The sequence below is a fragment of the Helicobacter salomonis genome (assembly GCF_017979425.1).
Lineage (GTDB): Bacteria > Campylobacterota > Campylobacteria > Campylobacterales > Helicobacteraceae > Helicobacter > Helicobacter salomonis.
Genome location: NZ_JAERIS010000009.1, coordinates 1 through 48,700 on the forward strand (window position 1 = coordinate 1; position 48,700 = coordinate 48,700).

The 48,700-nt window shown below is 46.6% G+C and carries 40 protein-coding genes; 5 read left to right on the top strand and 35 right to left on the bottom strand.

Annotation, left to right across the window (positions count from 1 at the left end; translation table 11 throughout):
- From KCO92_RS03170 to gatA, 11 genes are all read right to left on the bottom strand, one after another.
- Window positions 1–261: hypothetical protein (locus tag KCO92_RS03170; protein ID WP_210647449.1), on the bottom strand; the 261-nt coding region annotated here is incomplete at its 3' end.
- 12 nt (window positions 262–273) lie between these two features.
- The gene (locus tag KCO92_RS03175) at window positions 274–507 is read right to left on the bottom strand and encodes a hypothetical protein (RefSeq protein ID WP_104695260.1); all 234 of its coding nucleotides are present in this window, start codon (window positions 505–507) and stop codon (window positions 274–276) included.
- 245 nt (window positions 508–752) lie between these two features.
- The gene (locus tag KCO92_RS03180; protein ID WP_104695264.1) at window positions 753–2,687 is read right to left on the bottom strand and encodes a transglycosylase domain-containing protein; all 1,935 of its coding nucleotides are present in this window, start codon (window positions 2,685–2,687) and stop codon (window positions 753–755) included.
- Between the two features lie 6 nt (window positions 2,688–2,693).
- Window positions 2,694–4,718, bottom strand: coding sequence for a methyl-accepting chemotaxis protein (locus KCO92_RS07580; RefSeq protein WP_104695259.1), 2,025 nt, complete (start codon window positions 4,716–4,718; stop codon window positions 2,694–2,696).
- Window positions 4,719–4,759: 41 nt separating this feature from the next.
- Entirely contained in the window at window positions 4,760–5,260 is a 501-nt protein-coding gene (locus KCO92_RS03190; RefSeq protein WP_233709725.1) for a chemotaxis protein CheW, read from the bottom strand.
- 9 nt (window positions 5,261–5,269) lie between these two features.
- The gene (locus KCO92_RS03195; protein ID WP_104695258.1) at window positions 5,270–7,669 is read right to left on the bottom strand and encodes a hybrid sensor histidine kinase/response regulator; all 2,400 of its coding nucleotides are present in this window, start codon (window positions 7,667–7,669) and stop codon (window positions 5,270–5,272) included.
- Window positions 7,670–7,714: 45 nt separating this feature from the next.
- Window positions 7,715–8,653, bottom strand: coding sequence for a chemotaxis protein (locus KCO92_RS03200; RefSeq protein WP_104695257.1), 939 nt, complete (start codon window positions 8,651–8,653; stop codon window positions 7,715–7,717).
- Window positions 8,654–8,698: 45 nt separating this feature from the next.
- Window positions 8,699–9,436: a metallophosphoesterase gene (locus KCO92_RS03205; RefSeq protein ID WP_104695256.1), complete on the bottom strand. Its 738-nt coding sequence runs from the start codon at window positions 9,434–9,436 to the stop codon at window positions 8,699–8,701.
- On the bottom strand, window positions 9,433–9,633 hold the full coding sequence (gene thiS, locus KCO92_RS03210) for a sulfur carrier protein ThiS (protein WP_104695255.1): 201 nt from the start codon (window positions 9,631–9,633) through the stop codon (window positions 9,433–9,435). Before thiS ends, KCO92_RS03205 begins: the two co-directional genes overlap by 4 nt.
- 9 nt (window positions 9,634–9,642) lie before the next feature.
- On the bottom strand, window positions 9,643–11,088 hold the full coding sequence (gene guaB / locus KCO92_RS03215) for an IMP dehydrogenase (protein WP_104695254.1): 1,446 nt from the start codon (window positions 11,086–11,088) through the stop codon (window positions 9,643–9,645).
- Between the two features lie 2 nt (window positions 11,089–11,090).
- Complete coding sequence (gene gatA / locus KCO92_RS03220; protein WP_104695253.1) at window positions 11,091–12,437, bottom strand: Asp-tRNA(Asn)/Glu-tRNA(Gln) amidotransferase subunit GatA; 1,347 nt, start codon at window positions 12,435–12,437, stop codon at window positions 11,091–11,093.
- An 807-nt stretch (window positions 12,438–13,244) separates the two neighbouring features.
- On the opposite strand from gatA, the gene KCO92_RS03225 reads away from it, so the two are divergent.
- The 3 genes from KCO92_RS03225 to KCO92_RS03235 are packed head-to-tail and all read left to right on the top strand — an operon-like array spanning window position 13,245 to window position 18,067.
- Complete coding sequence (locus tag KCO92_RS03225) at window positions 13,245–14,690, top strand: amino acid permease (RefSeq protein ID WP_104695252.1); 1,446 nt, start codon at window positions 13,245–13,247, stop codon at window positions 14,688–14,690.
- 56 nt (window positions 14,691–14,746) lie between these two features.
- On the top strand, window positions 14,747–16,183 hold the full coding sequence (locus KCO92_RS03230) for a Do family serine endopeptidase (RefSeq protein WP_104695251.1): 1,437 nt from the start codon (window positions 14,747–14,749) through the stop codon (window positions 16,181–16,183).
- Between the two features lie 30 nt (window positions 16,184–16,213).
- Window positions 16,214–18,067: a 6-hydroxymethylpterin diphosphokinase MptE-like protein gene (locus tag KCO92_RS03235; RefSeq protein WP_233710435.1), complete on the top strand. Its 1,854-nt coding sequence runs from the start codon at window positions 16,214–16,216 to the stop codon at window positions 18,065–18,067.
- Here the strand turns inward: KCO92_RS03235 and KCO92_RS03240 are convergent.
- The 22 genes from KCO92_RS03240 to hemH all read right to left on the bottom strand — a co-directional run bounded on the left by KCO92_RS03240 (window position 18,029) and on the right by hemH (window position 45,120).
- Window positions 18,029–19,429: a phosphomannomutase/phosphoglucomutase gene (locus KCO92_RS03240; protein ID WP_104695250.1), complete on the bottom strand. Its 1,401-nt coding sequence runs from the start codon at window positions 19,427–19,429 to the stop codon at window positions 18,029–18,031. The two genes, KCO92_RS03235 and KCO92_RS03240, sit on opposite strands and share 39 nt — an antisense overlap.
- 8 nt (window positions 19,430–19,437) lie before the next feature.
- A complete protein-coding gene (locus KCO92_RS03245) occupies window positions 19,438–21,828 on the bottom strand; it encodes a DUF7494 domain-containing protein (protein ID WP_233710922.1) in 2,391 nt (796 codons plus the stop codon).
- Window positions 21,803–23,221: an NADH-quinone oxidoreductase subunit N gene (locus tag KCO92_RS03250; RefSeq protein WP_104695248.1), complete on the bottom strand. Its 1,419-nt coding sequence runs from the start codon at window positions 23,219–23,221 to the stop codon at window positions 21,803–21,805. Before KCO92_RS03250 ends, KCO92_RS03245 begins: the two co-directional genes overlap by 26 nt.
- A gap of 8 nt (window positions 23,222–23,229) precedes the next feature.
- On the bottom strand, window positions 23,230–24,726 hold the full coding sequence (locus KCO92_RS03255; protein ID WP_104695247.1) for an NADH-quinone oxidoreductase subunit M: 1,497 nt from the start codon (window positions 24,724–24,726) through the stop codon (window positions 23,230–23,232).
- 1 nt (window position 24,727) lies between these two features.
- On the bottom strand, window positions 24,728–26,590 hold the full coding sequence (gene nuoL, locus KCO92_RS03260; RefSeq protein ID WP_104695246.1) for an NADH-quinone oxidoreductase subunit L: 1,863 nt from the start codon (window positions 26,588–26,590) through the stop codon (window positions 24,728–24,730).
- Window position 26,591: 1 nt separating this feature from the next.
- On the bottom strand, window positions 26,592–26,894 hold the full coding sequence (gene nuoK / locus KCO92_RS03265; RefSeq protein ID WP_104695245.1) for an NADH-quinone oxidoreductase subunit NuoK: 303 nt from the start codon (window positions 26,892–26,894) through the stop codon (window positions 26,592–26,594).
- The gene (locus tag KCO92_RS03270) at window positions 26,891–27,433 is read right to left on the bottom strand and encodes an NADH-quinone oxidoreductase subunit J (RefSeq protein ID WP_104695244.1); all 543 of its coding nucleotides are present in this window, start codon (window positions 27,431–27,433) and stop codon (window positions 26,891–26,893) included. The genes nuoK and KCO92_RS03270 overlap by 4 nt, the downstream gene beginning before the upstream one ends.
- Window positions 27,426–28,058 (bottom strand): NADH-quinone oxidoreductase subunit NuoI, encoded by a 633-nt coding sequence (nuoI, locus tag KCO92_RS03275; protein WP_104695243.1) that lies wholly within the window; start codon window positions 28,056–28,058, stop codon window positions 27,426–27,428. Before nuoI ends, KCO92_RS03270 begins: the two co-directional genes overlap by 8 nt.
- 9 nt (window positions 28,059–28,067) lie before the next feature.
- The gene (nuoH, locus tag KCO92_RS03280) at window positions 28,068–29,057 is read right to left on the bottom strand and encodes an NADH-quinone oxidoreductase subunit NuoH (protein WP_104695242.1); all 990 of its coding nucleotides are present in this window, start codon (window positions 29,055–29,057) and stop codon (window positions 28,068–28,070) included.
- On the bottom strand, window positions 29,054–31,348 hold the full coding sequence (locus KCO92_RS03285; RefSeq protein ID WP_411710207.1) for an NADH-quinone oxidoreductase subunit G: 2,295 nt from the start codon (window positions 31,346–31,348) through the stop codon (window positions 29,054–29,056). The genes nuoH and KCO92_RS03285 overlap by 4 nt, the downstream gene beginning before the upstream one ends.
- A complete protein-coding gene (locus KCO92_RS03290; protein WP_104695240.1) occupies window positions 31,345–31,587 on the bottom strand; it encodes an NADH-ubiquinone oxidoreductase subunit E family protein in 243 nt (80 codons plus the stop codon). The genes KCO92_RS03285 and KCO92_RS03290 overlap by 4 nt, the downstream gene beginning before the upstream one ends.
- Window positions 31,584–32,813 carry an NADH dehydrogenase (quinone) subunit D gene (gene nuoD / locus KCO92_RS03295; protein ID WP_104695239.1) on the bottom strand — a complete coding sequence of 410 codons (1,230 nt, stop codon included), beginning with the start codon at window positions 32,811–32,813 and terminating at the stop codon, window positions 31,584–31,586. The genes KCO92_RS03290 and nuoD overlap by 4 nt, the downstream gene beginning before the upstream one ends.
- Window positions 32,813–33,610 carry an NADH-quinone oxidoreductase subunit C gene (locus tag KCO92_RS03300; RefSeq protein WP_104695238.1) on the bottom strand — a complete coding sequence of 266 codons (798 nt, stop codon included), beginning with the start codon at window positions 33,608–33,610 and terminating at the stop codon, window positions 32,813–32,815. Before KCO92_RS03300 ends, nuoD begins: the two co-directional genes overlap by 1 nt.
- Window positions 33,603–34,127: a NuoB/complex I 20 kDa subunit family protein gene (locus tag KCO92_RS03305; RefSeq protein WP_104695237.1), complete on the bottom strand. Its 525-nt coding sequence runs from the start codon at window positions 34,125–34,127 to the stop codon at window positions 33,603–33,605. The genes KCO92_RS03300 and KCO92_RS03305 overlap by 8 nt, the downstream gene beginning before the upstream one ends.
- Window positions 34,109–34,501, bottom strand: a complete 393-nt coding sequence (locus tag KCO92_RS03310) for an NAD(P)H-quinone oxidoreductase subunit 3 (RefSeq protein ID WP_345719211.1) — start codon at window positions 34,499–34,501, stop codon at window positions 34,109–34,111. The genes KCO92_RS03305 and KCO92_RS03310 overlap by 19 nt, the downstream gene beginning before the upstream one ends.
- A 137-nt stretch (window positions 34,502–34,638) precedes the next feature.
- Window positions 34,639–37,200, bottom strand: a complete 2,562-nt coding sequence (locus KCO92_RS03315; RefSeq protein ID WP_104695235.1) for a DNA polymerase — start codon at window positions 37,198–37,200, stop codon at window positions 34,639–34,641.
- Window positions 37,181–37,825, bottom strand: a complete 645-nt coding sequence (gene thyX / locus KCO92_RS03320; RefSeq protein WP_104695234.1) for an FAD-dependent thymidylate synthase — start codon at window positions 37,823–37,825, stop codon at window positions 37,181–37,183. The genes KCO92_RS03315 and thyX overlap by 20 nt, the downstream gene beginning before the upstream one ends.
- A 9-nt stretch (window positions 37,826–37,834) precedes the next feature.
- Window positions 37,835–39,148, bottom strand: coding sequence for a transposase (locus tag KCO92_RS03325; protein ID WP_233710433.1), 1,314 nt, complete (start codon window positions 39,146–39,148; stop codon window positions 37,835–37,837).
- A gap of 2 nt (window positions 39,149–39,150) precedes the next feature.
- Window positions 39,151–40,563 carry an aspartate ammonia-lyase gene (gene aspA, locus KCO92_RS03330; RefSeq protein ID WP_104695233.1) on the bottom strand — a complete coding sequence of 471 codons (1,413 nt, stop codon included), beginning with the start codon at window positions 40,561–40,563 and terminating at the stop codon, window positions 39,151–39,153.
- A gap of 67 nt (window positions 40,564–40,630) precedes the next feature.
- Entirely contained in the window at window positions 40,631–43,453 is a 2,823-nt protein-coding gene (locus tag KCO92_RS03335; protein WP_104695232.1) for a cytochrome c biogenesis protein CcsA, read from the bottom strand.
- A complete protein-coding gene (locus KCO92_RS03340) occupies window positions 43,443–44,078 on the bottom strand; it encodes a SoxW family protein (RefSeq protein ID WP_104695231.1) in 636 nt (211 codons plus the stop codon). Before KCO92_RS03340 ends, KCO92_RS03335 begins: the two co-directional genes overlap by 11 nt.
- Window positions 44,079–44,136: 58 nt before the next feature.
- Window positions 44,137–45,120, bottom strand: coding sequence for a ferrochelatase (gene hemH, locus KCO92_RS03345; protein ID WP_104695230.1), 984 nt, complete (start codon window positions 45,118–45,120; stop codon window positions 44,137–44,139).
- 206 nt (window positions 45,121–45,326) lie between these two features.
- Between hemH and KCO92_RS03350 the strand changes: the two genes are divergently transcribed.
- Entirely contained in the window at window positions 45,327–46,007 is a 681-nt protein-coding gene (locus tag KCO92_RS03350) for an RsmE family RNA methyltransferase (protein ID WP_104695229.1), read from the top strand.
- A 636-nt stretch (window positions 46,008–46,643) separates the two neighbouring features.
- Here the strand turns inward: KCO92_RS03350 and KCO92_RS07670 are convergent.
- On the bottom strand, window positions 46,644–46,895 hold the full coding sequence (locus KCO92_RS07670; protein ID WP_104695228.1) for an SEL1-like repeat protein: 252 nt from the start codon (window positions 46,893–46,895) through the stop codon (window positions 46,644–46,646).
- Entirely contained in the window at window positions 46,802–47,173 is a 372-nt protein-coding gene (locus tag KCO92_RS03355) for an SEL1-like repeat protein (protein ID WP_158653546.1), read from the bottom strand. The genes KCO92_RS07670 and KCO92_RS03355 overlap by 94 nt, the downstream gene beginning before the upstream one ends.
- Window positions 47,174–47,710: 537 nt before the next feature.
- On the opposite strand from KCO92_RS03355, the gene KCO92_RS03360 reads away from it, so the two are divergent.
- On the top strand, window positions 47,711–48,463 hold the full coding sequence (locus KCO92_RS03360; protein WP_158653545.1) for a tetratricopeptide repeat protein: 753 nt from the start codon (window positions 47,711–47,713) through the stop codon (window positions 48,461–48,463).
- Window positions 48,464–48,700: the final 237 nt, after the last annotated feature.

Genomic DNA, 48,700 nt, shown 5'->3' on the forward strand with positions numbered 1-48,700 from the left:
TGCCTGTGCTGTGGCGACTTCCTTTTGCGCATTAGCTACAGCTGTATCTGCTTGTTGCAACTGCCCTTGTGCGGTTTTTAGGGCTTGTTGAGCTTGTTGGAGTTGCTGCCCTCCCCCAGCACCACCTCCGCTACTACTCGCTGGAGCTATGGCCTGCAGTAGAGAACCACACAAGGTGGTGGCCAGCACAAAGCTTAGGGGTGTTTTGGATTGTTTGGAAAATTTGGACTTAGAAACTTTGCTTTTAGAGATATGTGTCATGGCGTGTTCCTACTATCCTTGTTTTGGGGGCAAAGGGACGGGCTGGGTATTCTGAGGATCAAAGGGATTTGGCTGAATCTTATCGAGCACATAACCCGGAGTGGTTGTCTGTGTGCCCTTGGTCATGTTGGAATACTGAAACCCCACTGCGCCATAAAAGCCATTATTTTCGGCTTGCAACATGCCTGAAACAGGGAGGGTGAGCCCCGCAACAGAGGTAAGAAGGACTGAACGGAAAACATGCATGGAAGCTCCTTTAACTTTTGGGGTCAAAAGTATTAGAGGAACCCAGTTTTGAAGAGGACCTAAGCGACAACAATAAAATTTGGGCAGCCGAGGACCACCTCCAACCCTAGGATAAACCCTAGGATAAACCCTAGGATAAACCCTAGGAACTCTAAACCTTGCCGGAACTTTATTATAGCACAGAATCCCCAAGTTGTTGCATTTTCAAGGCCTTTTGGCAAAAATCTCTTAGGGCAACGAAGTTTTTAGAATAGCAGAGGCTGGATGCTGTCCTCCTGCTCGATATCCTCTTGCAAGGGAGTGTTTTGGGTGGAGTAGTAGGTCTCTCCATTGATCTTTTGAGCGATCACGCCCTCAGGGATTTTAAAACGCCTCTCTAAAGCCGGGTTGAGCTGCAGGGCGCGTTCTAGGAAATCTGCAAAGACGGGTGCTGCTATAACCCCTCCGGCCATTCCATGCCCGATGCTGCTATTGTCGTCCCGCCCAAACCACACAATGGCTTGCAGATTTGGGCTAAAGCCACAAAACCATCCGTCCACATAGTTGTTGGATGTACCCGTTTTACCCGCCACTTCTATGCCGGGCACATGGGCGCGTCTCCCCGTGCCCCGTTCTACCACCTCCTTGAGAATGGAGAGAGTGAGCCAGGCTTGGGCTTTGGAGAGAATGGGTTTGGGGGGAATTACTTGGAGCAATTTGGGATTTCCCTGCGCATCAATGACATCAGAAATCAAAACGGGTTCTAAGAGTGTGCCATAATTGGAAAAGAGGGAGTATTGCATGCTTGCTTCTAAAGGGGAAATCTCAAAGCTTCCTAGAGAAATGGACATGTTTTTGGGCAAATTAGCAAACCCAAAATCGCTCAAGCCTTGATAAATGGCGTCAAATCCAACTGTGTCCACCAAATTGATCGTGGCTAGGTTAATGGAGTTAACCAGTGCTTTTTTCAGTGTAATGAGCCCGGAAAACTTGCGGTTGTAATTCTTGGGACGCCAACTTCTCGAACCACTGGTGTTGAAAGTGCGCGCGACATCGGGGATCAAAGACGCGCTGGAGAGGCCATGTTCAAAGGCAATCTGATAGATAAAGGGCTTGACACTGCTTCCAAACTGGCGTTTGGCCTGTGTGGTGCGGTTGAAAGAACTCTTGCTATAATCCACCCCTCCCACCATTGCCAAAATATGCCCTGTATGGGTGTCGGTTACGACAATGGCCCCATTGAGTGTGCTGTCATGATCTTCGTGTAGGCGCGCGATTGCATTCTCATAGCCGCGTATCAAGGCATCACGCGCGAGGTTTTGATAATCCAAATCGATGAAAAGCTTGATCGTGTAGCCCCCCGTTTTTAAGTCGGGCAGGAAACCTAGAGTGCGCACCACTTCGTCCACCACATAGGGGGCAACATTTTGGGTGGTGGTGGTGCGATAGACTTTGGGGACTTCTGCTAAGGCACTCTGCATTTCTTGATCGGTAATCCAGCCCAGATTGGCCATGCGCCGCACAATGCTATTAGCCCGTGTGAGAGAGAAATCTAAATGCTTCGTAGGATCGTAAAAAGAGGGAGCCCTGGGAAGTGCCATGAGCATGGTGATTTCTTTGAGAGTAAGGGCTTTGAGGGGTTTTTTAAAATAGCCCAAGCTGGCCGTTTTAACCCCATAAAATCCATGCCCAAAGAAGGTCTGGTTTAGGTAACGCTCTAAGATTGCCTCTTTGCTGAGTTTTTGCTCCAATTTGAGGGCGAGCACCACTTCTTTAATCTTGCGATCCAAGGTCTTTTCACGGGTGAGTAGCATGTTTTTGACCAGCTGTTGGGTGAGAGTGCTCCCCCCCTCGCTGTATTTTTGATGGCGCAAATTCTTGAGAAATGCGCGCATGATCGCATCCAAATTGATCCCATTGTGCTCGAAAAAGAGTGTGTCTTCGACTGCAAGCAAGGCTTCGACCATTTTAGGGGGGATTTCCTCAAAGGGAGCGTAAATGCGAAATTCGCGATCGTAGAGATTAGCAATCAAGCGCCCTTTGGCATCCAAAATCTTGCTAGCTAGGTCAGGTTTATAGTGCACAATTTTTTGCACTTCTCCCCCTGCCTCACCCCACAAAAATAGCAAATACCCCCCACCCACAACACCCCCAATGAGCACGGGCAAGATGAAAAGAACCCAAAGAATTTTTTTTACGATTTGCATTTAGAACTTTTTCTTATTGGCATCTTCTAGGATTTCTGAAGAAATACGATCGATATTATTGCTCACTTCTAGGGAGGTGTGGGCGATCTCCAGATTATATGCAGTGTCTGTTTTGAATGCATCTAGGGTGGTGTTGATGCTCTCCACATTCTGGGCTTGTATCCTGATGGATTCGCTCGTGTCCCCAATGCTTTGGGCTAACACATTGATATTGCTCTCAATTTCGCCCAAAGACCTTTGGGTGCGCTCAGCGAGTTTACGCACTTCATCAGCTACGACGGCAAAGCCTCGCCCATGTTCACCTGCGCGTGCGGCTTCAATAGCGGCATTGAGGGCAAGTAAATTAGTTTGATCGGCAATGTCCTTGATGATTTCTACAATATTTTTAATGTCCTGCCCTTGGGCAATCATCGCTTCACTCTGCGTGCTGATCTCTTGAATACTAGCCGTGATGTCATGAATGGATTGGGAAGTGGCGATCAGGCTTTGATTCTGTTGGTTGGCGCTCTTTTTGAGATTATCGACGCAACTTTTGAGATTCTTAGATTCTTCATCGAGTGCGCTGGCAAAACGCAGGGAAGTTTGCAACATCTTTTTAATCTCTAGACCCAAGGCATCTAAGGTGTATTCCATTTCCCCGGAGGGCTGGGCGATCCCTTGGGAAAAATCCAGGGCTTGGTAACGCGTAAAGACTTCGTTGATGTTTTGCATGTGTAAGCCGATGCGTTGGCGTAAAAAGGCGATCATTTCATTGAAAAATTGTTTGAGTTGGACAAGGTCTTCACTAGCAGGCGTAGCGCTGATTTCCTGGGTAAAATTACCTTGTTTGATTTCTTGGACTACCAGTGAAACATTTTGCATGCACGCTGAATCGACCCTTACGCGCTCTTGAATCTTGAGGATATTTTCATTGATGGAGTGTTGCATAATTCCAATTTCATCATAGCTTGAAACAGGCTTGGGGGTGATATTAGCACGGACCTCGTTATTGAGCAGACGGAAAAAGGCACTCAAGGTATTGGAGAGCTCCCTAATGGGCTTGCTGATGAAATAACGCATGAGTACTAAGATGATTCCTATCATGGCAATTACAATTAAAATGGAGGCGATAAAGATGAGTGTATACACTTCACGCGAAAGGCTGTAGACTTTCTTTTTGGCGATCCATCTGCCCACTACCCATTTTGAACTGAAATTATCATGCTTGATATTGGCACAAATGTCGAAGGTTTTGACGACCAGAAACGCGTCCTCTTTAGTGCTCAGGGTGTGATACTCCAAAAACCCCGATTTATTTTGGCGGATAAAATCTTGAAGCATGCGTGCGCTAGGGCTGGGGTTAGCATCAGCTAAAAGACGGCCTCGCATCTCCGGATTGAGGAGGGGATTGCTCATGGTGAGCACTGTTCCATCTTGCTGGAGCAAAAAGGTGTCTTGATTTTTTCTAAAAGCTAATAGTAAGATGTTAGAAGCATCTACAAACACGCTGACTACTCCAATTGTGCGCCCCTCTTTAACCATGGGTATGGCTATCTCAAATCCAAAATATTGCCCAGACCCCACTCTTTGAAAAACAACGGGACTTTTGCGCATGGCCACACCCTTCATCGCTTCATCCATGAGGGAATCTACTCCATCTTGTTGCATGACTTTAAAATCAGCCTCTTGTCTGTATATTACCTTGGTTATACGAGGGGTGCTGGTGTAGTGAATTTTAAGTTGTTTGACATCGGAGTTCTCAAATAGAAATTTCTTGAGCCATTGCAGTTGTTTTTCTTCCTGCGTGGGCGAAATAGTGGCTAGTCCTGTGGCGAATTTTTGAAATTCATCAAATACACGGCCAATGACCCGCTGGAATCTAGCTGCCACTTCATCTGTGCCCTCTGTCAATTGTTCAATAGCGTGCTCTCTGCTGGCCTCCTGCACCTTAGTGTCGATGATCCAACCTAGAATCCCAATTGAAATAACCAATACACTGCACAATACGATCAAAACTTTCGTGGCAATCCTAGCGCGTTTTAACACGGCAAACTCCTAGAGCGTAGTTTTTAAACTCATAAGAAGCTTTAAAAATCTTTTTTTAAAATTTCTTCTACTTTTAGAATGGAGACAAGTTTATCCTCTCGCTTACCGATCCCAAAGATGAGCTGGTTGTTCTCTAAGAGGGTTTCAGGCACAGGGTCGATGTCGGATTGTTTGATGCGGATGGCTTCTGTGAGGCGGTCAATATAAAAGCCAGCAATTTGGTCATTGTGGCGCACCACTAGATAACGCATATCCTTATTGAGCTTTTCAGCAGGCAGACCAAATTTGAGGCGTAGACTAATGAGGGGGAAGACATTGCCCCGTAAATTGAACACCCCCAACACATAATTAGGCGTTTCGGGCACACGGGTATACCCAATGGGCTTGACAATTTCTAAGATATTGAGAATGGGAATGGCGTATTCCTCACTCCCAATAATAAACCCGATGAATTGTAAAATCTCTTCCGTGTCCTCAGCCTTGATTTCATCTTTGTTTTTCTGCTTGTCAAAGATTTCCTTGAGGGCCATTGCGTCTTTCATGCTCTCTCCTTAATTTTCCAATTTGATGCTTCGTTTCACGACATTGGCCAGGTATTCTGGGCTATAGGGCTTGGTGATGTATTCTGTCATGCCACTCTCTACACCACGAATGCGATCGGTTTTAGTGACTCTTGAGGTTACAGCGATAAGGGGCAGATTTTTAAACTTATTGTATTTTCGTACCTCAGAAGCAAAGGCATAACCATCCATCTTGGGCATTTCAATATCCACCAATATGGCATCAGGCACTTTATCCGCATTTTTGACCATTTCTAAGCCCTCTAACCCATTTGTGGCCTCGATCACGGTTACTCCTAGGGATTTTAAAGACTTGCGCATCATCGCCCGATCCGTGCTGCTGTCATCAATTGCCAAAACTACATAATCGCTGGGTGTATTTTTGGCACTGGAATTTTGGGCCTGGTCGATGAGATTATTGACATTCACCTTGACATTTTTAGCCATTTCCATCATAGTGCCTACATCCACGATGAGGGTGATTTTGCCATCTCCACGCACCGTGGCCCCGGCGATTCCCTTGGTGCTTTTGAGGTAATAGCCTAAAGACTTGATCACCACCTCCTCTTGCCCAATCAAGTAATCCACAATCACCCCGATCTTCTGATCGGCTAGACCGATGATCACCACATACACCTCTTTGGAAGCCTCTAAGATCGCATCGACCTTGAATATGTCGGCCAAACGCACCAAAGAGAGCACTTCATCGCGCAGACGCAACACACTCTTTCCATCCACGCTATAGATTTCATCTTGACTAATGCGCACAGTCTCTAGCACCGAAGAGAGGGGAATGGCATAGTACTCCTCTTGCACTCCTACCAGCAAGGCCTGAATGATGGCTAAAGTGAGTGGGATTTTGAGCTTCTGGGTGGTCTTAACTCCTATCTCCGATTCTAGCTCGATAATCCCATTGAGTTTTTCGATATTGGTTTTGACCACATCCATTCCCACGCCCCGCCCTGAGACATTGCTCAAAGTCTTGGCCGTGGAGAAACCGGGCTTGAAGATAATATTTAAAGCTTCTTTATCCGTCATGCCCGCCGCTTCCCTTTCTGTAATCACGCCCTTCTCAATAGCTTTTTCCTTGAGTTTTTCTGGATCAAGCCCTGCTCCATCGTCAGTAATCTTGATCACGATGTGGTTGCCCTCATTGTAAGCGCTCAATTCCACGCGTCCCATTTCAGGCTTGCCCAACATTTTGCGATCCTCAGGCTTTTCAATGCCGTGGTCGCAAGAGTTACGGATAATGTGAATGAGTGGATCGCCAATCTCCTCCACAATGGACTTGTCTAGCTCCGTTTCTTCTCCATCAATGACTAATTCAATGCTCTTGCCCAATTCCCGACTCAAGTCACGCACCATGCGGGGGAATTTGTTAAAGACCTTACCAATGGGCTGCATGCGTGTCTTCATCACGGCGAGCTGTAGGTCTGTGGTTACTGCTGAAATGGAAGAGACCACTTGATTGAGCTCCTCTAGGAATTTCTCCCCATCGTAGCGTTCTTCCACATCCCCATAAATACGAATCAAGCGGTTTTTGCCTAACACCAATTCCCCGATGAGATTCATCAAGTGATCTAAGCGGCGCACATCCACGCGCACGGTTTGCTCCACTCCTAGGGCAACAGATTTATCCTGCTCTTTTTTAGAACCCTTACTCGCAGTGCTGGTCGGTTTAGCTGGAGTGGCTTTGGCAGGTGCTGGGGTTTCCAGGGTCTGCGGAGTAGGGGGTGGTGGAGGGGCTTTAGCTGCTTCTTCTTTCTTTTGCGCGCGGCGCGCTTTGTCAGCTTCCTGACGGATTTTCAAGAGTCGTTCGATCTCTTTTTCCACCTCTTCAGAGCTCATATTACTATAATCCGCTTCTGGTTCGCAGGCCAGAGGATTATCCAAATTTTGAGAAGGCTGGCTAGATGGGGTTTGATCGGAGGGAGGAGCGGGGGTTTCTGGGGGAGGAGTAGGAGCTGCTTCTTGAGGAGGAGGTGTGGCGCTTTCTGGATTGCCCTGCGCAATGGTTTGCAATTCCTTGACAATGCCTGAAATATCTAAACCGGCATTGGCATCTGAACCCGTATTACGAATAGTAACCAACAAGGTTTTCATCATGTCTACCGAGCGCAACACCACATCCATGACATCCGGGGTGATTTGGAGTTCATTCTTGCGTGCGCGGTTGAGCACATCTTCCATGTTGTGGGTTAAATGAGTGAGGGTGTCTAGGTTGAGGAAAGAGCTTGAGCCTTTGATGGTATGCGCTACCCTGAAAATACGATTGAGCAAATCCAAATCGTCCGGGGTGTGCTCCAACTCCACCAGGTCCTGGTCAAGCTGTTCATTCATCTCAAAGGCTTCAACTAAAAAATCCTCCATGATCTCGCGCATATCATCCATATTTAGCACCTTTGTTTAAGTTTGTTACATTATACTCGTTTTTGCTTATCCTAGAATTTTGGCCACTTCCTCGGCAAAGCGGTTGGCATCAAATTTTACCAGGTAGCCTTTCACCCCTAGGTCTAGTGCCTTTCGTGCGCTATAATCATCGCAAATTGAGGAGTTAAACAATACGGGAATATCCGCAAAACGCATGTCTTCTTGGATTTTGGAAAAGAAGTTATATCCATCCATCTTAGGCATTTCCACATCCGATACGATGAGCTTGAGCACACGATTCAAATTGTCTCCATGTTGCTCGTAGAGTTGCTCTAATTTGGCTAACCCGTCCTCTCCATTCACAGCTTCCACCACATCAAAACCCAACTGCATGAGAGTATTTCTAATGATCTTGCGTGCGGCCTTGCTATCGTCTAAAAATAACGCTGTGCCCTCAAATTTCTTGGTATGCTGTTCTGCAAGAGTATCCCTAGAGGTGCGCTCCACATGCAATTCAAAATCATTCAACACGCTCTCTAAATCTAAAATCAATAGGGTCTTATCTCCCTCGATTTTGGTTGTGCCCGTGATGCGGTCCTTGCCGGCATTATTGTGCGCACTAAAAACAGCGGGTCTAACATCGTTCCAACTAATGCGTCGGATGCGTTTGGCCTCATGCACGATGAAACCCATCTTGACATTGCTAAACTCAGTAATCACCACCACTTTTTCCTCAATGCGCGCGCTATCTTCCACAATGCCCAACCAAATGGAAAGATCGATAAGAGGCATTACAATAGAACGCAGGTCAAAGACCCCTACGACATAGTCTAAATGTGTGGGGAACTCGAAGACCTCAGGCATCATGATGATCTCTTGCACCTTAGCGACATTGATCCCATAAATCCCCTCATAGGGTTGATCGCCCTGCAGACCAAAAATACGAAAATCTACCAGTTCGATCTCCCCTAGATTTAGAGCCGTGTCCAGACTTTGCTCGGTCATACCATACCCCATAGTGTTCTTGGCCCGAATTTTACCCTAATTTCATCAGTTTTCAGACATGGTTTTGAGAGTGGAAATCAGGCGTGTATTATAAAAACTGGGCAGTCCCCAGTAGTGTTCCTGCGTGTGTGGATGTTGGTAGTATGCACCAATGTGAAAATGCCCTTCAACCACACCATCCAAATTCAAGCCTTTTTTTTGTGCATGCGCACGATATAGGTCTAAACGCTTTTGAGCAAAGTGCGCCCATTCAGTTTGGCTTAACTCCAAAGTTTTAATGCGTTTAGCATCGATGCGTTCTTGTATATGGGGGTATAAGTTAGGAAACACCTTATCTAAATAGCCTAGGATATTCCCTGAACGCCTTAATAGAGAGATATAAAACTCATACCCACACCCCACAAAGAAGTCCCCATGCGCTAAAGCAAGAAGGCGATCTTGGTAGAGAAAAAAGGCAGGCTGTTGTGCCCTAGAATAGATACGGACATGTTGGAAGTGAGAGAGGGAATGCAAGGCTAGATCGTGATTGCCCTCAAAGTAAAAAACCTGTGTCCTATGGCTAAGAGTCTGGATTTTCTCTAAAATAGCTTGGTGAGGGATTACGCTACTAGCGATTTTGCCTACTAAAACATGAAAAATATCCCCCATCAAAAACACCTGCTTAGGGGGCGCATCTAAAAGTTGGTCTAAAAGAAGGGGGAATGCAGGGTCACCCTGCTTGTGGTGAGCGTCTGCGATGAAGATCGCGTCGCTGGAGAGAGAGGGACAAGAGGCACGATTCACCCTCCCCCCATGAATTGCAAACATTCTAGGCGGTCGTTGTCCTGTAATTGTGTGTGTGCCCAGTCTTCTTTCTTGACCACTACACTGTTACGGGCTATAGCACACACCTGCTCATTAATGCCTAACTCCTCCACAAGGGTTTGAACATTCAATGCCTGTTCAAACTGCCTAGATTGTCCATTGATGATCAAATGCATGGTTCTCCTTTATGCGTGATAATTGGGGGCTTCTTTGGTAATGTCCACATCGTGCACATGGGATTCTCGCAAACCCGCAGCTGTAATCTGCACAAATTGGGCATTTTTAGTGAATGTGGGAATATCTGGCGCGCCCAAATAACCCATCGAGGCGCGCAAGCCTCCCACAAGCTGGTAGAGGATGTCTGCGATCTTGCCCCGATAGGGCACGCGCCCCTCAATACCCTCTGGGACAAGCTTCTCTGAGGCTAACCCTTCTTGAAAATAGCGATCCGAGCTCCCTCTACTCATCGCTCCAATGCTTCCCATGCCTCGATAACTCTTGTACTGCCTGCCTTGATAGATGAGGGTGTCCCCTGGGGATTCTTGCGTGCCCGCGATCAAACTCCCCACCATCACACAGGACGCACCTACTGCCAACGCCTTGGCCACATCTCCAGAATACCTAATCCCCCCATCGGCAATGACGGGGATATTATGTTGTTTAGCTTCTTGATAACACCCATCAATTGCGCTAATCTGGGGCATGCCCACTCCGGCCACAATCCGGGTTGTGCAGATGCTTCCTGGACCAATGCCCACCTTAACTCCATCAGCCCCTGCACTGATGAGGTCTTTGGTAGCTTGTGCGGTCACCACATTGCCCACCACTACATCTACGGCGAGCTCTTTTTTAACCGCTTCTAGGGTATTTAAAACATTGCGTGAATGCCCATGTGCACTGTCCAAAACCAGCACATCCACCCCGGCTTTGACTAGAGCACGCGCCCGATCAAGCTGATTAGCCCCAATGGCCGCACCTACCCGTAAGCGCCCAAACGCATCTTTATTAGCGTGGGGATATTCGATACGCTTTTGAATATCTTTAATCGTGATGAGCCCCTTGAGCACCTTACGATCATCAACTAGTGGTAGCTTTTCAATTTTGTGTTGATGCATAATGGCCTGGGCTTGATCTAAACTTATCCCTACTGGAGCGGTGATCAACGCGTCTTTGGTCATCACCGCGCCCACTTTCTTGCTCCAATCGGTTTCAAAACGCATATCGCGATTAGTTAAAATCCCAATTAAAATGCCTTGTGCATCGATCACGGGTACACCTGAAATCTTATAATTATCCGCAATGGCTTTAGCCTCTCCTAGCGAAGCCTCTGCGTGGACATAAATGGGGTCGTGTATGACTCCGCTCTCGCTTTTTTTAACTTTAAGTACCTGTTGCACTTGTGCTTCAATATCCATGTTTTTATGGATAATTCCAATACCCCCCAGCCGCGCTATCGCGATTGCGGTGTCAAACTCTGTAACCGTGTCCATCGCTGCGCTCACAAAGGGGATATTCAAGTCAATGTTTGTACTCAGCTTGGAAACTAAACTCACCTCCTTGGGTAAAACCTCCGAATAAGCAGGCACGAGCAACACATCTTCAAAAGTGAGGGCTGTTTTTAGGAGTTGCATAACTATCCTTCTAACTCTAAGATTTCCTCCAAGCCATAGGCCACATCTAAAATCCGTTGTTCTTCAAAAGCAGGTCCGATAAATTGCATGCCAATGGGCAATTTTCCATGGTAGGCTACGGGCAGAGAGATTGCAGGTAAACCAGCCAAATTTACCCCCACGGTGTAGATATCGCTCAGATACATTTCCAGAGGGGTAGCGTGTGCGTTAAACTCAGGGGCTACGCAGGGGGCTACGGGAGCAAAGATCACCTCTGCGTCCTCAAAAAGCCTTTTATACTCGTGCACGATATGTGCACGCGCCCTTTGCGCCTTGAGGTAGTAAGCCTCGTAATAGCCACTGCTCAAGACAAAATTCCCCAGCATGATGCGCCTCTTCACCTCAGCCCCAAACCCTTTAGAGCGCGTTTTTATGTAAAGCTCTTTGAGGTCCTTACCCTTTAGGCGTTTTCCATAACGCACCCCATCAAAACGCGCCAAATTCGAACAAGCCTCCGCTGTGCTCAAAATGTAATACGCAGCGATGTGGTGCTTGTGATCTCCGATGCGCTGGGACACCAAAGTATGCCCCATTTTCTCTAAGATGTGTAGACTATCTGTGTAGGCCTTTTGCACTTCTACGCTTGCATCTTTGAGGGCTTCTTCCAACACCCCTATACGCAAAGCCCGCTTAGGATCAAGATGCTTAAAAGTCTGGCTTGCCTCTAGGACTACACTGGTAGAATCCTTAGGATCATGCCCACTGATGGCATCTAGGAGAATCGCACAATCACGCACATTCTGGGTAATGGGGCCAATTTGATCCAAACTGGAACTATAGGCCACCAAACCATAGCGACTCACCCGCCCATAAGTGGGTTTGAGCCCCACGCAGCCACAATAACTTGCTGGCTGGCGGATGGAGCCCCCCGTATCACTTCCTAAAGCGGCAATGGCTACCCCCCCAGCAACTGCGCTTGCACACCCCCCCGAGCTCCCTCCGGGCACATGATCGGTGTCTCTAGGGTTTTTAACCGGTCCATAGCAACTCGATTCGCTCGTGCTGCCCATGGCAAACTCGTCCATATTAGCCAAACCAAAGGCGCACATACCATGTTGGTGTAAACGATCGATAGCAGTAGCATTATAAGGGGCGATATATCCCTGTAAAATTTGACTCCCGCATGTGATCTCCCAACCCTTGACATTGATGTTGTCTTTGATGAGAATAGGTGCGCCCGCACCGCTGGACTTAGGCGCACTAACATAGGCGTTGAGCTCGGATTTTTCTAACACACGCTGGGCTAACTCACATTTGTACTCTTCTAAGGCTTGAGGGGAAAGCTTTAAGGCTTCTTCTAGGGTTAACATGGTCTTCCTAACGATTTTCGCCCTATTCTAACAAATGCAGGGTAAAAACTCTCTAAGGATACTCCACTTCAACTATGGCAGGGCAACTTACCAGCCACGCCGTAAAGCCCCTAGCTTTAGCTATGGGGATAGTTGGCTAGCACCAACATAGCTGTGCTAATATTTGTGCAATCAAGGGGTAATACCCTTGGGGTTGGGGCATCAACCTTTGGAATAGGGAGTGTAAGACTCCAAACGGAGCTGTCCTGCTTGAAGCCGCGATCTCCACTAAAGCTAGAATCCCCTAACTTTAGTTATGGGAGAGTATGTCAAAAATGTAACTTTGCGCACTTCCTGCGCTAGATACGAATATATGGGGGATATTGTACATAATTTTAACGGTGCTCATCTCACCTGCTTAAGACGGGTGAAATTTCTGTCAAAAACAATTGAACCTGTCGCGTCAGCGTTCAAGTTTTCCAGGTGTTTTTAGGCTATAATCGGGGTTTTGATTATCCTTCTAAGGTTGAAGTGTGCAAGTGATCTGCCCTCGTGCGTTGAGCCCCTATCTTTTTTATGTCCAGATCACTGATCGCATGTCTAAAGTGGCAATTCTCATGCACTCTATTCCAACCTGTTTCAAAGTTTTGATGTGCGTGCAGTACGCTAACCAACGGTGGAATTTACCTAGCAATGTGTAAACTCTACACGGTCTTACCACCTCACTATCTAAAACTTTCCATTTGGCACGCTTTCTTAAGGCGGATTTAAAACGGCTCGGGCACGCGTTTAAATCATGGTTTTGTTTTTAAGAAAGGTTATTCACTTATGGAAGAAGGAACACAGACGCACTTAAAGCGCGACATTAAATTACGGCAAGTATTGATGATCGCCTTAGGAGGGACAATAGGGACGGGTTTATTTGTGGGCACGGGGGGCAATATTGCCAGTGCGGGACCTCTGGGCACTCTGCTAGCTTACATTGCAGGTGGAGTGATTGTGTATTCTATTATCCTCTCTTTGGGGGAGCTAGCAAGCGTTTATCCTAGCACGGGGAGTTTTGGGGACTACGCCACGCGCTTTATTGGTCCAGCAACAGGTTACATGGTGTTTTGGATGTATTGGGTGGGCTGGATTGTTACCGTGGCAGTGGAATACTTTGCTGTGGGTGTGCTGATGCAGCGCTGGTTTCCCGGTGTACCCGTGCATTACTGGGTGGTAGCTTGCATTGTGCTTATCTTTATACTCAACGCGTTTTCGGTAAAAATCTTTGCCGAGGGGGAGTTTTTCTTAGCCTCTGTAAAAGTGTTTGCGGTGTTTATTTTCATTGTGCTGGGCGTGATCGGGATTATTTATCAAATCTATTTGCATGGCATAGGAAGTATTTTTGCCAATTTTTACATAGAACACTCCACCAAAGAACTCCAAGAGGGGTTATTTCCTAAGGGGATTCACGCGGTTTTTGGGGCGATTTTGGCAGTGATCTTTGCCTACACGGGCACAGAGATCGTGGGCGTGGCCGCTGGGGAAGCTAAAAACCCTAGCGTGGCAATGCCCAAAGCCATTAAAGCCACTTTGTGGCGCATTGTGTTTTTCTTTTTAGGCTCTGTGATCATTATCTCGGTCTTTTTACCCATGACAGATTCGAGCATCACTAAAAGTCCTTTTGTGAGTGCCCTAGAGCGCATTCCTTTGCCTTTTTTTGGCACGGGGATTCCTTACGCGGCAGATATTATGAATTTTGTCATCATCACCGCCATTCTGTCTACAGCCAACTCAGGGATTTACGCCTCTAGCCGTATGGTTTATGGTTTAGCTCAAAAAAAGATGTTCCCCCCCATCTTTGCCAAACTCAACAAGCAGGGCACACCCGTTTATGCGATGTATTTGTCCATGGCTTGTACCCTTCTGATCATGTTTGGCAATGATTATGTCCAAAATGGCCAGATCAAAAAGATGATAGAGGACCTCATCAACATCATTAGCTTTAGCGTGATCATTGTGTGGATCAGCGTGAGTGTGGCGCAATACAATTTTAGAAAGCAATTCGTAGCTTCAGGCAAATCCTTAGACGAACTCCCCTACCGCGCACCCTTTTTACCTTTGATTCAACTTGTGGGAATTAGTGGATCGATCATTGGGGTCATCGGGGCGTATATGGACCCTGAGCAGCGCGTTGGGGCGTATTTGACAATCGGGTATGCGATTCTATGCTATGTGGGCTATTATCTCACTAAGGACAAGTGGGGCTACCAGCACGAACAAGCGCTTTGATTTGCAAAATTTCGATACAATGCGACACTACTACATTATTCAGGCAAAGGAATTTTATGCGGTTGATAGCGGTGAGTGTAGCATTGGCAATGAGTCTATATGCGGCGGGGGGTGGGCATATTCAAATCCAAGACATGCCAGAGGTTCAAAAACGTGTCGGGGCAGATAGCAGCCCTGATACCATCTATTCTTATAGTAATTCGGTGAAAGAGGCCACGAAGGCTGTCGTGAATATCTCCACTCAAAAAAAAATTAAAAGTAATTTCATGGGTGGGGGATTGTTCAACGATCCCTTTTTCCAGCAGTTCTTTGGCGATCTTTACAATTCTATCCCTAAGGATCGTGTGGAAAGGGCCTTGGGAAGTGGGGTGATCATCTCTGCAGATGGCTATATTGTTACCAACAACCATGTGATAGATGGAGCGGATAAGATCACCGTAACCTTACCAGGGAGCAATAAAGAATATGTGGCCACTTTAGTGGGAACGGATGCAGATGGGGATTTAGCCGTGATCAAGATCAACAAAACAGGTCTTCCCTCTATTAAATTTTCCAATAGTAGCGATATTCTAGTGGGCGATTTGGTCTTTGCGATTGGCAATCCCTTTGGGGTAGGTGAAACCGTAACCCAGGGGATCGTTTCTGCGCTCAATAAAAGCGGGATTGGGATTAACAATTACGAGAATTTTATCCAAACGGACGCGTCTATTAACCCGGGCAACTCAGGAGGCGCGCTTATTGATAGCCGCGGGGGGCTTGTGGGGATCAATACGGCTATTCTCTCACGCACGGGGGGTAACCATGGTGTAGGCTTTGCCATTCCCTCCAATACAGTTAAGAATACAGTCGTGCAACTCATCAAAACCGGCACCATTCACAGAGGTTATTTAGGGGTAGGGATTCAAGATGTCAGCAATGAGCTCGCCCCAAGCTACAATGGTAAAGAAGGAGCAGTGGTGATCAGCATTGAAAAAGATTCGCCGGCCAAAAAAGCGGGGTTAATGATTTGGGATTTAATCACAGAGGTCAATGGTAAGAAAATCAAAAACTCCGCACAGTTGCGCAACACCATCGGCTCTCTTACTCCCAACCAACGCATCACACTCAAGTACATGCGGGATAAAAAAGAATACACCACCACCCTTGTGTTGAGCGAGCGTAAAAATCCTAACAAAAAAGAAACCAGCACAGCCCATGAGGGAGCAAATGGACATCTTAGTGGCTTAAAGGTGCAAACGCTCACCCCCAATATGCGTAAGCAGATGCGTCTCCCCGAAGAAATCCAGGGGGTATTCGTCCAAGAGGTCAAGCCCAATTCTCAAGCGGAGGAACTGGGCTTTAAACACGGAGATATTATCAGTCAAATTGAAATGATCGCGGTGCACAATATTGAGGACTTCAACCGCGCCATGATCAAGTATAAAAACATCCCCAAACGCTTTTTAGTTTTTGATCCCAGTTTGGGGAGTTATAAACAGATTGTCGCTAAGTAAGGCTTTTTTGCGCCCTCTTAGGGGGTGCTTGTGTCCCTAGACCTGAGTGAACAAGCCCTGCAAGCGCGCTTTGCGCGTAATTTAAGTTTTTTCAGCGCGCACCTACCTCAACTCTATGCCCAACTCTTGCTCCCACCTACGCACTACAATTTACTTTGCAACACGCAAGATTTAAACATTATCCATTTGGAGAATGGCGCGTTGTTTTTCCCCGTCGGTAAAATGTTAGATATTGCGCAGGATTGGGCGACACGGATTTTAGACAATCCCAAATGGCAGCTTGTCAGTCATAAAATTGCCTTAGAGGATTTAGATTTAAAAACTCTGCCCCTAACCCATCAAGCATGCCAAGAACTTTTGACTCTAGGCAATGATAAATGCTCTTCTGGTTTAGGTAAGAATTTTTACCCTCCCAGTGCACTCTTTGGTTTGGCAGGGGGTCTGTTTCTAGCGTTACTCTTAGAAGAAGGGGCGTTTTTTCATGCACTCTACATTTATGAGGAACACATCGACTTACTGCGTGTGAGCTGCTTTTTTGTGGACTATGCCCAGCTTTTTAAGGCGACCCCTCCTACAGCCTGCGTGCTCTTTTTAAAGCACATGCCTAATTCCTTATTGCAATTTATATTCCAAACCAAGAGAATTACCCACAGCCTTTTGCACTTAGAATTTAAGCCCTATGAGAGTGAAGCGAGCACTCTAGCCCAACAACATTTTAATGCCCACAAAAAAAGCGCGCTAAGGGGGTGGGGGAGTTTTGAAGATGAGATGTTGGGCTTTAACAACACCTTGAAGAATTTGCAACAATCCCCCCTAGTACTCAACCCTCGCACCTGTAAGCCCTTTAGCGTGCCTATCTGTGTGGTAGGCAATGGCCCTAGTTTAGATAGCTTGTTGGATTTTATTGATGATTATCAAGAACGCATGATTATCTTTAGCTGTGGCACGGCTCTAAAGCCCTTGAAAGCGCGCGGTATTAAGGTAGATTTTCAGATTGAAATCGAGCGCATTGATTACCTAGCAGATGTACTCCAAAACGCGCCCCTAGATCAAACCCCCTTGTTGTACGCCAATATGTGTAACCCGCGTGCGGTAAGTCTGGCCCAAGAGAGCTATATGTTCATGCGCGGGGGAAGTGCGAGCGGGTACATGCTAGGAGATTTAGTCCTAGAGTATAGCGCGCCCTTTGTGGGCAATGCGGGAGTGCGTTTGGCATGCCTCTTTAGCAAGACTCTAATTTTATGTGGGCTGGATTGTGGCTATATTGAAGGGCAAGCTAAACACGCACAGGGCTCTTTTTATGGGGTGGAGCGCGCACACATCCCTAGCGATGCCCTCCAGGTGCGCCCCAACTTTGAACAGGGTAGTCGCGTCTTTGCCGATGGACTTTTTATTCTTTCTAAAGATCAAATGGGCGCGCTCTTTAAAAAATATGCCCCCTTAGTTTATAATCTCTCCCATGGAGCTTACATTGAGCATACACAACCTATGCGATCTAGCGCGCTTAAACTCCCCACTTGCGCCAAAGCCAAAGCCCTTAAACGCCTTAAAAAGGCCTTTGAACTCGCGCCTAAAGCCCCTACCTCTATGCAATTTAGCACCTTATTAACCCCTCTTAAAGAGGCACTAAACTCCCCCATCACGACTAAAAGAGAACTTTATACCTTAGCGGATCGCCTGAGTGCACTTAGCGCGCGTCTGAGCGCACAACACCCCTTTGAGGGCATTTTGTTAGAGGGCACACTCAGCCATTGCTGTATGCACATGCTCGCTAGCGCGCTCTCCCTCCCTCAAGCCCAGATTGCAAACTTTTATATGCATGCCAAAGAGACTATTTTAAAAACCCTAGAGAATATCAGCGCGCAAGTGGGCGAGCAAACCTAGCAGAGCGTCTTTATAGCTCTGTGCACATGCCTCATCTTTGCCCTCAAAGCGCGTTACAAGTGTGGGTGTGGTGTTGCTCGCACGCACCAACCCAAAGCCGTGTTCAAAAATCGCGCGCACCCCATCAATGTTGATTACTTCTAACACGCGCGGAAAATTGGGGGGATAATTTCCTTTTTCCAAAGTTGCTTGCAGCTGCGCCACCAACTTAAATTTCTCAGTTTCGGGCACGCTAATCTTTTCTTCAGGGGTTTTGTAGGAATAAGGTAAAGCGCGCACGCGCTGTTCCAATTGCTCAGGGGTGTGGGCCAAAAAGAGTTCTAAGATACGCAAAGCGGCATAGATCGCATCGTCATAGCCAAAATAGCGATCGTTAAAAAAGAGATGCCCGCTCATCTCAGCAGCAAAGTGGGCGTTGGTTTCCTTGAGCTTGACTTTTAAATTGCTATGCCCCGTCTTATACATCAATGCCTGTCCGATGCTATTAATGCTGTCATACATCACCTGCGAGCATTTCACCTCGCCAATCACGAAAGGTTTAAGCCCGCGCGCGTGCAAATCTTGGGCGAATAAAATTGCCAATTCATCACCTGCATAGGTGTGTGTGGGGGTTAAAAGCGCGATGCGATCAGCGTCCCCATCAAAAGCAAGCCCAATTTTTAAGCCCTTTGCTTGCATGTGGGCTTTCAAATCCTCTAAATTCTTGGCTTCGCTAGGATCGGGGTGGTGATTGGGGAAATGCCCATCGGGGTTAGCATAGAGGCTTTCAAATTTAATGCCTAGCCCACATAAAATGGGTTCTAAACCCAGCCCCCCTACTCCATTGCCAAAATCCAGCCCAAGGGTGTAGGGGAAGTTTTGCAAGTGGCTAAAGGCGGTAGCAAGGTAGTGTTGGTAAAAGCCGATTGCGTTGAGTTTTTTAGAGGTTAGATCGCTGGCTTGGTAGGGCAGGGGGTTATTAGCAATAGACTTAGCGAGCTCTTGGATCGCCTGCCCGTAAAAGGGTTTTTGATCTAGGGTGATCTTAAAGCCATTGTACTCAGAAGGGTTGTGTGAGCCGGTGATCATAATGGAATTAACTACGCGCACGCCTTCTATGCTTTCAAAGGTGGCGAAGTAGGCCACAGGAGTAGGAATCATGCCTAAATCAAAGACTTCTACTCCACTATATGCCAAGCCATTACGCAAATGTGTAAAGAGCTCTTGAGCATGGGTGCGCGCATCATAGCCCACGCCCACGCGTTTATCTTGCATCAAATTCCCCAAATGCGCGCCGATGTTAAACACTACTTCGGGGGCAAGCTGGGTGGACACCACTCCCCTAATGTCGTATTCTCTGAAAATATCTGTTTGTAAGTCCATGCTAATCCTTAGGGTTTGAGTAAATTTAAGGCTTGGGTGCATAAGTCCTTCCAGCCTGAACTAACCTTAATAGCATCACAGGCTTCAAAGGCTTTTTGGGCTTGGGCGAGATTGTTTTGTTGCTTAAAAATAGTGCCTTGCATGTAAAGAATGCGTGCTTTGTCTTGTTCCTCGAGGGGTTTGGCTAACAGCGCCTCACTTTGTTTGAGTGCGTCTTCTAATTTGTTTTGACGCATGAGCGCGTTGATGAGTTGTTCTTGGGCATAGGGCATGAACGCGTTACTCTGGTGTTCTTGTTGCAGTGCAATGGCATTCTTAGCATAGAGTTCAAGAGTGGTGGGATTATTCGTAGTCTTTTCTTCATTTTGTAATAATAATCCATAGACTTCCAACATGCGTTCATCGTCTTTAAACCACTCTTGAAGCTTTGGAAATACTTTAAAGGCCTCTTGAGGGTTGTTGGTGTGCATATAATCTAAAAATACGGTGAAGGCAATGTCATAGTATTTTTTTTTCTTATTGAGAGTTACCAGAGTGAGCGCGTCTTTGGAAGCAAGCAGGGAATTTTGATAATTGCGCAAGGCGTAGAGATTCTTACCCTGACGATAGAGCCAATCTAGGCGATTTTCGGGATTCTCTGGACTTTTTTCCAGGCCATTTTTTGCAAAAACCTCAGCCTTGTCGTAGAGTTTAGCGCGATAAAAACAATCAAAAGCTTCCAACTGCTCAGTTTGCTCGAACTGTTCTGGATTCAGTGGTATAACCTGAATGAGGTAAGAAACAGCACTTTGACAATCTCCTTCTTTCACCGCGTCTTTACCTAGATGCAATAATGCTTTTTGCATAGGTTCAGCACTCATGGGTAAATCTGGTGCCATGGCTAAAACTTGGCTATAGTAGTGTTCTTCCACCAACATTTGTGCTTTGTAATCCAAAGCTTTTTGATGCTCTCTGGAGCCTTTCGGATAATTTTCAAGAATGTGGTTATAACGGGCGAGTTTTTCCCCAAAGCCCCCGTGCATGAGAAAAAGTATCTCCTCATCGCGTTGTTTTACTGCAGTGATATGCCCTACATTGGTGAAATTGTCTAAATAATCTAAATTAGCCGTATGCGCTTCATTGGGCTGGTTATTCTTGGCATAGAGTAGACCCAACTCAAAGGCAGCCTTCTCCTTGATCACAGGATCGCCATCTTGATTAGCTAAGAGTTTAGCAATGTCGATAGCTGGAGCAAACAACGCATTGGCTTTAAGACTGGTCAACATGGCATAGGATTGAGGCATGTCTTGGAGGAAGAAACTTGGATTAGCCTGTTGAATTTTATTTAAAAGTGAAGTGGCATTGAGACCTTCACGATGCTCGAGCTCAAAAAGCGCCCAAGAAAAAGCGATCAGACTAGCACTTTCCTTATCCTTTGCTTGACTATAAGCCTTTTGAAAGCCGGCAAGTGCAGCACTACGATTACCCTCATTAGCATCCTGTTGTGCCAAACGCATTTGCGATAAAGGTGCATAGCGACTCTGCTGATATTCATTCAACACACGCTTAAATTGCTCGGTGGCCTGTCTAGCGTAGTTGATTTGCGTATAAGCAGTCCCCATTAAGTAGAGGACCTGAGGGACACCTGGATCGGCAGGATATAGTTTGAGCCAGCGTTCCCCAATTTGCAATAAGAGGTCCTGACGCCTTTTAAGCTCTCCTAGAGCAATAATTTCATAGAGATAAAGGTCTTTCCTGAAGACCGTATGAGGGTAAACCTGAAAGATACTCCCAATTGCCTTGAGTGCGTTCAAATAGGATTGTTCTTCCATGAGCTTTTTCACCTGCAAATATCCATCCAGATCGGAACCTTTGGTGTAGTGCAAGGGTTTATTATCCGCCCCTAATTCTTGAATATAAGGTGTCTGAGCATCTTCTATGAGAATAGGAAAATTCAAACCTGCATTGGCCTCTGCTTGCGGGTCTTTGGGAGTGAGAAAAGGGATATTGTGGTGGTAACCCACAATTTGCCATGTTGTGGAATCTTGGGGGCTAGCTTTTTGGATAGGAATGTATTGTCTGTAATCGCGAGGAATTGCAAAGAGTTTTTGCTGGAACTTTGGTCGAATATGCAAATAAAAAACATAGTCTTTCATCTCATAGGAGATGTCAAAAAAAGGCGTTTTTAAGGGTGTGAAACCGGGTTTGGGGATGGAGTGGATCACACAAGTGATCACCTCTGGTGGAATACGCGCTTGAGAGCAAGCAAAAGGGTGGTCATGAGTTAGAGTAAGGGTGGCAAAATCCTGATCCTTTTCTTTGCCTTGCGTGATGCTGAGCTTAAGTGCAAACAGAGAGGTGGAAGCGCATGTTAATAGAGCAACAAACGCGTGTTTAAGTCGCATAGTTTTGGAGCACAAAGACGCTAAACATGCATGCGAGCGCCATCACCACAAGCACACCATAAATGGCATAACTACTATTTAAAGACCCTTGAGGGTGAGGGTTAGCAAAGAACATAGCCATAAATAGGCGCAAATAATATACTGCGGCGATCGCGCTGTTGATCACCATCACCACACATAAGAAGACATTGCCTTGAACCAGCAGATTTTGCAAGACTAACACCTTGCCCCAAAACATGGAAAATGGAGGGATACCTGCCAAAGAAAACAAGAAAATTACCCCCAATAACGCTAAAAAAGGCTGAGTTTTGATCAGCCCATTAAAACGCGCATAAGGATAATTATACTCAGAAGCGCGCCCATCATGCACATTGCTAATGCCCCAAAAGAGCGCAAACGCCCCGACATTGGTAAGCAAGAACAAGAGCCAATAGACGAACATGCTATTAACATTGCCACTAAAGACACAGGCGAGTGCAAAACCAGTATGCGAAATGGAACTATAAGCCATCATGCGCTTAGCGTCTTTTTGCAAGAGGGCTAGGAGATTAGGAATAGTGATGGTGAGCGCAACCAGTGCGTAAAAGAGGGTTTGCAGAAAAACAATCTGGGTAGCTAAAAAGAAGGAAAACACCCGCCAAGCCACCACCAAACCCGCAATTTTAGGCACAATGGAAATAAAAGCCGTAAACACTGGGTTATTGCCCTCGTAAATATCAGGCATCCAAGTGTGGAAGGGCACTAGCGACACCTTAAAACCGATCGCCCCTAGCAAAAACACGCAGGCAAAGACACCAAGCAGGGCGGGGCTAAAATTCTCTGTAAAGGCCATGTTAGAGAGTTCTAAGCTTCCCGTGAGCAAGTAGAGGATCATCACGCCCATGCTAAAAAATACGCTAGCCAACACTCCCATCGTAAAATACTTTAGACCCGCTTCCAGCCCCGTGTTCTTATGATTCAACGCCATCAAGACACACATGGCTAATGAAGCGGTTTCAAGCCCTAAGAGGATCACCACTAAATGATCGCTAGAAACCATTAGTTGGAAACCTGCTACCATGAATAAATAGAGTCCGTAAAATTCTGGGGTTTGGAATTCCTCAAAGCGTTCCTTGCTCCATACCAAGAGCATGAGCAAGAAACTAGCGATCACGATGAGTTTTTGGGCTAGAAGTGCAATCGAATCCACTTCTAAGAGATGCGAGAAACTAAAGGTAGTGCTTATAGGAGCAAAGAGCGCAATAAAATCTAAACTTAAGCACAAAAGCACCAAAGAAATATTGAGATTGCGCGAAAAGGACTTTTTAAAGGCATTAAGCAAGAGGACATACACGCCCCCCAACGCGCTAATGAGCATGGGCAAGATAGCAGGGAGACTGAGTTCTTGTAAAGAAAGAGAGGTGTCCATGACTTTCCTTAGGGAGAGACTAGTAGGCGCGCTTTAGCATTTTGCACTAAGGCCTGCGCGCTGGCTTCTATGGAATTTAAGAGGGGTTTAGGATAGATGCCAAAAAATAAAATGGCAGCGATCAACACGCCTAAAACGCCCTTTTGCTTCCAACATAGATCGCCTAGTATGCGTTTTTGGGGTGTGCCAAAAAAGACTTTTTTATAGAGATTAAGCATGTAGATGGCGGATAAGATGATGGTGATGCCCGCTACAAAGGCAAGCACGGGCGCGCGCTCAAAAAAGCCCAGCAAGCTTAAAAACTCTCCCACAAATGCACTAGTTAAGGGCAATCCCACATTGGCTAGAGCCACGAACATAAAGAAAGTCGCATACACAGGCATGGAATGGGCTAACCCTCTAAAAGCAATAATCTTGCTAGAACCCTGCCTGTTGACTAAAACCCCGATGAGCAAGAAAAGCGCGCTGCTTACCAATCCATGGGAAATCATGGTAAAAACAGCCCCGGCTATCCCCGTTGCATTGAGTGCATAAATCCCCACTAGGGCAACCCCCATGTGCGACATGGAGCTATAGGCCACCAGGCGTTTCATCTCATGTTGGGAGCACGCTAACCAGCCAGCATAGATCACCATCAAGAGGGCGAGCACACATAGGGGAATAAAAAATGTCATGATAAAATCAGGGAAAAAGGGTACAAAAAAGCGTAAAAGGGCATAAGTGCCCATTTTAGAGAGTAGGGCGGCTAATACCACAGAACCCACAATGGGCGCATTTCCATAGGCATGGGGTAACCAACTATGGAAAGGAAAGATAGGAATTTTGACCGCAATTCCCACAAAGAAGGCTAAGGCGACCCATAGGCGCGCATGCTCGGATAGGACCACTTGGGCTAAACTATAGAGATCAAAACTCCATCCTCCAGAGATACTCGCGTAAGCATAGCCGTAGTATAAAATCCCCAAGAGCATGAACAAAGAGGCCACAAAAGTGTACAAAAAGAATTTGAGTCCAGAGTAGATTTTAGCCCCCACCCCAAAACGCCCAATCAGATAGAGCACGGGCAAGAGCGAAACTTCCCAAAACAAATAGAAGAAGATCAGATTAAGTGCGCTAAACACCCCCATGAGCATTCCCTCAACTAATAAAAGCGCGATAATCATAGCCTGTTGGTGGGCGTGTACATAGAGCACACATAAGAAAATCACCAAAGCACTCAGCACCAACAAGAAGAGTGAAATCCCATCCACCCCAACATGGTAATTGATGCCATAATTTTCTAAAAAGCCCAAAGAACCTACTTCCTCAAACTGCATACCTGCTTGTGCGGGATCAAAAAGCACCCACAACCATAGGGCCAAGCATAATTCCACAAACGCTACTAGGACACCATAGCCCTTAGCATGGCGGTTAGACATGCCCAACAAAGGTAAAGCTGCAACCATGGGCAAGAAGATCAACAGACTCAACAAATGCGAAGAGGGCATTAATTGCAAATAATCCATGCTATCTCCAGAAACTCAAAATAGCCAACACCAGCATGACCACCACCCCAAAGCCCATCCATCTTAGGCCCGTGCTCAAATTACCACTTTGCATGGGCACTAAAATTTGAGCCAAGAGGGCGGGGATTTTAGCCAGCGCGTCGATGGCGACATCTAGGGTGCGCACTTCTAGTTTGCGCCATAACAACCTGCCTAAGCGTAAAAAGCCTTGCGCTAATAGAGCATAGAGCTGGGGGATATAGTATTGGTTGTAGAGCAACTTGTAAAGAAAACCATGCCCCTTATTTTTGCAGATAATCCCTTGTTGGTATTTTTTGATTGCATAGACAATGGCGAGCAGCACCAGCCCCGTAGTGAGCGCGAGCAAAAGCCATGTGGGCACAGGATAGTCTAAAAAGGATTGGGGGATCACTTTGGAGAGGGCATGCCAAAAAGAGTGTTCTACAAAGCCGGCTATTATGGCTAAGAGCACAAGGGGGCTCATTGCCACTAACATAAACTTAGGGGCTTCATGGGGGTGTTTAATGCTATGCACTTGGGGGGCAAAAAAGACCAACATCAAGAGTCTAAAGCTGTAAAAGGCGGTGAAGAGTGCTCCAATAAGGAGAGCCAAAAAGAGTCCATGATGTCCCGTGCCAAAGGCAACTTCTAAAATCTTATCTTTGGAGAAAAAGCCCGCAAAGGGGTAAATCCCACACAGCGCCACAGAGGCAATGGTCATGAAAATCGCACTTAACTTTAGAGGTTTGTAGAGCCCGCCCATTTTGCTGATGTCTAATTCGTCATGCATGGCGTGCATCACATTGCCTGCACCCAAGAACAAGAGGGCTTTAAAGAAAGCGTGGGTGAAGAGGTGGAAGAGTGCGACCCAGTAAGCTCCTAAGCCAGCTGCTACAAACATGTAGCCCAACTGAGAGAGGGTGGAGTAGGCGATAATGCGTTTCAAATCTTTATTGACTAAGGCCATGCTTGCCCCAAAGAGGGCCACAAACGCTCCCAAGCACGCAATGGCATAGCCTAACTCAGGTAGGACACTATAGAGCGGGTGGGCGCGCACCAGCAAATAGACCCCTGCGGTTACCATTGTAGCTGCGTGAATCAAGGCCGATACTGGAGTAGGTCCTTCCATTGCGTTGGCTAGCCATGTGTGCAAGGGAAATTGTGCGCTCTTACCCATTGCGCCCACGAATAACAACGCGCCTATGCCCAGCAACATCCCATGATCCACGCCCTGCACATTGGCAAAGACGACCTCATATTGCAACGATCCAAAAGCCCAATAGAGCCATAAAATGCCCAGCAACATGCCCAAATCCGCGATGCGGTTCATCACAAAGGCTTCAATGGAAGCATTATTGGCACTGGCCTTATGATACCAAAACCCAATGAGTAGATAAGAACACAGACCCACTCCCTCCCAGCCCACAAAGAGTCCTAAAAAGTTATCACTCAACACCAAGAAGAGCATGGAAAAGACAAAGCCAGAGAGATAACTAAAGTAGCGGTTATAGCCCTTATCCTCAAGCATGTAGCCAATGGAATAGACATGCACGAGGAGCGAAACCAAAGTAACCACCACGATCATGACTGCATTGATGGGATCGAGCATAAAGGAAAAGCCCACCTTAAATCCACCAATAGCGATCCAATCAAAGAGATAAGCGTTATAAGTGGTATGATCAAAGAAAACACCCTTAGCAAGCACTAATGCGCTGACAAATGCCCCTGCTAAGAGTAGAGAATTGACAATTCCTATATGCACAAGTCTGGCATATCCTCCTAGTAAGCCCGCATAGATCGCACCCAGCAAGGGTAAACACAATACCGCTACCAAGAGCATTTGCGCACAATGGACCTCTAACATACTAGCCTTTCATGCGATTCAGTGTGTCGATGTCTAGGGTCTTGTGCTTTTTAAACCAAAGGATTACCAGCCCTAAGCCTACAGCCACTTCGCCTGCAGCAATGGCTACCATAAACAACGCTACAATCTGCCCATTGATATCTTGTATGTAGTGTCCAATGGCCACAAAGGCAACATTGATGGCATTGAGCATGATTTCTGTAGAGAAGAAGAGCATGAGAATATTTTTGCGACGCAACATACCCGCCAAGCCTATACAAAACAGCAAAGCGCAAAAGACTAGATAATGGGGCAGATCGATCACATGTTTTCCTTTGAGGTGGGGTTAAAATGGCTTTTGCGTAGGGCGGTGGCGATGCCTCCCACCAAAGCAACCAAGAGCATTAAACCACTCACCTCAAAGGCGAGTAAGTATTTGGTAAAGAGCGCGTAGCCGACCAGCTTTGTATTAGAAACCTCGCTAGGCGTGTTATTCAATGCGTCTTTAAGAAAAGAGGCATACTCTCCTACAAAGGGTGCGCCTAAGATCAACACCAGCACAATTGCCATGCACGCCCCCAAAAACACCACGATTTTAGGTGCATGCGCGCGCTCAATGACTTCTTCTGAAGCATTGAAAAACATCATCCCAAAGGCATACATCACGATCACCGCGCCCACATAGACAATGATCTGCACCACGCCCAAGAACTCCGCACCTAATAAAAAGAAAAACGCCGCAATAAAGACCATTGCCACGGCGAGTGCGCTCATCGCATATAGGATATTCTTAGTGGTGATCACCACCAAGGCCATGCCCAGAGTGATGATTGCAAAAAAATAAAAGGCTATGGTATCAAGCATCTTTGTTTTCCTCTTTAGGAGCTTCTTCTTTAGACTCGCTGGCATAATCTAGGGGTGTTTGTTGCAAACGCGTGTGTGCATCCACACTGGGCGCGCCAAAGCCAGCAAATTCTACATGGCTATGATCTTGCGCGCTTTGCACATCGGTTAAAAACTCTGCTTTGCCTCCAAATTGGGAGCGTTGTACACTGCTATTTTCAAAGCGTTGTCCCATCACAATCGCCAGCTCAGGACACACCTCCGCACATAGTCCGCAATAAATGCAACGCCCCAAATTGATAGTGTAGCTATCGATGTGCTTGCGCTCGTCTGCACCTTTATGGGTGATGATGCGGATGCAATTACTAGTGCAAATCTTTTCGCACAACCCGCATCCAATACAGCGCTCAGAGCCCGACTCTAAAAGTCTTTGCAAGTGATGCACGGCACGATAACGCGGGCTTAAGGGCAGAACCTCCATAGGATAATGAATGGTAACATCCTTGCTAAAAAACTCTTTGATAGTGAGTCCTAAGCCCTTGAAGAGGTCCAGTCCAAAGGTGGATTTGAGTGTACCTAAGAACTTTTGGGGAGGAGTGGCAGGTTTTTGTTCCTGCGTGATCCATTTGTAGCGTTGTTGCGCCATGCTTTCTCCTTAGATTAAGATGACAAGCCCAGTAACCAAGATATTGAGCAATGAGAGGGGTAGCATGATCTTCCAGCACAAACGCATGAGTTGATCAGGGCGCACATGCGGGAAAGTCGCGCGCGCCCACATTGCCAAGAAGACAAAAAAGCACACCTTGAGCAAGATTGCCACCCCCCCTGGAATAAAGCCTATAGGATTATACCCTCCAAAGAAAATCAGCGAGATCACAAAACAGAAGGCGAAAAGATGGGCGTATTCGGCTAGAAAGAACATTCCCCATCTTAGCCCGCTGTACTCGGTACAAAACCCAGCCACAATTTCGGCTTCGTGTTCGAGCAAATCAAAGGGGGTGCGATTGAGCTCGGCATAACTGGCCACCAAGAACAAGAAAAAGGCTAGAGGTTGTTTGAAAACCAACCAATGCAAGATTCCTCCAGCTTGGTAATTGTTAATTTCAATTAAAGAGAGCGAGCCTACTACCATCAGGGGAGCTAGGATCGTCAGCGTGCTCACTACCTCAAAGCTCAATAACTGGATGGCCGCGCGCGCTGCTCCGATGAGAGAATACTTACTATTAGAAGCCAAGCCAGCCAGCAGGGGCGCGTAAATCCCTGCCGCACCCACGGCTAAAAAGAAGAGCAGACCGACATTGATGTCTGAAATGATGGGTCGAATCGTGTATCCAAAGAGGGTGAAATCCCCAAAAAAGGGAATGGGTGCCATAGAAACAAAAGCACTCACCATAGCGATGACAGGCGCGACCGCAAAGATGAGGCGGTTGGCATGCTGAGGGATCACATCTTCCTTACAAAAGAGCTTGATCGCATCAGCAATCACTTGTAAGAGCCCAAAGGGACCAACATAGGTCGGTCCTAAGCGGCGTTGGAAGATTGCTAAAACCTTGCGCTCTAAGTAAGTGGCAAATGCGCCCAAGCCTGCAAATACCAGCACTACAACCAAAATTTTGATGCAGGTTTCTATGATCTCAGCACTCATGTGCGCTCCAACTCTAGGGTGCTAAATAGCCCCTGGGCAAAGATCCCCTGTGTGTCTAAATTGGGGCTCACCATAAAAATTTCTTGCTCGAGGCTGTGATCCACATAAAGTGTTCCCTCTAAACTCTGATCACCCTTTTTCAGACGCACACAAACACCCTCCTCTAGTCCCAGCTTTTCTAGGTGTGCCGGAGAAACATAGACCCCCGCTTTGAGCTGTAATTGGTTGCTCTGCAAAGTGGGTGTGCCAAATTGGGTTTCGGGGTATTTGCAATAGGCATTAAACTTGCTGGGCAAGATCGCTTGAATGGGTGTAGCAGAGGGGGTGGGGGTGGCGTAGTGAGGGGTGTCTAGTTTGTAGCCTCGCTGGTTAGACTTATCATTGCTGTAGAAGTTTTTGAGATGATCGTAGATAATGGGCTTATAACCCTTTTCTTGGGGGAGTAAATGAGTGTAATCTACCAAGCTTTCCCCAACACAGCCAAAATACTGGGCGATATCGCTCAGATCAAAGCCCTCAAAACGCAAAGCGGGTCTAATGGGCAATAAACGCCCCTCAAAATTAGTTATACTCGCTTCTAGTTGGTTAAAACTGGGCAAAATAAAATCTACCTTACGCGCACCCTCATTATCACAATCTAAAGTGTAATCCCCCTGAGTGCGAATCCCTACACTAGGAGACTCCATTGTGGGCGCGTCCAAAGTGCAGATAGAAGCGATGCCTAGCGCATTGCTACTAGGGGGGACTAAGATCACTTGACAACGCGCGGATAGCTCTCTTAAAAGGAGGGCGATGTTAGAAGCGCGCGGGTGGGTATAGAGTTCCTGCCCGGCAATGAGCACGATTTTAGAGGCTTTGGCAATTAAAGCTTGCATTTTCTCAAAATCACACTGAGCCAGCCCAATGGATTCTAACATGGCGTAGTAGGGTTTCTCGCCCTCGCTTGAGCTCTCCAGGAGGGGCTGTAAGCTGGGATGTTCTAGCCCTAGGGCGTGCAGAATTGCGCCTAGCACAATCTCTTCAGCTTGGGGGGCGTGGGTGAGGGGTAGGACTGCGCGGCAAATCTTATTGATCGCCTTGTCGATGATGGGGTGGGCGTAGATAAGCGCACTGCCCTTATTGACCTTGAGCGCATTGGCGATGGCGTATTTAATCAAAGGATTTTCTGTACGGATTTTAGAACCCAAAGTCAAAATAAGATTAGCCTGCTTGATGTCTTCTAAATTGCCAAAAGCGCTCGGTTGGAAGATATTTAAGAAATTTTGAAACGTGTGCACTTCCTCATTGACAAGTTTAAAACCTAGTTCTTGGCGCAAATGCTCCAACAAATAAGCCTCCTCATTGCTCGCATCTCCCCCGATATACACCACCTTAGCCTCTTGGAATTTTTGCACGGCCTGCTCAACGTGTGCACTTCCCTTGGGGCTGGAATGCACATCAAAGGCAAAACGCCCTGCCCCACAGATGGGGTTATGGTAAAAATCATTGCCCACCCGAAAGATTTTGAGTGTATCGCCCAAAGTGTCAAAGTGGCGCACTTCATAGCTAATATAGCATCCAGCTGCACAATGTGCGCAAGTAGAGTCAATGCGTTTGAGTTCCCACGCATTCGCACTATAACTAAAATCCTTATAGACAATTGCGCCCACTGGACACACCGCGATACACTCTCCGCAATCAAAACAAGGCGTGTCACCCACAAAACCGATCATCCCCTTTTGTTTGCGACTCCACACGCTGAAAGGGTCTTTAGGCATGCTAGTTTTGAATTTATCTGGAGCGTGCAGATCCGCTTTGATTGCCTTTAAATTGCTATCCCCGATATTATCACTACAAGTAGTGACGCAACGCTCACACATGATGCACAAGTTAGGGTCATAAGAAGCCTGCGCCCAAAAGGCGAAGGGTTTTAAATTGTCGCGCACGGCAAAGGGCTGGGTGTCTACCTGCATGCGCATGGTCATGTCCTGCAATTCGCACTCCCCGCTCTTATCACACACCCCACACTCTAAAGGGTGGTTGACATCATAAGTTTGCATGATCATTTTGCGCTCGGCTACGATCTCTAGTGTGTTAGTGCATACCTGCGTGTTGGGCTTGGCTTTGGTGTTACAGCCATAAACGCGTTTGCCATCCACCTCCACCATGCACATCTTGCACGCCACGGTGGGGCAACACCCGCTTAGATAACAAATGGCGGGGATGTAAACCCCCGCACTCCTAGCAGCTTCTAAAATGGTTTGCCCCTCTTGAAACGCGACTTCCTGCCCATCAATGTTAAAAACCATCAAGCCCCCTTTTTGACCACTAAGGTCCAATCCACGCGATTAAAGCGCAGAGAGTTCATCAAAGTATCCCCCCTAGCCTTGACAAACTCTGCACTCTGCTCCACTAGATCAAAATCTACCACCTCAACCATGAAAATCACCACCTCGCCCACGCTCACACTGCTATCCAAGATCTCCCCCAAGCGCTTCAACACCACCTCGTTAGTCTCATCTCTCAAGTGGCGTAAATCAAAACGCCTCATCGATCCACCTCTCCAAAGACGGCATTACTCGATCCGATGATGGTTACTGCATCTGCTAAATACTGCCCCACAAGCACATCTTGCAACGATCCAATATGAAAGAAACTGGGAGCACGGATTTTTAAGCGGTAAGCATAGGGCTGCCCTTCAGAGTGGATAAAAAAGCCCAGCTCGCCCTTGGGCGATTCGGTGGGCGCATACACCTCGCCTTTTGGGGGGCGCATGCCCTGAGTTACCAGCACAAAGTGTTGCATCAAGGCGTAGTTTTGGGTCATGACGTCTTCTTTGGGTGCGCTGATGTAATCGGGAGCTTTAGCCATGATGGGCGTGTCTGTGGGCGCATACATGGGGATGAGTTGCTCTAAGATACGCAAGGATTGCTCGATTTCATACATGTAGAGCAAGTAGCGATCGTAAGAATCCCCATTAGAACCCACTGGAATATCAAAGTCCAGCTCTGGGTAAAGCTCATAGGGTTCTTCCTTGCGTACATCATAGGCAATTCCGGTGGCGCGCAACATGATTCCACTCGCCCCCCATGATTTTGCCATCTCTTGGGTGAGAGTGCCCACATTCTCTAGGCGCGCGCGCCAAATGCGGTTGCTATCTAGTAGCCCACTGATGAGTTTATGGGTGGCGCGCACTTCTTTGATGAAGCCTTGCAAACTCTCACACCAATGAGGGGGTAAGTCCATCGGCACTCCCCCGATGCGAATGGCGTTGTGCGTGAGCCGCGCCCCGCAATAATCCTCCATTAAATCTAGTCCATATTCGCGCGTTTTAAAACAATAGAGAAACACCGACATCGCGCCCACATCTAGGGCATGCACGCTCAAGAAAAAAACATGGGAGATGACGCGGTTGAGCTCTAAAAGCATGGTGCGAATCACCTGCGCGCGTCTAGGGATTTCTAGCCCGATGAGTTTTTCCACCGCATAAGCGTAAGCGTAGTTATTGCTGGTAGAAGAAGTGTAATCTAGGCGATCTGTAGTGGGCATGTATTCATTATAGGTCATGTTTTCGCCCAATTTTTCACACCCGCGGTGCAAATATCCGATTTCTGGGGTGGCTTTGGTAATCTTCTCTCCGTCTAACTCCAAGATCAGGCGTAGCTGTCCGTGCGAAGAAGGGTGCTGGGGACCAAAATTAACCACCATTTTGTTGCCATCCTGCTCAAAGAGCACATTTTCAAACTGGGGTTTGAGTTTGGTAAAAATCTGTGCCATTAGGGTCGCTCTTTGAGTTCTGTGGGCTCGTTGGTATGTAGGTCTTTGACAAATAAGGATTTTTGGAAGGCATGCTTGCCCGGGTTATCCTCAAGGCTCAAGCCCTTAGCTTGCTCATGCCCCACTTTAGAGAAGTTGAAGGTATCCTTCTCATCTACGCGCGCGCTGTCACGCTGTTCGGGCCCGATAATCTCGCGGTATTCCTTGCCAAAAATCTTATCCACCTCATACCATGCGGCGTGTTCATCGCCTTTGAGCGGGTAGGATTTTAACAAGGGATGGCCCACCCAATCTTCAGGCATCAAAATACGGCGCAAATGGGGGTGGTTTTCAAAAACAATGCCAAACATATCATAAGCCTCGCGTTCACTCCACAGCGCGGACCTGAACAGATGGCTTAAGGATTCCACGCTCTCTTGTGCACCCAAAGTGCATTTAACGCGCACGCGCCGTTTGTCTGCAAAACTGGGCAAATAGGAGACAAATTGATAAAAGAGTTCGAATTGATCACGCTGCTCTAAAAAGTCGATGGCACTCATTTCGCTCAAAGTGCTATAACCCACTTTTTTAAGCACGGCAGCCACCCCTGCTATATCTTGCTTTGCCACCCAAAAGACCGCACAACCAAGCTCAATATAGCTTTCTAAAATCTGGTGTGCATAACTGAGATGGTTATAGATAACTTCATAGGGCGTGCCCACGACGGGGGCTTTGGGTGTGCCCCTAACCACATGAAAGCGATCGGAATAATGCACCTGTTTTTGCACATTGGCATTAGGACGCTGCTTTCTAACCATTTGTGATCCTTGCTAGACTTTTGCGCGGGTCGGTTTTAATCGCCTTAGTGCGGCGGATTTTATCCTGCAAGACCATCAAGGCGTATTGCAAAGTTTCCGGGCGAGGGGCGCAACCGGGTAGGTAGATATCCACTGGAATGATGCGATCCACACCCTGCACGGTGGCATAAGTGTTGAACATTCCCCCCGTGTTCGCACATGAGCCCATAGAAATTACCCACTTAGGTTCGGGCATTTGGTCGTAAAGGCGACGGGTGAATTCGGCGTGTTTTTTGGTGAGAGTGCCTGCGATGATCATCACATCAGATTGTCTAGGCGAGGCTCTAAAAATAGTTCCAAAGCGATCAAAATCAAAGCGCGAGCCCCCCGTAGCCATCATCTCAATCGCACAACAAGCCAGCCCATAAGTGAGAGGCCAGAGCGAATTACTACGTCCCCAGTTGAGCAGGTGGTCTAAAGTGGTGAGTGCGATGGGAAGCCCGCTATTTTTGAGATAATTTACTGCATGCTGTGCCATTCTAGCGCTCCTCTCTTTAAGGCATAAACAAAGCCAATCCCTAGCAAGGCGATGAAACTCAACATCTCCATAAAGCCAAATAGCCCCAAGTCTTTGAAATCTAATGCCCACGGAAACATGAAGACGATCTCCACATCAAAGAGAATGAAAAGCATCGCCATGACATAGAATTGGTGGCTAACGCGGTTCTGTTGTTTGAGGGCTAGGGGTCCACACTCATAAGCGGCGAGTTTGAGCTTTTCGTTTTTGCGTTGCGCCATCGCACGGCTGATAAAGCGTTGGATTTTTAAAGTCCAGTTGAACACCACAAAGCTAAAGACCAAGAGAACAAACACCCCAAAGTAGGGATGCTCTACCACACCACTTGTTCCCACCACTAGCTCCATATCATGATCTAAACGAGTTATTAAAGCATAATTTCATTAATGCAAACTTTGATGGGGTGGAGAGTAGTAGATCATCACATAGCGATCAAATGTATCTTAAAGATTAAAATGACTAGAGGATGCGCTCAACTCTTCAAAACTCCCCAATTTGGCGCGATGCTGGTGTGGCATTCTAGGGGAACCCTAAGTGGGTAAATGCTCTCCATCAAGTCTTTGAGCTCTTTGGCTAGAGTGGGTGCTTGCATGCGGGGTGTTTCTAAAATGATTTCATCATGCACCTGCACTAACATGCTGGTTTGAGGATATGCAGCGATGTGCGCGCTGATTTTGAGCATGGCGAGTTTAACCAGATCGCTTGCACTGCCCTGAAAGAGGGTGTTAACCCCTTCACGTAAGTATTCGGCTTGGAGTTTGGGATTAGCATGGGTGAAGTCAAAATGGCGTTCATGGCCTAAGAGCGTGGTGATTTTGCCCTCTTGTTGTAACTGCGTTTTGGTTTGCTCTAAAAAGTCTTTAATAGTGGGGAAGGTGCTAAAGTAGCGTTCAATGTAGTTTTTTGCCTCTTGTTGGCTGATTTTAAGCACCTGTGCCAGGCGTTTGGGTCCCATACCATAGAGCAAGGCAAAATTAATACTCTTGGCAGCATGGCGTTTAGAGGGGTCATTGAAAAGAGCTAGAGCGGTGTTAAGATGAATATCCTCCCCTTGCAAAAAGGCGTTAATAAGGTGTGTATCCGCGCTAAAATGGGCTAGAAGTCTGAGCTCAATTTGGGAGTAATCCAGTCCTAACAAGATTAAATCGGGCGCACTAGGAATGAATCCAGTCGCAATTTTTTTGCCCAGTGGAGTGCGTATGGGGATATTTTGCAGATTGGGATGGGCAGAAGAGAGCCTAGAGCTTGCGGTGCTGTGTTGGTAAAAAATAGTGTGGATTTTGCCATGCGTGCTTTGAGTAAGCAAGGGTTCTACATAGGTGGATTGGAGCTTGAACACCTCGCGGTATTCTAAGAGGGTCTCTAGCAGTGTAGCGACCTCCACGCCCTGAATGCACGCGCCCTGATAACTCTCTTGCAGGGCTTTTAAACTCGCCTCATCTGTAGACAAGCCCGTCTTGATCTTCTTAACCCCCTTAGCTTGTAACCCTAAGTGTTGGTAGAGAAACTGCGCCCATTGTTTGGTGGAATTGACATTAAGAGGGGTGTGTGCTAGTGCATGGATTTTAGCCTCAAGGCGGGCTAGAGTCTGTTTAAATTCCTGGCATAAGTCTTGAAAATACGCTCGATCCACGCTAAAGCCATGCGCTTGCATGCGCAATAAGAGATTTAAAAGCGGATACTCTAGGGTGTGGGCTAATTCTAAGAGTGCGGGGTTTAATGTGCTTGTGTAATGAGTGTAAGCGGTCGCGATGAGCTGTGCGTTGCACTCCAACATCCAGGCATTTAAGGGGGCATTGGGTTTGCTTTCAAAGGCCTCTAGGCCGAACAACTTAGCCAGCGCACTGATCTTGGGCTCTAGGTTTGAGCGATCTAGCCATGCTAAGAGTGCGACATCTTCATAGTCTTGTGGGGGTTCTAGGGAGTAACGCTGATGCAACGCAAGAAAGATTTCTTTGATCTGGTAGCCTACGAGCTTACGCTGGTAGAGCGCTTGCAGGCATGCTGGAGCTTGGGGAGTTTGTAGGTCTAAGAGCAGAAAAGAGGGCGTGCCCTCTAAATTCAAAATCCCCAACCAATTTTGCTCTAAGCAGATGACAAATGTGCGCCCTAATGTGATGGAATCTAAAATTTGTTCGAGGGTGTTAGACTGGGGCTTGGGCGGTGTGGGAATTTTAGGTGTATGGGTGGGTTCAATTTGCTTGAGTAGGGCAAACATCTCATAATGTTCTAACGCGTCTGCAATGCGCAATAAGGGGTTTTCTTGAGGAAAGGGCTTTAGAGGGGGAGGTGCACTAAAAAGAGAGCTCTCTAGGATAGCAAGTTGTCGGCTCAAAAAGGCTTGTTCTTTATCTCTTAAGAGCGCATGTTGTAATTTGGAGGGGAGTTTTACCTCTGTGATCCCCCTAGTTTCTAGGGTATGGTAGAGATTTTCTAAAGTCCCAAAGGCCTGAATCAGTTTAGTGCCATAGGTAGGCCCAATGCCCTCCACTCCCTTGTATCCATCGCTACTATCCCCAATCAAGCCCTGGTATTGCACAAATTGATGGGGGTAAATGCCATATTTTTCTAGGCATTCCTCTATCCCTTTGAGTGCATGGGTGCTTGGATCGCATAAGAAAACATGTGGATTCACTAATTGATAAAAATCCTTATCCATACTAAAAATGCGCACTTGTTCTTCTGCAAAACAAGCACACAGGCTTGCAATCACATCATCGCTCTCATACCCTTCAACACTGAAGATATCTAGCTCCATGGCCTTGATCCACTCCAAAATGATGGGTAATTGTTCCTCTAGGCCGGGTGGGGCAACACGATTAGCTTTATAGGCGGGGTAGAGAGTTTTGCGCTTATTGACTTTGCTTTCCAGGGCAAAGACAAGGTGATCGCCTCCGCATTTATACACCTGTTGCACCACACGCACAAAGGCACTCAGCCATGCAGTGTTGGTGCCCGTAGAAGTGCGTAAATCCTGTAAGTGGTAGTAGAATTTAAAGAGCAGACTAAAAGTGTCAACTAGATGGAGTTTCAGATGTGTCCTTTAAACACGCACTAAAGAGATATTGGTGATCTTGAGGCAGGGCCTTGTAAAGCGCAAAGGCGAGTTGGCGGATCTCCCAAAGTGCTTTAGAGTCCGTGCGCAAGGAGAGAAAATTCTGCAAACTGCGTGCGTTTACACTAAAAGCTAAGCTGGTCTTATAACTCTCTGGCATGGCGAATTTGGCGTAGTCATTCTTGACATGGCTGCTAATCAAGAGGCGTAGGTTTTCTAGCGCCTGCACGCTGGCTTTATCCACCGCCTCTACCCCCGTGAAGACCAAGAATTTTTGCGCGCGTGTTAGATTTTCCTCATAAAGAGGTAGAAAACTCTCTTCTTGTTTGAGTTCACTCAAGGTGTAGCGGCTGGATTTAACGGAGAAACTTGCCATGCGATGGCGCGCGAGTTCTTGCAAACAAGCGCGGCTAATGTCCTTGATCTCAAAATTGTAAAACAAGTGCTCTAGGGTAGAGTTATGGCGGTATTTATTGGCGACACGATCGATGAGTTCTAAATCTTTGCGCCCACCTCCATCGCTGTAGGCAAAGCTTTGGTAACAAGTGCGGATGGCTTCATAGCAACAATGCAGCGGGGTGGCGTGTTTAAGAGTTACTTGCATGGCTCTTCTTTATTCGTCGTCATTATTCTGTTCTTCCAAGAAAATGGGGATTTGAGATCGGGGAGTGGCGTTAGAAGGCAAAGACATGGGTGTAAAGCTCAGGTTCTGAGGTGTGTAAATAGTGTTGGTGTAGATAATCTGGTTGTTGCGCAAGGGTTCGCTGAAATAACGCTCTTGCATACCATAGACACGCGTGAGCATGTGTTCTAGAGCGTTCACACTGGCATAACCCACCCAATCATAGGCCAAATTCACCCCCAAGATGGAGGCATATTGGTATAAGTATGGATTGATGGGGCCAATGGCACTTGCTAAATAGAAATGCTGGCGATCTTTGGGCTGGGTGAGCATGAAAAGAGCTAAATTGAAATTGATCTGAGAGGAGAGCAACATATGAGGGCGGTTAGTCCGAGAGAGGAGACTCATTTGAGAGAGGAGAAGCCCTGTTTTGACGATGGGAGTATTGAGCATCACCACGGAGCCCTTGAGATACTTGGCTTGATTTCTCAACTCGAAAGAAAAGCTACTGGCCTTTTTAAAGGTGATGGTGTCTTGGTGGAGAATGGGTGCACCTAGTTCCTGCACACTCTTGCCCAACATCGCGCCCCTAAAGCTATCGTCATTGTAAACCACCATGGGTTTGTGCCCGCTCAAGTCCACAAGCATGCTAATTTGTTTAGCAAAATCAATTCCCCCAAAAATCAGCGTAGAGGGCAGGTCCATGAGCTTTTCTAGCTGATCTTTGTGTGCGCTAGGCACGATGGTGGGCAGGCTTAGGGGCGTTTTACTGATGAGATTTTGCACCCCATGCTGTGTGAGCAGGGCGATCACAAAGGGAAAGTGTTCGGCCACAATGCTTTGATACGCTTGCTTTAAACTCTCGGAGTCTTCTTTTCTGCTGTCAAAGACTTTAAAGATAAAATTCTGCTCTTTGAGCGAAAGGTAAGCCAGAATAGCGTTGATCGCAGTGTTACTATACTTGCCCACCACTTCTTTAGGCACTAAGAGCGCAACCTTGTGTAAAGCACTTTGAGTGGGCTCTGTTTTGGTGTTATCTTGTGAGGCAATCGCTACCCTTGGGTTGAGAAGGTCGCTGATAATGGTGTAGTTGTCTTTGAGCTGAGCGTCTTCACTGGCTACATAGCGTGCCATGAAGGAAAAAATTTTGCCATCCGCATAAAGCCTTTTTAGACAATCCTCATTACAAGGCTCTAAGGGCATGACAATTTGTTTAACCGGAGGTAGGGGCGAGAGCATGCGCGGGCGCACACCCGCATGGACTAGGAGCGTGCTACACGCCAAGACAAGTAATGCTAATCTCAATTTTAGTCTTTGTGCTTTTTGAAAGCGTGAGGAGAGAGCATGTTTTCTGGCTGGAAGATTTCGGCTAGCTGTTCTTTGGTGAGGAGTTTGCGCTCCAATACGATGTCGTGCACAGACTTACCTGTGTCCAGGGCTTCTTTGGCAATTGAAGCAGATTTTTCATAGCCAATGTGAGGATTGAGCGCAGTAACAATGCCGATGCTGTTGAACACATAATCATGGCAGATTTTTTCATTGGCAGTGATACCATTGATACATTTTTCCACTAAAGTGCGGATGGCGCGATTCAACATCACAAAGGAATGGAAGAGTTTGTAGGCAATGACGGGTTCAAAGACATTGAGCTGTAATTGTCCTCCCTCAGCAGCCATAGCTACGGCTAGATCATTTCCAATGACAGAGAAACAGACCTGATTGACCACTTCGGGGATGACAGGATTGACTTTACCAGGCATGATAGAACTCCCCGGTTGCATTTTGGGCAGGTTGATTTCATTGAGACCCGCGCGCGGACCTGAACTCAAGAGGCGCAGATCGTTGCAAATTTTAGAGAGTTTGATCGCCACGCGTTTGAGCGCACCACTCACTTGCACATAAGAACCCGTGCTCTGGCTAGCTTCAATGAGATCGTGGGCAATAGTGAAAGGTCTGCCTGTTACTTCTTGGATTTTCTTTTCCACAATGCGTTTGTAATCAGGGTGGGAGTTAATGCCTGTTCCAATCGCTGTCCCACCTAAATTAATCACGCGCGTCCAGTTGCGTGCGTCTAAAATGTGCTGGATGTCCTTTTCTACCATCGACACAAAGGTTTCAAATTCTTGTCCTAGAGTCATGGGCACAGCATCTTGGAGCTGAGTGCGCCCCATTTTGAGAACATGGGCAAATTCTTTGGCCTTGCGAGCAAAGGCATCTTTGAGCACCTTGAGCACTTGGGTCATGTGGTCTAGGCGTTCGTAAATTGCAATCTTGAGTGCGCTAGGATAGGCATCATTAGTCGATTGTGATCGGTTCACATGATCATTGGGGTGGCAGTATTGGTATTCTCCCTTTTTATGCCCTAGATATTCTAGAGCAACATTGGCGATCACCTCGTTCATGTTCATGTTGGTGCTTGTGCCAGCGCCCCCTTGAATCATATCCACTACAAATTGATCTTGATACTCCCCATCGATGATCTTATCGCATGCATGGCAGATCGCATCTTTGATCTTGATCTCAATGAGGCCTAGTTCAGCATTGGCCAGTGCGGCAGCCTTTTTTACTTGCGCAAAGGAACGAATAAAAATGGGGTAATTCAGCAAGCGGTCATGGGTGATGTTGAAATTTTCCACAGCTCGCATGGTTTGAATCCCATAGTAGACACTATCGTCGATTTCCATCTCACCGATAAAATCGTGTTCTTTTCTAGTTGCCATTAAATCTCCCTTAGTATTAAAATTGAAACGCACTATTGTAGCCACTTAAGATTAATTATGGCCACAGCTAGATTTTAGGCATCACAAGTCGGCGTTTCCAGCCCGCCACAATAATGAGAACAAATGTTCCTGCCACGAAAAAGTAGAGGAAACTGGGGATGGGGATGGGATCGCCTGCTGCGTAGCTGTGCATGCCCGAGAGGTAGTAATTCACTCCAAAGTAGGTCATTAAAATAGAATAAAAGCCGATCACACTTGCGCTTGCAAAGACATAGGGCATGAATTCAAAGCGCAAAAAGCGCAGGTGCAAGATCACAGCATAAACAGCAATGGAGATCAGCGCCCATGTTTCCTTCGCATCCCAACCCCAATAACGCCCCCAAGACTCATTAGCCCACACGCCCCCTAAAAAATTCCCCACGCTCAACATCAAGAGCCCTAAGATCATACCCATTTCATTGATCGCACTCAAAGAGCAGATCGTACTATCGATATTAGGGCGTTTAGGACTTCTGAGCACGAAGAGTAAGAGGGTTAACACCCCTAAAATGAAGCACAATCCCAAAAAGCCATAGCTGGCTGTGATGATGGACACATGAATATTGAGCCAGTAGGATTTGAGCACGGGCACAAGATTGCCAATTTGAGGGTCCATAAACCCTAAATGTGCCACAAAAAGAGAGATACCTCCAAGAAAACTTGAGGCGCATAGGGCTAAATTGGAGCGCAAAATGAGCCCAGCTATAATGGCCGCCCATGCGATGTAGAGCATGGATTCGTAGGCATTGCTCCAGGGCGAGTGCTCGCTCACATACCAGCGTAACAAGAGACCGGCCGTGTGCGCTAACGCACAGAGCAAGAGCGCACCATAAAACCCCCAATGCACCCAAGCCTTTGGAGGCTTGTTTTGAAAAGTAGCGCTCAACACCACCACCAATAAAAGGAGTCCTAGCACAATATAGGGCAGAGTGAGCATGTTGAAGAAATTGCTATGGTTTAAGAAAATCTCTGCATCGACCTTAGAAGGACTTAGAGTTAAAGAGCTATGGGTGCGTTGGTAAGCACCAAGGACCTCTAAAGTGCGATTTACCTCTGTCCACTGGTTGGAATCCACGCCCGCATCAAAGCCTGTAAAGAGATCGCGCAAAATATCTTTAGCCGTCTTGGCTAGGTCTGCATCTGTGCTCTTGAGTGCGTCGGCAGGAGAGAGCCAAGTTGTAGAATGTTTTTCAGGAAAAACTTTTAAAATCGCCCCGCTGAAAATGGTATACATCCAATTGACGCGCTCATCAACTCTGAGCACATCTTTATCGAATTCATCGCGATCTTTGGGGGCTTTTTGGTTAATCTCTTCGACATAGTTTTGTAACTTATACCCATGGGGACCAAAGATGTCGATAAAAGCCACACGTGCTTGATTTTTGGGCACTCCCAGAATTTGGCGCAATTTAGGTGTAGAGGTGTAAATCATTTTGATGCTCTTGTAATCATCAGGATAGAGCATCAGCCCTAACATCACCTGGATATTGTCCATGCCCTTAAAACCATCCTGCTTGGTGATTTTATGGATGAGGTCCATGCTCAAAGTGTCTAGGGGCTTGATTCGCCCATCAAAACCTTGCACCTGTAGGCGTTGGAATAGTCTTAATTGTCCCTTGGAATGCGCCTTGAGATTTTTCATGCGCGTGATAATACCAGCATTGTGCGCGGCGACTTTTTGCTGTTCAAGCGCGGCCTTTCCCATGTCATTGAGGGGGGTGGGAGCACTCTTGCCCCCATGCATGTCGATTTTGCCCTCTTGAGCGCGCAAATGCACACCTCCAAAGCCCAGTGCGCACGCCAAGAGCAGGCCCGTAATTTTTTGGGACTTGAGAAAGAGGGATAGCCTCTGAAATCGCCCACTTCGACTAAAGAGAAGCGCAATCGCACCTAGAATTAAGCCCGCATAACCGATGTAGGTGATGGTCTTACCCGGGTCTTTATTGACAGAGAGAATGGTACCTTTTTCATCGCGATCGTAAGAAGTCTGGAAAAAGCGGTATCCGCCATAATCTAGGACATGATTCATAAAAATACGGTAAGGCTTGATGAGCTTGCCCTGGTCGTCTAAAATCTCCACTTCTGAGGCATAGGAAGAAGGACTCATGGAGCCTGGATAGCGCTCTAGCTCAAAGCGCTTGAGTTTGAGCGCAAAGGGGAGTTTTTTAGTCGTTACTCCCCAATTGATCGCAATGCGCACACCCGAGAAATCCGCACTCACGCTTTGACCTTCAATACCGGGCCCACCCGTGATAGCATACAGACGACTCTGCCCTCCATAAGTTACTTTCAGCTCTAAGAGGGCGCGGTTATCTTTTTTGTCTGCACTTTGTTTGCGCACACTTAAGGGTTCTAAAATTAAGGGCTGGTCATAAACCTGTATCCTTTCTATGGGCAAATGCCTAGAAAAGGGAGAGAGCTCGCTCTTAAGGGCGGTGTAAAATGGAGGAACATCCGGCTTGCTCACCTGGATATTCAAATAGGTGTCGCTGGTGGTGATGCTATTGCTTGTGGCTGCTTCGCGGATGTGCATGGTCGCCTCAAACCCAAAAAAGCGCGTGATCCCTGCGCCAACAATAATCACCACGAAGGAGAGATGAAAAAAAATACTTACCCAGCGTTTACGCTGGAAAGCTTTAGAAGTGATGAGTGATCCCAAAATGAGAACGAGCAAATAGGCGTGCAAAGCGTTAAACCACCAAGTGTGGTAAACCACAGCCTGGGCTGCAGGCGTGCCATAATCATTCTCAATAAAAGTTGCCAGTGCACAAGCAGTGGCATAAGTGATCATCACTGGAATCGCCGCCCAAAACGAACCTAAAAAAAAGCCTAAAAACGCCCTAAGCTGCATTGAGTTCCCTGGTGCGTTTTAAAATATAGGCACGGAGTTTTTGGATAAATTCCTTATCGTCCTTAATCCCCTCGTCCAAACCTTTACCGATAAATTCCAGGACAGCTAAAAATTGTTTATAGGGCATGTAGCCGGGGAGCTCGTAGATAGTCTTGCCATCGGGATTAGCAAACACAATGGTGGGAGTAGAGCCCACATCGTAAATGGAAGCTAGCTCGGATGTCGGGAGCTTGAACTCTTTATTGTGATGCACTCCTCCCACCTTAAAGCTATGCATTTTGGAATAACTGATGTTGATATAGTAAGCGCTGTAGTGGGCCTTAATGAAGTTCCTGAGGACCTCGTGCTTTTTAATGTCTTCTTTGAGCAATTCACAATACGAACAGCCATTTTTGCCAAAAACCAAGAGCATGTACTTGCCATTAGGAGCAATATTTTTGGTGTCTGAAAAGACATCTTCGAGCCCTGCATAGCTCTGTTTGTCTAAATTATTCGCTTCTTCGAGAGCTTGCGCAGAACTGCTACTGCCCTGGCTGATCATGCTCTCATCAATAGTATCGTCATCGGCAATAGCAAAACGTGTTAGGGAGAAGCAAGTCAAAAACAGCAAGAAAAACTTACGCATGATAAATCCTTTTTTAAAATTTTACTAGGGGCCCATTGTAGTCTTCTAGGGTAAAGCTTTAGCTTAGAATAGTGCGCGGCGTATGTGCGAGGAGGTCCAAGATGGCTTTGGCGAAGTCTGGTTGATCATTTAAACAGGGGCATACCAAGTATTCTTTGATAGCTAATCGCTCTGCATCAAGGCGGTATTGAATCTCCAATTCGTAGAGGGTTTCAGAATTATCAATGCTAAAGGCGAGGGGGTAGATAATGATATTGCTCTTGCGATGGGATTCGATCACCTCTGCTGTGCTGGGTTCTAGCCACTTCATAGGGCCTAACTTAGATTGGTAGGATAATTCCACATGTTTAAAGCGCAAGGAAGCTTGGACAAGCGCGCGCTTGAGTAAACTCACATGATGGACGCATTCGGCCTGGTAGGGATCACCCTCCAAAACTACGCGCTCGGGCAAGCCATGCACAGAAAAAATGAGTACAAAGTCCTCAGGTGGTCGCCCCTTTAGTGTGTTGGCAATGCTGTGCACAATGGCTTGATTATAAAGCGCATGCGTGTAAAAGCGCTCAATACTAGAGAGAGTAGGGGTATAGTTGAGTGTTTTGAGCGCATTCAAGGCATCTTGCATGGAAGAGAGTGTTGTAGTGGTGGAATACTGGGCATACATGGAAAAGAAGGTCAAATGTGTAAATCCCTGATCCTGCAATTGCGCTAGCACATCGAGGGCATAGGGAGGAGTGTAGCGCATCGCATAAGCATAATGTCGGCTGGGGTCTAGCGTGCGCAATCTCTGCACCAATTGTGCGCTGAGGGCCGAAATAGGAGATTTGCCCCCCAGACGCTCGTAAATGGCGCGCGACTTGGAAGCCCTACTTTTGACAATGAAGTGTGCGACCAGTTGACGCAGGCGTGCGTTTCTAATCGAGAGAATGCAGGGGTCATTAAACATATTGCGCAAAAATACCTCAACCTCTTGGAGGTTATTAGGCCCGCCCATGTTTAACAAAACAACAGCTTCTTGGAAATGTGAAGATATCAAAGTGTCCATGTCATTATTTCTAATCACAGCTAAAGTTAGGGGCTTTAGCACGCGGATGATAACAATAAAAGCCCAGTGAAAACCCGCGCAAACACAAACTCACGGGTCTTAGCGCCCCACTTTTCCTATTATACTACAATTTTGTGCTATTCATCTTAGAATAGGGCTTCCATGGTCTTGAATGCCCTGGTATAGAACCCATATAAAGAGAACACATGCAATTTAGTTACCATCCCCATGCAGGACAAAGCGAAATTATGGTCGAGGGAGAGCTTTACAGGCATCTGTATTTGAGTCGGCGCACGCAAGCGCAAGCTATCTTGCCATTTAGAAATCTTGAAGATAGCAATCTTTATCTTTATGCCCACACTAGCGTGCATAAAAAACGCGCATGCTTACATTTGTTGGAAACGCGCCATGCCCCCAAATGCCCCGCGCACCAAGTCCATTTGATTTGGGCACTCATCGCCCTTAAGGAGATAGAGCGCGTGTTACCCTACCTTAATCAAATGGGTGTGACTAAGATCAGTTTTTTCTACGCCCAATACAGCCAGCGGCAGGAATTATGGGGGACTCGCCAATTTGAACGGCTTAGAAAAATCTTGATTGCTTCTAACCAACAAAGTGGGCGCAGCGATTTGATGCGCCTGGAGCTATTGACAAGCACCCAGGAAGCTTTACAGATGTATCCAGAGGCCAAAATTTTAGATTTACAAGGTCGTAAAACCCCCCAGCCCAGCCATTTAGAACAGGGTATGCTCATCGGACCAGAGGGAGGATTTTCTACACAAGAACGCCAACTCTTTGAAACAAGAGAAATTTACAGCGCACCCAACTCCTTTATCTTAACAAGTGAGGGAGCGGCGTTGTGGCTTAGCACATTAGGGATGAGCTGATATTAAAAAGTGACAAGCCTCCGAAAGCTACATTGTCAAGAAATTGCACTCATCGATCAACTTTGCTAATAAGAGCTACAAAAAAGTGAAGAGGGTGTTCTCATGCTCACAATCTTCCTTTTACTAGTGCCAGCTATCTGGAAGATCATGGCAGTCCTTTGTGAACCGCCCCTCCCTAAAGGGAGGAGCTTCCTAACTAACTTCAAACTAGCGTTTCTGAGCTCGAAAGGCTTTGCTGTTTATAGTCCGCAAGGCTAGTCCCTAACCCAAAAGACTTACAGACCCACTGATATGGGCGGAGATCAGTTGCCAACCTGTCATCGTGCTAGTTTTTAGTGGCTAGAATGAGCGCATCCAACTCTGCCACATCAGGCTTTCACTAACCTCACTTACCTATTGCAAGGTTAGCCTTTCTTTTCTTAGAGTGCGCTTACATCTTAAGCCCTAAAGGGCGGAGTTTTACGCGCAATTTGGATAAAAACTGGGAGATTATTCCTCTTGAGAACTGTACCATCTCAAAATCCGTCTGCCAGGGGTCTTATGGTTTCTACGCCTAGAATTAATGTCTCAACTCTTACGCATTGTGCTTTTTACCACATGTAGCCAACTACCACCATAGCTTCAAGCTTGCGGGCCTTAGAGCGCGAGTGGTAAGAACACTAATGCTTGGTTAGAGTGGGGATATATCGCCTGTTTAAGGTGTTCAGCCTTAGCGCAATCCTCATGAGTAGCCCCTCTCCAATCTGTCTTACAGGCTTTTTGGTAGTAATAAAGTGCCTTTTTCAAGTCCTTAGTTACCCCTCTGCCATATTCATAGGCTTCTGCTCGGATGGAGAATTTGAGACAATTAGCATCATTACAATTATCGTGAAACTCTTCGCGATCCAATAAGTAGGCTGTTTGGTTGTGTTTGAGGGCTTTTTCAAATCTCTAGTCACCCCTTCATTGCCTGTAATACGCATCAGCACTCCCCATTTCCCCGCTCTTTTCAAGTATTCTAAGGCTTTATAGACATCTTGTTCCACTCCTTTAAGTCCACCAAGATGTAAAGACCCAGCCATGGCATAACCCTCCGCATAGCCTCTATCTCCTGCTTTTAAATAATACTCTAGGGTTTTTGTGTAATTTTCACTCTTAAAAGCTTTTTGTGCGATTGTAAAATCCAAAGCACCCTCCTTTGCCCACAAAAGTACCCATAGACCGACTAATAATACCCTGTATAAATCCTTAAAGCGCATATTTCTCCCAAGCATAACCCGATTTATCTTTGAGAGCTCAAAAGTATCGTGAGATACTCAATAATCTCTTTTACTTACATCAGCTTTATCATCACACTCTCTTATGATTGTGGTGTTGCAAACCAAATGGGCGAGGTTAGAGCGTGTTTGAATGAGTGCCACTTATGCTATGAATCGATTAATGCTGCTAGACGCGCAACTTTAACTATGGCTTTTTGGTGTAAAAGCAAAGAAAATTTTTAAGGCTACGGCGCATGAATAGCAAATGAAGCAAGCGAGCTTACGGGTATCTCTACATTGACTGAGATGGCTGGCAAAGCGAAAAGTGTGTAGGGTTTCAGATTAGGATCATGTTTCTGTGTGCTAGTATAAGGACACCCCTAAAGGGGTTAGGGAGGGAGAATAAAAATGAATTTACTGAATAGTTGGAGTGTAAGAAGAATGGTTTGGTCTAGGATTATTTGGTTGATCAGGAAATTGGGATTAAACTTTGGTTTTAAGGGAGATAAAGTGGTGAATGCGGATAAAGGTGATCTTAAAAAACAGTATTTTTCTATTGCTTCAGAGGCTGAGGTTAATGGAGATTATTCCAAAGCCTTGCAATACTACCAAAAGGCAGCAGATATGGAGCATGCTGTGGCTTACAATAATTTGGGGATTATGTATGCTAAGGGCCAAGGTGTGGTGCAAGACTTTTCTAAAGCCCTAGAGTATTATCAAAAAGCTGCGGATATGGGGGTTGCTGTGGCCTATGATAATTTAGCGGGTATGTGTGAATATGGTCAAGGTGTCCCTAGAGACTACAAAAAGGCTATTGAGTACTACCAAAAAGCAGCAGACATGGGAGTTGCTGCAGCTTGTTATAATTTGGGGGGTATATATGAATATGGTCAAGGTATTCCACAAGATTATCAAAAAGCTTTGCAATACTATCAAAAGGCAGCAGATATGGGGGATGCTAGTGCTTGCTGTAATTTAGGGTTCATGTATGAGAAAGGTCAAGGTGTTACACAGGACTATAAAAAGGCTTTTGAATATTATAAAAAGGGAGCGGATGGAGGACTTGCTGAGGCTTGGTATAACTTGGGGGTTATGTATGAATATGGACGTGGAGTTGGTCAGGATGAGTTGGTGGCGCGACAATATTACCAAAAGGCTTGTGATATGGGGGTTGAAAAGGGCTGTGATAGGGTAAAGCAGTTGAGCTGCCAGAACTAGGTTGGGGAGTGTATAAAATAGTTGTACCATTGAGAGTTACGAAAGCTGACCATGGTTTAATCTTGGTTGATGGTATAGGCAAACACTAGGATGAGCTCTAAACAATCAAAGTAGCTATGAAAAAGCCAACTTATTCGAATCATACCAATGTGCCCTAGAGTGTGAACCACCCACCAAAGACGACTGGACTTCTTGTTTCAACAATCCATAACTAGCTATATCCAGTATGTAGCCATA

What these genes read in the sequence shown, in the direction of transcription:
- KCO92_RS03255 (WP_104695247.1), bottom strand. Translation starts at nt 24,726, where the DNA reads ATGGATTATTTGCAATTAATGCCCTCTTCGCATTTGTTGAGTCTGTTG.
- KCO92_RS03230 (WP_104695251.1), top strand. Translation starts at nt 14,747, where the DNA reads ATGCGGTTGATAGCGGTGAGTGTAGCATTGGCAATGAGTCTATATGCG.
- nuoH (WP_104695242.1), bottom strand. Translation starts at nt 29,057, where the DNA reads ATGAGTGCTGAGATCATAGAAACCTGCATCAAAATTTTGGTTGTAGTG.
- aspA (WP_104695233.1), bottom strand. Translation starts at nt 40,563, where the DNA reads ATGGCAACTAGAAAAGAACACGATTTTATCGGTGAGATGGAAATCGAC.
- thiS (WP_104695255.1), bottom strand. Translation starts at nt 9,633, where the DNA reads ATGCATTTGATCATCAATGGACAATCTAGGCAGTTTGAACAGGCATTG.
- nuoL (WP_104695246.1), bottom strand. Translation starts at nt 26,590, where the DNA reads ATGTTAGAGGTCCATTGTGCGCAAATGCTCTTGGTAGCGGTATTGTGT.
- KCO92_RS03335 (WP_104695232.1), bottom strand. Translation starts at nt 43,453, where the DNA reads ATGCAGCTTAGGGCGTTTTTAGGCTTTTTTTTAGGTTCGTTTTGGGCG.
- KCO92_RS03175 (WP_104695260.1), bottom strand. Translation starts at nt 507, where the DNA reads ATGCATGTTTTCCGTTCAGTCCTTCTTACCTCTGTTGCGGGGCTCACC.
- nuoD (WP_104695239.1), bottom strand. Translation starts at nt 32,813, where the DNA reads ATGGCACAGATTTTTACCAAACTCAAACCCCAGTTTGAAAATGTGCTC.
- thyX (WP_104695234.1), bottom strand. Translation starts at nt 37,825, where the DNA reads ATGCAAGTAACTCTTAAACACGCCACCCCGCTGCATTGTTGCTATGAA.
- hemH (WP_104695230.1), bottom strand. Translation starts at nt 45,120, where the DNA reads ATGGACACTTTGATATCTTCACATTTCCAAGAAGCTGTTGTTTTGTTA.
- KCO92_RS03240 (WP_104695250.1), bottom strand. Translation starts at nt 19,429, where the DNA reads ATGGACTTACAAACAGATATTTTCAGAGAATACGACATTAGGGGAGTG.
- KCO92_RS03300 (WP_104695238.1), bottom strand. Translation starts at nt 33,610, where the DNA reads ATGGTTAGAAAGCAGCGTCCTAATGCCAATGTGCAAAAACAGGTGCAT.
- KCO92_RS03190 (WP_233709725.1), bottom strand. Translation starts at nt 5,260, where the DNA reads ATGAAAGACGCAATGGCCCTCAAGGAAATCTTTGACAAGCAGAAAAAC.
- KCO92_RS03305 (WP_104695237.1), bottom strand. Translation starts at nt 34,127, where the DNA reads ATGGCACAGCATGCAGTAAATTATCTCAAAAATAGCGGGCTTCCCATC.
- KCO92_RS03225 (WP_104695252.1), top strand. Translation starts at nt 13,245, where the DNA reads ATGGAAGAAGGAACACAGACGCACTTAAAGCGCGACATTAAATTACGG.
- nuoI (WP_104695243.1), bottom strand. Translation starts at nt 28,058, where the DNA reads ATGGCGCAACAACGCTACAAATGGATCACGCAGGAACAAAAACCTGCC.
- KCO92_RS03340 (WP_104695231.1), bottom strand. Translation starts at nt 44,078, where the DNA reads ATGCGTAAGTTTTTCTTGCTGTTTTTGACTTGCTTCTCCCTAACACGT.
- KCO92_RS03270 (WP_104695244.1), bottom strand. Translation starts at nt 27,433, where the DNA reads ATGCTTGATACCATAGCCTTTTATTTTTTTGCAATCATCACTCTGGGC.
- KCO92_RS03250 (WP_104695248.1), bottom strand. Translation starts at nt 23,221, where the DNA reads ATGGACACCTCTCTTTCTTTACAAGAACTCAGTCTCCCTGCTATCTTG.
- KCO92_RS03200 (WP_104695257.1), bottom strand. Translation starts at nt 8,653, where the DNA reads ATGACCGAGCAAAGTCTGGACACGGCTCTAAATCTAGGGGAGATCGAA.
- gatA (WP_104695253.1), bottom strand. Translation starts at nt 12,437, where the DNA reads ATGTTAACCCTAGAAGAAGCCTTAAAGCTTTCCCCTCAAGCCTTAGAA.
- guaB (WP_104695254.1), bottom strand. Translation starts at nt 11,088, where the DNA reads ATGCAACTCCTAAAAACAGCCCTCACTTTTGAAGATGTGTTGCTCGTG.
- KCO92_RS03195 (WP_104695258.1), bottom strand. Translation starts at nt 7,669, where the DNA reads ATGGATGATATGCGCGAGATCATGGAGGATTTTTTAGTTGAAGCCTTT.
- KCO92_RS03290 (WP_104695240.1), bottom strand. Translation starts at nt 31,587, where the DNA reads ATGAGGCGTTTTGATTTACGCCACTTGAGAGATGAGACTAACGAGGTG.
- KCO92_RS03350 (WP_104695229.1), top strand. Translation starts at nt 45,327, where the DNA reads ATGCAATTTAGTTACCATCCCCATGCAGGACAAAGCGAAATTATGGTC.